This window comes from Streptomyces sp. NPDC048275, from assembly GCF_040652275.1.
Lineage (GTDB): Bacteria > Actinomycetota > Actinomycetes > Streptomycetales > Streptomycetaceae > Streptomyces.
In genome coordinates, this window is sequence record NZ_JBEZLR010000081.1 from 1 (window position 1) to 43,907 (window position 43,907).

Below are 43,907 nucleotides of genomic sequence, written 5' to 3' on the forward strand. Positions count from 1 at the left end.
TGACCTCAGAAGTCACAGCTTCCGGCGTCGATAGTGCTCACCTGCTGGCGGCTACGGAACCGAGCATTCCCCGGCTCCGTAGCTCCCATTAGGCGGCGATCAGTCGCCCTCCGTGCGCTCACGCGTCGCCAGCAGCCGGCGCAGGGAGTAGAGCCGGGCCGGGTCCGCGTGGCCGTCCGCCACCCACTGGTCCAGCGCGCAGTCCGGCTCGTCGTGACTGCACGCGCGCGGGCAGCCCTCGGTACCGGGTTCCAGGTCGGGGAAGGCGTGGATGACCCGGGACGGGTCGACGTGGTGCAGGCCGAAGGAGCGTACGCCGGGGGTGTCGATGACCCAGCCCGCGCTGCCCGGGAGCGGGATCGCGCGCGCCGAGGTCGTGGTGTGCCGGCCCCGGCCCGTGACGGCGTTGACATGGCCGGTGCTGCGTCGCCGATCGAGCGAAACCAGCGCGTTGACCAGGGTCGTCTTGCCGACGCCGGAGTGCCCGACGAACGCCGTGATCTTGCCGTCCAGCTGCTCCCGTACCCGCTCCACCGCCGCGCCGCTCTCCAGTTCCTCGCGGCTGGTGACGACGTACGGCACGCCCAACGCCCCGTACAGCTCCAGGAGTTCATCGGGTGCGGCGAGGTCGGACTTGGTCAGCACCAGCAACGGCTCCAGGCCGCCGTCGTACGCCGCGACCAGGCAGCGGTCGATCAGGCGCGGGCGCGGCTCGGGGTCGGCGAGGGCGGTGACGATGGCGAGTTGGTCGGCGTTGGCGACGACCACGCGCTCGTACGGATCGTCGTCGTCGGCCGTGCGGCGCAGCACCGAGGTGCGCGGTTCGATGCGAACGATGCGGGCCAGGGTGTCCTTCTGGCCGGACAGATCGCCGACGAGGGCGACCCGGTCGCCGACGATCGCGGCCTTGCGACCCAGTTCGCGGGCCTTCATCGCCATGACGAGGCGGTCCTCGACCAGGCAGGTCAGGCGGCCCCGGTCGACGGTGAGGACCATGCCCTCGGCCGCGTCGTCGTGCTTCGGGCGGATGTTCGTACGCGGACGGTTGCCCTTGCGGTTGGGGCGGGTGCGGATGTCGTCCTCGTCGGTGTGCTTGCCGTAGCGGCGCATGATCCTGGTCCGCCCGTCAGTTCCCGAGCATTCCGGTCCACAGATCGGGGAAGTCCGGGAGGGTCTTCGCCGTCGTCGCCACGTTCTCGATCTGTACCCCCTCGACCGCCAGGCCGATGATGGCGCCGGCGGTGGCCATGCGGTGGTCGTCGTAGGTGTGGAAGATGCCGCCGTGCAGTCGGCGCGGGCGGATGTGCAGGCCGTCGGCGGTCTCGGTGACGTCGCCGCCGAGCTCGTTGATCTCCTTGGTGAGGGCGGCCAGGCGGTCCGTCTCGTGCAGCCGCAGGTGGGCCACACCGCGGAGCGTGGAGGGGGAGTCGGCGAGGGCCGCGACCGCGGCGATGCCGGGGGTCAGTTCGCCGACCTCGCTCAGATCCACCTCGATGCCGTGGATCGCGCCGGAGCCGGTGAACTCCAGGCCGCTCTCGGTCAGCTCGCAGGAACCACCCATCTCGGTGAAGATCTCCCGCAGCTTGTCACCGGGCTGGGTGGTGTGCGTGGGCCAGTCGGGGATGACGACCGTGCCGCCGGTCACCAGGGCCGCCGCCAGGAACGGCTGGGCGTTGGAGAGGTCCGGCTCGATGGTGAGATCGCGGCCGAGCAGCGCGCCCGGGGTGACCCGCCAGACATTCGGCTCGCCACCCGACTCCGGGGTGTCCACCTGCGCGCCGACCGCGCGCAGCATGTCGACCGTCATCCGGATGTGCGGCATGGAGGGGAGCGTGGAACCGGTGTGCCGCACCTCCACGCCCTGGTTGAAGCGCGGGCCGGAGAGCAGAAGGGCCGATACGAACTGGGAGGACGACGACGCGTCGATCGACACCGGGCCACCGTCCAGCGCGCCCGAACCGTGCACCGTCAGCGGCAGCGCGCCGCGGGCGTCGTCGTCGATACGGGCGCCGAGCAGGCGCAGCGCGTCGATCACACCGTGCAGCGGACGCTCGTACGAACGCGGGTCGCCGTCGAAGCGGATGGGGCCGTCGGCGAGCGTGGCGACCGGGGGCAGGAAGCGCATCACGGTGCCGGCGTTGCCGACGTCGACGGTCGCCGGGCCCTGCAGGCCCGAGGGGATGACCCGCCAGGCCTCGCCGGAGGCGTCGGGGCCGCCCGCGACCGTGGAGCTGGACGAGACCGTCTCCTCGATGCCGACGCCCATCGCGCGCAGCGCGCCCGCCATCAGCAGTGTGTCGCGGGAGCGCAGCGGGCGGCGCAGCCAGCCCGGCTCCGAGGCGAGCGCGGCGAGGACCAGGGCGCGGTTGGTGACCGACTTGGACCCCGGCACGTGGACCGTCGCGTCGACGGCTCCGCTCGCGTGCGGGGCGGGCCAGAGGGCGGTGTGGGCGGGGTTAGCGGTCATGCGCCCCACTTTAGTGCGGGTGCGCTCCGCTGGGTTTGGGCGGGAATGCAGGTCGGATGTTGGGTGCGGGCGCGTTGGGGCTGGTCGCGCCCGCGCGGCGGAGCCGCATATGTCACAGTCCCGCGCCCCTAAAGGGGCGCGGTAGTCCCCTGCGTCTTTGCGGGGCTCAGAGCTCCAGCAGCCAGCGGGCGCCGCCCATCAAGGAGCACAGGGAGACCGCGTGGAACAGGAACAGCCACAGGCCGGCCGGGACGTGGGTGAGGCGGGACAGCTGGTCCGCGTCGGAGTCCCCGGCGCCTCCACGGCTGCGCTTGGCCTGGAGTTCGAAGGCCGGGCGGACCCCGCCGAGCAGCAGGAACCACACCACGGCGTACGCGAACGCCGCCTGCACCTGGGGTCCGGTGAGCCAGGACACCACCAGGAATGTGCCGCCGGTGAGGATCACGGTGAGCGCGCCGTACGCGTTGCGGATCATCACCAGCATGGCGACGAGCAGGGCCGTGGCCAGCCACAGCAGCAGCGTGATGCGGCCCGCGCCCAGCAGCGCGGCGCCGCCGAGGCCGAGCAGCGGGGGAGAGGTGTAGCCCGCGGACGCGGTGAGGATCATGCCGAGGCCGGTGGGCTTGCCCCGACTGACGGTGAGGCCGCTGGTGTCGGAGTGCAGCCGGATACCGCTGAGACTGCGCCCGGTGAGCAGCGCCACCAGGCCGTGGCCGCCCTCGTGGGCGATGGTGATGGCGTTGCGGGCGACGCGCCACACGCCGTGCGGGACGATCACGGCGAGGGCCGCGACCAGGGTGGCTATCACCACCCACAGGTCGGGGTCCGGCTGACTGCCGAAGACCTCGTCCCAGAGGCTGGCCAGCGAGGTGGATGCGGTGCTGTCCATTGTCGGTGGGGGCTCCTCCGGATAGCTGGGAATCTGGCAGTGTGGCACGTATGTGCGGACGGTATGCAGCGAGTCGTGGGCCCGAGGATCTCGCAGGAATCTTTGAGGTCGAGAAGTGGGAGCCCGAGGAAACCCTCGCCCCCGACTTCAACGTGGCCCCGACCAAGGAGGTCTACGCCGTCCTCGACCGTCCCCTTAAGGACGCGGACAGCCCGAAACCGGTTCGCCAGCTGCGCAAGCTCAAATGGGGCCTCGTCCCGTCCTGGTCCAAGACGCCCGAGGGCGGCGCCCGGATGATCAACGCGCGCGCGGAGACGGTGCACGAGAAGCCCTCGTACCGCCGTGCCTTCGCGGCGCGACGCTGCGTCCTGCCCGCCGACGGCTACTACGAGTGGGTCACCGGGTCCGCCGAGCGCGACCTGGAGGTCGAGGGCAAGAAGAAGCGGCCGCGCAAGCAGCCGTACTTCGTGACACCCGCGGACGGTTCGGTCTTCGCGATGGCCGGGCTGTACGAGTTCTGGCGGGACCGAACGCTGCCCGACGACCACCCGGGCGCCTGGTGGGTGACGTGCTCGGTGATCACCACCGAGGCGGAGACCTCGCCGCTCGCGATCGCGCCCGCAGAGGGCCCGCACGCCCTCGCCGACATCCACCCCCGCATGCCCCTGATGCTCACTCCGGACCGCTGGGACGCCTGGCTCGACCCGGCTCGCACGGACCTCGACGACCTGCGTCAACTGCTCGCACCGCCGCCCCCCGGGCTGATGCGTGCGTACCCGGTGTCGACGGCCGTCAGCAACGTCCGCAACAACGGGCCGGAGCTGCTGAAGGAGCTGGAGGGGCCCGAAGAGGGCACACTTTTCTGATGTGACTGAAGCTGATGTGACTTCTGATGTGACTGATGCGACTCCTGACGTGTCTGACGTGTCTGACGTGACAGAGATCATGGAGACGGATGCGGGTACGGCCCGCGTCACCTGGCACCGGGCCGGCAAGGCCCGGCTCGTTCTCGCCGTGAGCCATGGTGCCGGTGGCGGGATCGAAGCGCGCGACCTCCAGGCGCTGGCGTCCGCACTGCCCGCGCACGGCGTGAGCGTCGCCCTCGTGGAGCAGCCCTGGCGGGTGGCCGGGAAGAAGGTGGCGCCCGCGCCCAAGACGCTGGACGTGGGATGGCGGGGGCTGTGGCCGGGCCTGGCGAAGCACGGGCTGCCCGTTGTCGCGGGCGGACGGAGCGCGGGGGCACGCGTCGCCTGCCGTACGGCCACGGAACTCGGCGCCGCCGCCGTGCTCGCGCTCAGCTTCCCCCTCCACCCGCCGGGCAGGCCCGAGAAGTCCCGTGCCGACGAACTGCTCGGCTCCGGGGTGCCCACGCTCGTCGTCCAGGGCGGCAACGACCCGTTCGGGAAGCCGGAGGAGTTCCCGGAGGGCTCGTACGAGCTGGTCGAGGTGCCGTACGGCGATCACGGCTTCGTGGTCCCGAAACGCGCTCCCCTCGACCAGGACGAGGCCTTGAAGATCATCACGGACAGTGTCGTGAAGTGGACCGCGTCACTCGGGTGACGCCCGGGAATGTTGCGTGGTGGACCACTGTTGTGCCGAGCAGACAGCACGGACCGTGCTGGACCGTTCGTGGAGAGGAAGTCCGCCGCATGGGTTCGACCATCTGCCCGAGCCGCAGCAGCAGCGCTGACCTGGACTGGACGGTGCTGCACGCGGCCAAGAGCGCCCCCATTCGGGCGGCGGCGGGTACGGATCGTCGTCTATCCTCCGATTCCAGTGGGACCGGTCTCGGTCTCACGACAACGCTGGAGGAGGTGGGTCCGGTCACTGGGACCGACGCAGGGACCGACAACGGCCAGGCGGAGCAGCCCGAGGGCCAGGGCACGAGCACGGAGTCGTCCGCAGAGCGCACCGCGCGCTTCGAGCGGGACGCGCTCGAATTCCTCGACCAGATGTACTCGGCCGCCCTGCGCATGACGCGCAACCCCGCCGACGCCGAGGACCTGGTGCAGGAGACGTACGCGAAGGCGTACGCGTCCTTCCACCAGTTCCGCGAGGGCACCAACCTCAAGGCATGGCTGTATCGCATTCTCACCAACACCTTCATCAACTCGTACCGCAAGAAGCAGCGCGAACCCCAGCGCTCCGCGGCGGAGGAGATCGAGGACTGGCAGCTCGCGCGCGCCGAGTCGCACATGTCGACGGGTCTGCGCTCCGCAGAGTCGCAGGCGCTCGATCACCTGCCCGATTCGGACGTCAAGTCGGCGCTGCAGGCGATCCCCGAGGAATTCCGCATCGCCGTCTATCTCGCCGACGTCGAGGGCTTTGCGTACAAGGAGATCGCGGACATCATGGGGACACCCATCGGAACGGTGATGTCCCGGCTGCACCGAGGCCGTCGCCAGCTGCGCGGCATGCTCGAGGACTACGCGCGTGACCGCGGGCTGGTCCCGGCGGGCGCCGGAGAGTCGAACGAAGCGAAAGGCTCGGGCTCATGAGCTGCGGAGAGCCGCACGAGACGGATTGCAGTGAGGTCCTCGACCATCTCTACGAGTTCCTCGACCATGAGATGCCGGACGCGGACTGCACCAAGTTCGAGGTGCACTTCGAGGAGTGCTCCCCGTGCCTGGAGAAGTACGGCCTCGAGCAGGCCGTGAAGAAGCTGGTCAAGCGGTGCTGCGGGCAGGACGACGTGCCGACCGACCTGCGGGCGAAGGTCATGGGCCGTATCGACCTGATCCGCTCCGGACAGACCGTGCCCGAGCATGACGTCACCGCGACGCCTCAGGAGTCCTGAACTCCCCAACCGTTCCGAACTCCTCGTGAAGATCGGCTAGTTGGCGTCGCCATCACCCGAACGTGCTAATCCGCGGGCTCCGAGCCCGCGGATTCGGCCATTCCGCCCCCGTGCCGTTTCCGCTTCCCTAGGCTCCGGAGCCTGAACAGGGGGAGGGGACGAGGAGATGGCGTCGATTCCGGCGTGGGCGCGTGTCTACGTGGCCTGTGTCGTCCTCGCCGCCCTGGCCTGTCTGGCTCCCCTGCCACATGTGCGTGTTCCCTGGTGGGTGGTCGCCCTGCTCGCCGCGCTGTACGCCGGCTGCGAGCGGATCACGGTTCCTCGCGGCCCCAGGGGAGCGTCCGCCCGTGTCGCCGGGCGACGGGCCACGGGCGTGGGCATGGGCATGGGGGTGGGCGCTTTTCTCCCCGTGCTGCTGGCCGGGGCCTTTCTGCTGCCGCCGTCCGCCGCCGCGCTTGTCGCGTTGCCGGGGGCGCTGCTCACGCGGGTGGAGCAGCGGCCGCGGTGGCTGCGCCGGGTCTGGCGCGCGGCCCAGCTCGCCGTCGCGATCTGGGCGGCATCCCGGGTGCACGGGGCGCTGGGCGGCCGGGACGCGGTCGTCACGCCCGACTTTCCGTACGCGCTCGTGCCCGCCGGGGCCGCGGTGCTCAGCTTCTGCCTGGTCCTGACCGTCCTCGACGGCGGGATTCTGGCGCTGGCCGAGCGGGTTCCGGTACGGAGCGCCTGGCGCGGGGTCTTTGCGCGCTCCCTCGCGTCCGTCGCCGTGCACGGGCTCGCCGGGCTGATGATGGCGGTGCTGTGGCGCAGTCCGTACGGGCCTGTCGCCGCGTTGCTCGTGCTGTTGCCGATGTACGTCTCCTGCTGGGTGTTCGCCCAGTACCACCGGGAGCGGGCCGCCCACCAGGCCACCATCCGGGCCCTCGTGCAGGCCGTCGACATCAAGGACGGATACACACGCGGGCACAGTGAGCGGGTCGGGCAGGCGTCCATGATGATCGCGCGTGAACTGGGCATGGACGATGAGCGGGCCGAGGTGCTGCGGTTCGCCGGGATCCTGCATGACGTCGGCAAACTCGGGGTTCCCACGCGGTTGTTGCGGAAGGACGGGCCGCTCACGCCGGAGGAGCGGCGGGTCATCGAGCTGCATCCCGAGTACGGGCACGAGATGGTGCGGGGGATCGGGTTTCTGGGGGAGGCTCGGTCGGCGATTCTGCATCACCATGAGCGGCTCGACGGGAGTGGGTATCCGTACGGGCTGGTGGGGGCGCAGATTCCGGAGTTTGCGCGGGTGGTGGCTGTCGCGGACGCGTTCGATGCGATGACGTCCACTCGGTCCTATCGGAGGGCTCGGCCTGTTTCGGCTGCCGTTGAGGAGCTTGAGCGGTGCGCGGGGGCGCAGTTTGACCCTGTCATGGTGCGGGCGCTTGTTGCTGCGCTGGGGAGGGAGGGGTGGCGGCCCGTTGTCACGGCGGACCCTTCGCCGCTTCGCGGCGATGTTTACCCGCCCTCCCCGCCTGTTTCCAGCCGGACAGAGAAGCACCCGACAAACAAGAACGGGCACCCGACGACTGTCGAAGGGCGGGTGGCCGATGTCGAAGGGCGCCCGGAGGACCGTGTGCCTCGGGGGGGTTCGTGAGTCTTGTTTCCTGGGCTCCGGTTGCCCTTCGTCTCGTTCAGCGGCGTAGCAGATGCTCGTTCACGGCCGGCGCCCACGCGGCCGCGGCCCTCATCGGTGGCTTGGCCCTCGCCTTCACCCTCTGGAGCGGTCTCGACCAGCGCGGCACCGCCCTCGCCTTCGGTGTTCTCGTCGTGGTGGGCGAGCTCACCCGCTGGAGCGGGCCCGAGGAGCGCGAGTCCGCTCCCCTCGGGGCCGCCGGAGCGCTGTCGTACGCGTTGCTCGGGGAGAGTGCCGGGGAATCCACCCACCACGGCGTGCTGCAAGTCGTCGCCGTGGTCGCGGCGGCGGCGCTGCTGGGGTGCGTGCCGCATGTCGCCCGGGGCCGCGGACCCACCGTCGATCACCTCACCCGGCGCGTCCTCACCGTCGCGTTCGCGGCCTTCTGCTTCCAACCCCTGTACAGCCAGGGGAAGGTGATGGGCTGGGGCGGCCCCTCGTACGCTCTGCTGCTCGTCGCGCTGCTCGTGCTCACCGCGCTGTGCGACGCCGTGCTCGCGGCGGCGATGGCGCACGCCCGGACCCGTTGGCCCTTCGGTCCGCTGCTGCGGGACGAGCTGCGGGCCATGCCGGGCATCGGGTTCGCGGTCTGCGCGACCGGGGCCGTGATGTCGCTCGGGGTCGCGGTCGTGGGGCTGTGGGCGTTGCCCGTGTTCTCGCTGCCCCTGCTGCTCACCCAGCTGTCCTTCCGGCGGTACGCCGCCGTGCGGGTCACTTACCGGCAGACCATCACCTCGCTCGCGCGGGCGACCGAGATCGCCGGGTACACCCCCGCCGGGCACGCCCGGCGGGTGGCCACGCTCAGCCGGGCCGTCGGGCGCGAGCTGGGGCTCGCCGAGCCCGATCTGACCGTCCTGGAGTACGCCGCCCTGATGCACGACATCGGACAGCTCAGCCTCGTCGACCCGGTCCCGGCCGGGGCCACCTCCGTGCTCCCCGCCGACGAGCAGCGGCGCATAGCCCTCCTCGGCGGCGCCGTCGTACGGCAGACCGGGGTCGACGCGGAGGTCGCGGTGGTCGTCGAGCGGCAGGCCGACCCGTACCGGGAGCAACCGGTCACCGCACGGATCGTACGGGCCGTGAACGCATACGAGGAGATGGCCCGGGAAGCAGGGCCGCAAGGACCGCTGGCCGCACTGGAGAAGCTGCGCCTGGCCACCGCCCGCGACTATCAGCCGGAAGTCGTGGAGTCGCTGGCCAGGGTCCTGTTGCGGGGCGGCCTTACCCTGCCCCAGGCTGGGTAACCCATGGGTAATGAGCGGGCGTCCGACGGTACGTGGTTGGATGCGAGGAAGAGGGTGTTCGGGGGCGCGGGCCGACCCGGGGTTGCGCTGTCCTCAAGGGACTCTTCGAAGAACCACCGGCAGGCGGGAATCGCACGGAACTGGCAGGCGGGAATCGTGAGGATCTTCGGCAAGGGACGGCACCGGCCCTCCGCCTCATGGCGGCAGGCCACCGACCGCGCGTTCACGCTGATCGGCGACGGCCGGTACGAGGACGCGGGAGCGCTGCTGACACGCGCCGCGGATCTGGAGCCGTGGCTGTCCGAGTCCTGGTTCAACCTGGCCCTGCTGCACAAGTTCCGGCACGACTGGGAGCAGGCGCGGGCGGCCGGGCTGAGGGCTGTCGCGCTTCTCGACCGGGAGACCGGCGCGCCTGACTGGTGGAACGTCGGCATCGCGGCCACCGCCCTCCAGGACTGGCCGCTGGCCCGGCGCGCCTGGCAGGCGTACGGGCTGCGGGTGCCCGGCGGCGCCGCCGTCTCGGGCGAGCCCGTGGGCATGGACCTCGGCAGTGCGGCCGTACGGCTGTCTCCGGAGGGAGAGGCCGAGGTGGTGTGGGGGCGGCGGCTCGATCCCGCCCGCATCGAGGTGCTGTCCATTCCGCTGCCGTCCTCCGGGCGGCGCTGGGGCGAGGTCGTGCTGCACGACGGGGTGCCCCACGGGGAGCGGACCACCGCCGTCGGGCACGCCTATCCCGTCTTCGACGAGATCGAGCTGTGGGCGCCCTCGCCCGTCCCCACCTGGGTGGTCCTGCTGGAAGCGGCCACCGAGGACGACCGGGACGCGCTGGAGCAGCTCGCCGCCGACGCCGGCTTCGCCGCCGAGGACTGGTCGTCGTCCGTACGGCTGCTGTGCCGGATGTGCTCCGAGTCCCGGATGCCGTCCGACGAGGGCGACGGCGAGCACCTCGACCCGCACGACCACAGCGAGCCAGGCCACCCCGGGCCGCTCGGCCACCGCACCGACGGGCAGCTGTGGGTGCCCGAGCGGGAATGCGGGGTGGCCGCTCCGGCTTCGCTGGTACGGGGTCTGCTGGACGGCTGGGTCGCGGACAGCCCCGACTCCCGGGACTGGCGGGATCTGGAAGAGGTCTGCTGAGCGCTGCCCGTAGGCTGTACCCGCAGATTTCAAGGATTCAGGAAGGCGTACGTCGGTCATGGCGCAGCAGGACACCGATCAGCAGCACGCGGGCGTGCTCCCCGTGGACGACGAGGGCTTCGTCATCGATACCGAGGACTGTGAGGAGCGCGAGGCGGCTTACCGCGAGCGTGGTACCTCGCGGCCGATCACGGTCGTCGGCAACCCGGTGCTGCACAAGGAGTGCAAGGACGTCACCGAGTTCGGCGACGAGCTCGACCAGCTGGTCGCCGACATGTTCGCCAGCCAGCGCACCGCCGAGGGCGTGGGCCTGGCCGCCAACCAGATCGGCGTCGACCTGAAGGTCTTCGTGTACGACTGCCAGGACGACGAGGGCAAGCGGCACGTCGGTGTCGTCTGCAACCCCGTGCTCGTCGAGCTGCCCGCCGATCAGCGCCGCCTGGACGACAGCAACGAGGGCTGCCTCTCGGTGCCGACCGCGTACGCGCCGCTGGCCCGCCCCGACTACGCCGAGGTCACCGGGCAGGACGAGAAGGGCAACCCGATCAAGGTGCGCGGCACCGGCTACTTCTCGCGCTGCCTCCAGCACGAGACGGACCACCTGTACGGCTACCTCTACATCGACCGGCTCTCCAAGCGCGAGCGCAAGGACGCGCTGCGGCAGATGGCCGAGAACGAGCCCCGCTACCCGGTGGTCGCCAACGACTGACCGACGGCTGACCGACGACCGACCGACGACTGTGTCGGGAAACGACAGCTGGGACTCATGATCGCTCGTGGGCCCGCGTGTACGGCGTCTGTTCAGGGAGCCCCCTGAGCAGGCGCCGTTCGCATGTGTGTCTCACGTTCGATCCTATGTGCTCCCTAGCGAACCATATTCAGTCACACAAGGGGGCAATCTCAGCATCGTGGGGGAGTGAGTGGAGCAAATCCGTTCCCAGAACGGTCAGTTGTAGTGCTGAATGGAAGTGCGGGGATACGCAACGGCGCACGCCCGGCACGGCGGGAGGGGTGTGACGTCAACCGGCGGCTGAGAGGGGTTTGTTCGTGCACGCTTTCTCACACGGCACTTCATCGACACCGACCGTGGTCGCGGTTCCACCGGCACTCTCTCTCCCGGTGATCGAGACCATGTTTCCCCGTCAACTCCATCCGTATTGGCCCAGGCTTCAGGAGAACACGCGTTCGTGGCTGCGGGAAATGCGGCTCATGTCGGCGGACAAGGTCGAGGAATATGCCGACGGACTTTGCTATACCGACCTGATGGCGGGCTACTACATTGGTGCCTCCGACGAGGTCATGCAGGCCATAGCGGACTACAGTGCGTGGTTCTTCGTCTGGGACGACCGCCACGACCGCGACGTCATCCACGGCAGGCCGGCCGCCTGGCGGAGGCTCAGGGTCCAGCTACACGCGGCCCTCGACTCCCCCAGGGAGCACCTGCACCACCAGGATCCCCTGGTGGCCGGGTTCGCGGACAGCATGGTGCGGCTGTACTCATTCCTCAACAAGAAGTGGAACGCACGCTTCGCGTTCCACTTCCACGCGGTGATCGAGGCGTACGACCGGGAATTCCGCAACCGTACGTCGGGCACCGTCCCCACGGTCGAGGAATACCTCGAACTCCGGCGGCTCACCTTTGCGCACTGGATCTGGACCGACCTGCTGGAGCCGACCGCGGGCTGTGAAATTCCCGCCGCTGTGCGGCAACATTCCGCATATCGGCGTGCGGCACTTCTGAGCCAGGAATTCGCCGCCTGGTACAACGATCTCTGTTCGCTCCCCAAGGAAATAGCGGGCGACGAGGTCCACAATCTGGGAATCAGTCTGATTCACCATCAGAGGCTGAATCTCGAAGAGGCCGTCACGGAAGTCCGGCGGCGGGTCGAAGAATGCATCACCGAATTCCTCGATGCGGAAAGGGGCCTCGCCCGGTTCGCCGACGAACTTGACGACGGCACCGTGTACGGCAAGGAACTGAGCATCGCGGTGAAGGCCTGCCTGGGAAATATGCGGAACTGGTTCAGCTCCGTGTACTGGTTCCACCACGAGTCCGGCCGGTACTCCGTCGACAGCTGGGACGACCGCTCCACACCCCCGTACGTCAACAACGAAGCGGCAGGTGAGTCATGACCGTCGAGTCAGTGAAGCCCGCGCAACCCGGGGCTCAGGAGCTGCCCGTCCCACCCTTCGCCGGGGGCGGCGTACCCGGCCTCGGCCACGGCTGGAAACTGGTCCGCGACCCGCTGGGTTTCTTCGCGGGGCTTCGCGAGCACGGCGACATCGTCCGGCTCAAGCTGGGCCCCAAGACGCTGTACGCCGTCACCACGCCGGAGCTCACCGGAGCCCTCGCGCTGAGCACCGACTTCAAGATCGGCGGCCCACTGTGGGAATCGCTGGAAGGCCTGCTCGGCAAGGAAGGGGTCGCGACCGCCAACGGGCCCACCCACCGACGCCAGCGCCGCACGATCCAGCCCGCGTTCCGGCTCGACATCATCCCCGAGTACGGGCCGATCATGGAGGAGGAGGCGCGGGCCTTCGCCGAGCGCGTCCGGCCCGGCGAGACGATCGACTGCACCTCGGAGTCCTTCCGCGTCGCGGTGCGCATCGCGGCCCGCTGTCTGCTGCGCGGCGAGTACATGGACGAGCGGGCCGAGCGGCTCAGCATCGCGCTCGCCACCGTGTTCCGCGGCATGTACCGGCGCATGGTGATCCCGGCGGGCCCGCTCTATCGGCTGCCGTTTCCGGCCAACCGCAAATTCGACCGCGCACTGGCCGATTTGCATGTCCTGGTCGATGAGATCGTCGCCGAACGCCGGGCATCCGGTCAAAAGCCGGACGATTTGCTGACGGCATTGCTCGAAGCCAAGGACGACAACGGCGACCCGATCGGTGAACAGGAGATCCACGACCAAGTCGTGGCGATACTCACCCCCGGCAGCGAAACCGTCGCCTCCACCGTCATGTGGCTCCTGCAAGTCCTCACTGAACACCCGGAACACGCCGCCAGGGTCGCCGAAGAGGTCAAATCGGTCGCGGGCGACCGGCCCGTTGCATTCGACGATGTGCAGAAGCTGTCGCACACCAACAATGTTGTCGTCGAGGCGATGCGACTGCGCCCCGCCGTATGGATTCTGACGCGGCGGGCGGTGACCGAAACTGAGCTCGGGGGCTATCGGATTCCGGCCGGTGCCGACATCGTCTACAGCCCCTACGCGATCCAGCGTGATCCGCGGTCGTACGGGGGGCATCTGGATTTCGACCCCGACCGCTGGCTTCCGGATCGCGTCAAGGACGTGCCGAAGTTCGCCATGAGCCCCTTCAGCGTGGGCAACCGGAAGTGCCCGAGCGACCACTTCTCGATGGCCCAGCTCAGCCTGATCACGGCGACGGTGGCGTCCGCCTGGCGCTTCGAGCAGGTGTCCGAGTCGAAGGACGCGACCCGCGTCGGCATCACCCTGCGGCCCCACCGGCTGCTGCTGCGGGCGGCGCCGCGTTGACCGCGCGTCGCCGGCCCGGCGTCGCTCAGGACCTGTCCGGTCGATCACGGTGGAGGAAAGCAGCGGCGCCTGTCCGATGCCGGTGAGCGGAGTGTGGTGCGTGCAGCTGCAAGGCGGAGGAGGGCGTCGACGCGATGGGGGTCCCCCCGCTCGAGCGAAGCCGAGAGTGGGGGAGTCGGCAACCGACGACAACGCCGCAGATGCGCGCCCGCCGCGGAGCGGCTGGTGTCACTGCCACCCCGCGTTCGTACTGGTGCGCGCTCAGGCAGCCCGCGGGCCCCTGAACGTGCGCCGGTACGCCTGTGGGGTCGTCCCCGGACTCCGTACGAACTGATGGCGCAGCGCGGCAGCGTTGCCGAACCCGGTGCGACTCGCGACGGCGTCCATCGTCTCGTCCGTCGCCTCCAGCAACTCCCGTGCCAACAGCACCCGTTGGCGCAGGAGCCGGCGGTACGGAGTGGTGCCCGTCTCCTGCTGGAAGCGGCGCGCGAAGGTGCGCGGGGACATATGGGCGCGGGCCGCGAGCTGGCCACCGTCCCGGTGCGGAGGCACGACCATGCGGCGGGCGATGGCGTCGGCGACCTCGGGGCCGTGCTCCTTGCGCACCAGATGCAGACAGGCGTCGATACCGGCGGCGGTGCCGGCCGAGGTGATCACCGGGTCCACGTCGACGTACAGCACGTCCGGCTCGCCTCGCGATCTTTGTGATCCTGGCCCTGCCCGGGCTGATCGGGCCGGCCCATGTGCGGCGTACCGACCGTCAGCTCAGGGCTTCGTCACCACCACCGTCACCGTCCACTCCTGAAGGCCCTTGCACGACACCCGGCCCGGCTCGGTGGCGCACAATGGCCGGGACGAACTGAGCTGTGCCGTACCGGCCGAGACCGCCTCGAAGGCGGCGACGGCGTCGCCCGGCTGGATGACGATGCCGCTGTTGGTGGCCTCCAGGCCGCCGCCGCTGACCCTGACGGGCTCCCACGGCCGATCGGCGGTCCCGTCCAGGGCGAGACGGACCACGCCGCCGGTCGTCAGACAGAACGTACGGCCGGTGTCAGTGGCGCCGAGCTCCGCCGGTGGTGCCGTGCAGCTCGCGTCGGTTTTCGTGGGGGACGGCGACACGGTGCCGCTGCCGGCCTCGTCGCCGCAGCCCGCCACGAGAAGCGTCAGCGCCACGAGGGCGAGGATCCGGTGCTGGGTCGTACGGCGCATGGGGTGACCTCCTTACCGCTTGGACGTGCCACCCGCGCCGCGGGATCCACCGGATCCTCGCCTGGTCGGAATGTCGCGACAGGACCTAGAAGTCCTCGTCGAACCCGACCGAGCCCTCCACCGCCACCTGGTACGCCGACGGGCGCCGCTCGAAGAAGTTGGTCAGTTCCTGGACGCCCTGGAGCTCCATGAAGGAGAAGGGGTTCTCGGAGCCGTACACGGGCGCGAAGCCCAGCCGCTGGAGGCGCTGGTCGGCGACGCACTCGAGGTACTGGCGCATCGATTCGGTGTTCATACCCGGGAGACCCTCACCGCACAGGTCGCGCCCGAACTGCAGCTCGGCCTCGACGGCCTCCCGGAGCATGTCGGTCACCTGCTGCTGAAGCTGGTCGTCGAAGAGTTCCGGCTCCTCCTTGCGGACGGTGTCGACCACCTCGAACGCGAAGGACATGTGCATGGTCTCGTCGCGGAACACCCAGTTGGTGCCCGTGGCCAGGCCGTGCAGCAGACCCCGCGACCTGAACCAGTAGACGTACGCGAACGCCCCGTAGAAGAAGAGCCCCTCGATGCACGCGGCGAAGCAGATGAGGTTGAGGAGGAAGCGGCGGCGGTCGGCCTTGGTCTCCAGGCGGTCCAGCTTCTCCACCGAGTCCATCCACTTGAAGCAGAACTCGGCCTTCTCGCGGATGGACGGGATGTTCTCGACGGCCGCGAAGGCCGCCGTCCTGTCCTCCGGGTCGGGCAGGTAGGTGTCGAGCAGCGTCAAGTAGAACTGGACGTGCACGGCCTCCTCGAAGAGCTGCCGCGACAGGTACAGGCGCGCCTCGGGGGAGTTGATGTGCTTGTAGAGGGTCAGGACCAGGTTGTTCGCCACGATCGAGTCACCCGTCGCGAAGAACGCGACCAGGCGGCCGATCATGTGCTGCTCGCCCGGGGACAGCTTCGCGAGGTCGGCGACGTCCGAGTGGAGGTCGACCTCCTCGACGGTCCAGGTGTTCTTGATCGCGTCCCGGTAGCGCTCGTAGAAGTCCGGGTAGCGCATGGGGCGGAGAGTCAGCTCGAAGCCGGGGTCGAGAAGATTCTGGGTGCTGGGCATTACTGGCAGGCCTCGCAGGACTCGGGGTTTTCGAGGGAGCAGGCGACGGCGTCTTCGTCGGGCGTCTGCTGTACGGGGATCGTGGGCTGCGCCTGGGCGGCGCGGGCGATGCGTGTCGCCGGGCGTGAGCGCAGGTAGTACGTCGTCTTCAGGCCCTGCTTCCAGGCGTACGCGTACATCGAGGAGAGCTTGCCGATGGTCGGCGTCTCCAGGAAGAGGTTCAGCGACTGGGCCTGGTCCAGGAACGGCGTGCGGGCGGCGGCCATGTCGATGAGGCCGCGCTGGGGGATCTCCCACGCCGTGCGGTACAGGTCGCGGACGTCCTGGGGGACCCAGGTGAAGCCCTGCACCGAGCCGCTCGACTCGCGCAGCGCCTCCCGGGTCTGCGCGTCCCACACGCCGAGTTGCTTCAGCTCGTCCACCAGGTAGGAGTTGACCTGGAGGAACTCGCCGGAGAGCGTCTCGCGCTTGAAGAGGTTCGACACCTGCGGCTCGATGCACTCGTACACGCCCGCGATGGAGGCGATGGTGGCCGTCGGCGCGATGGCGAGGAGGAGCGAGTTGCGCATGCCCACGGCAGCGATGCGTTCCCGCAGGGCGGCCCAGCGCTCCGGCCAGGTCAGTTCGACGTCGTAGTGGTCGGGGTGGAGCACGCCGCGGGCGGTCCTGGTGCGGGACCAGGCGGGCAGGGGGCCGTTGCGCTCCGCGAGGTCCGTGGAGGCCTCGTACGCGGCGAGCATGATGCGCTCGGCGATCCGGGTGGAGAGGGCCTTGGCCTCGGGGGAGTCGAAAGGCAGGCGGAGCTTGAAGAAGACGTCCTGGAGGCCCATCGCGCCCAGGCCCACCGGACGCCACTTGGCGTTGGAGCGGCCCGCCTGCTCGGTCGGGTAGAAGTTGATGTCGACGACGCGGTCGAGGAAGGTGACGGCGGTGCGGACGGTGGCGTCCAGACGCTCCCAGTCGATGCCGTCGCCGACGACGAAGGCGCCGAGGTTGACCGAGCCCAGGTTGCAGACCGCCGTCTCGCCGTCGTCCGTGACCTCGAGGATCTCGGTGCAGAGGTTCGAGGAGTGGACGGTGTGGCCGGGCTCCGCCGTCTGGTTGGCGGTGCGGTTGGCCGCGTCCTTGAAGGTCAGCCAGCCGTTGCCGGTCTGCGCGAGGGTGCGCATCATGCGGCCGTAGAGGTCGCGGGCCGGGATGGTCTTCTTGGCCAGGCCGTCGGCTTCGGCCTTGCGGTAGGCCGCGTCGAACTCCTCGCCCCACAGGTCGACCAGCTCGGGCACGTCGGCGGGGGAGAAGAGGGACCACTGCCCGTCGGCGTCGACCCGGCGCATGAACTCGTCCGGGATCCAGTGCGCGAGGTTCAGATTGTGCGTACGGCGGGCGTCCTCGCCGGTGTTGTCGCGCAGCTCCAGGAACTCCTCGACGTCGGAGTGCCAGGTCTCCAGGTAGACCGCGGCGGCGCCCTTGCGCCGGCCGCCCTGGTTCACCGCGGCGACCGAGGCGTCGAGGGTCTTCAGGAACGGGACGATGCCGTTGGAGTGCCCGTTCGTGCCGCGGATCAGTGAACCGCGGGAGCGGATGCGGGAGTACGACAGGCCGATGCCGCCCGCGTGCTTCGAGAGCCGGGCCACCTGGTGGTAGCGGTCGTAGATGGAGTCCAGCTCGTCCAGAGGGGAGTCGAGGAGGTAGCAGGACGACATCTGCGGGTGACGCGTGCCGGAGTTGAAGAGTGTGGGGGAGGAGGGGAGGTAGTCGAGGCGGCTCATCAGGCCGTAGAGGGCGGCGACTTCGTCCACGGCGCGGGTTGTTTCGTTCTCAGCGAGACCGCTCGCGACCCGGAGCATGAAGTGCTGCGGGGTCTCGATGACGCGCCGGGTGATCGGGTGCCGGAGCAGGTAGCGGCTGTGCAGGGTGCGCAGGCCGAAGTAGCCGAAGCGGTCGTCCCCGTCGGTGTCGATCAGCGCGTCCAGGCGGGCCGCGTGCAGGCCTACGAACTCTGCCGTGCGGTCGGCGATCAGGCCCTCGCGGTGGCCGACGGCGACCGACTCGGAGAAGGAGCGCACGCCCTGCGAGGCGGCCTCGGCGGCGATGCTGACCGTCAGCAGCCTGGCGGCCAGCCGAGAGTACGCGGGGTCCTCGGAGATGAGGCCCGCGGCCGCCTCGGTGGCCAGCTCGCGCAGCTCCGTGTCGTCCGCGTGCGCGGACCGGCCGCGCAGCGCGGCGGCGGCGACTCGGCCGGGGTCGGCATCGGGGAGGTCGGCGGTGAGGTCGGTCAGCATACGCAGCAGCGTGGTACCGGGACCGTCCTTCTCCACCAGGGCCTGCTCCGTGGAAGCTGAAACCGGATCGGCTGGCGCGATGGTCACTGGGGGCTCTCCCTCGCTCGGCACGGGGCCAGGGGAAAGCGGCGGGGCACACGAGCGCGCACGGCGTCGCGTCCACCGGCCCATTCCGCGAGGCCCGGACGTCGTCGGCGCCCGGGCCGGGTGGCCGGGGCGCGCTGTCGACAGGTCCTCGGACTGAAACTCGTACGCGAATACACACGTATGCGCACAAGTACACCGTTGCGGGACAGTTCCGGATTCGCACCGGATTCCCCTGCGACGACAGCGAGCACGAGCATACATCTAGTGCCGGGTCGCGGGAGCACCCCCACATGTTGTGTCACGGCGGCCTTTGAGGGAGCTACGGAGTGTGCTGGAGCGTCAACTCGTAGGTGATCAGGAGGAGGTCGTCGAGGTGCGGGATGGGGTTCCAGTCGCGCTCGGGGGTACGGGTGAAGCCGAGGCGCGCGTAGATGCGGTGGGCCGTGTGCATGGTGCGCTGGGTGGAGAGCACGAGGCGTATGCAGCCTTCGGTGGCGCGTGCGCGGTCGACACAGGCGCGTACGAGGGCCTCGCCGACGCCTCGGCGGCGGGCTTCCGGGGCGACGGCGAGCATACGGATCTCGGCCTCGCCGGGCCGGGCGATGTCGGCCATGGGTCCGTCGGCCGGAACGAAGGTCACACCGCCCCACACCTGGTCCCGCTCCGTGGCGACCAGCACCTCGGCCGCCGCGGCCCGCTTCGCGACGTCGCGCAGCTCCCCGAGGTACTCGTCGCTCTCGCCGAAGTCGAGCAGTCCGTCGCCGAGATAGGCCTGTGCGGTGATCTCGCCGACGCGCTCGTACTCCTCGGGCCGGGCCCGCCTGATGACGATGTCCATGCCGTGCAGTGTGCCGCAACCCCGAGGGGCGGAGCCCCCAGGAACGGGGCGAACGAGTAGGGGCGGCGGGGGCGAAAATCCGCCCCGCCGCCCCTACTACCCGCATCCGTACCCGGTGGTGCCTAGTGGGCCGCCCCCGCCGCGGCCGGTGGCAGCTCCACCGTGACGCCCGGCTCCCCCGCGTCCGCCGTGTAGTCCTCCGGAGACGTCTCGTCGACACCGTCAGGGGCCTTGAAGGCGCGCAGGGCGAAGGTGAGGACGACGGTCACGACCACATTCAGCACGAACGCCGTCAGGCCGATGTAACCGATCTCCCCGATGCCGGGGATCTCCTTCGAGCTGCCGCCGAAGTGCTTCTGGGTCGGGGACGCGACGCCGTACGCGGCGAGCGTGCCGTAGAGCATGCCGACCGCCCAGCCCCCGAGCAGCGCCCAGCGGTGGAACCAGCGCGTGAACAGGCCGCCGACCAGGGCCGGGAAGGTCTGCAGGATCCAGATGCCGCCCAGGAGCTGGAAGTTGATGGCGACCGTCTTGTCCATGGTGAGGACGAAGGCCAGCGCGCCCACCTTCACCAGCAGGGAGACCAGCTTGGAGACCTTGGTCTCCTGCTGCGGGGTCGCGTCCGGCTTGATGAAGTCCTTGTAGATGTTGCGGGTGAAAAGGTTCGCGGCCGCGATGGACATGATGGCGGCCGGGACCAGCGCGCCGATGCCGATGGCCGCGAAGGCCACGCCCGCGAACCAGTCCGGGAACATGTTCTCGAAGAGCTGCGGGATGGCGAGCTGGCCGTTGGTGACCTTCACCCCGGCCGCGATCGCCATGAACCCGAGCAGGGCCAGCAGGCCCAGCATCAGCGAGTACAGGGGGAGGATCGTGGTGTTGCGGCGGATCACCTCGCGGCTGCGGCTGGAGAGCGTCGCTGTGATCGAGTGCGGGTACATGAACAGCGCGAGCGCGGAGCCGAGCGCGAGGGTTGCGTAGGTCCATTGCCCGGCCTCGGCGGGGATGGCCCCGCCCGCGCCGGCCGCCGTGTATTTGTCGTTCGCCGCCTTGAAGATCTCGTCGAAGCCGCCCAGCTTGATCGGGATGTAGATGATCGCCACCGCGATGACGATGTAGATCAGTGTGTCCTTCACGAAGGCGATGAGGGCGGGGGCCCGCAGACCCGACGAATACGTGTACGCGGCGAGCACTCCGAAGGCGATGAGCAGCGGCAGGTCCTTGATGAACCAGTTCGTGCCCTCGCCGCCGCCGACGCCCATCACGTCCAGGACGGCCTGGATGCCGACGAGCTGGAGCGCGATGTACGGCATCGTGGCGAGGATGCCGGTCACGGCGACCGCCAGCGACAGGCTCTTCGAGCCGAAGCGCCCGCGCACGAAGTCCGAGGTCGTCACGTATCCGTGCTTGTGCGAGACCGACCACAGGCGGGGCAGGAAGGTGAAGATCAGGGGATAGACCAGGATCGTGTACGGCACGGCGAAGAAGCCGGCCGCGCCCGCCGCGTAGATGGCGGCCGGTACGGCGACGAAGGTGTACGCCGTGTAGAGGTCGCCGCCGAGCAGGAACCAGGTGACCCAGGTGCCGAACGACCGTCCGCCCAGGCCCCATTCGTCGAGGCTGTGCTCGTCGTCGGCCTTGCGCCAGCGCGCGGCCAGGAAGCCCATGACTGTGACGGCCAGGAAGAAGAAGATGAAGACGGCGAGTGCGACGCCGTTCACGCCGTCGTTCATGCTTCGGGACCGCCCTTCGGGGTGGTGCGAGCTCGCTGGTCACGCTGCCACAGCTGGTACGCGATCACCGTGAGCGCCGTGGATATGAGCACCCACAGCATCTGGTACCAGTAGAAGAACGGGATGCCGATGAAGGTGGGGTCCGTCTTGGAGTACGAGCCGACCCACAGCATGGCCACGAAGGGGGCGAACAGGCACAGGGCGATCACGACGCGGACCGGTGTCACCACCGGTGGTTTCACTTCGGGCACATCTGACATATGGCGGCTCCGTCCCCTCACTGGTCACCTGTGATCGCTGGTAATCACCTGTGTAACGCGCAGGCAATCTAGGCGACGTCACACACAAGCGGAACCCCTGGTCCGTATATCGGTCCTCAGCGCAGCGCTTTCGTGCGGTCAGGGGAGGATTCGTGTGGTCGGCAGCAGTGGAACCCCTCTCGCGGATGCGCACGGGCCGTCCTCCCATCCATGAGTGACGGGAGGACGGGACCAGGACTCGTCCCGGCACAGCGCGAAGAAACAGGAAGCCACGGACTCCCGCCCGAACCCTGTGCCGCGTAGCGGCACAGGGTTCGGGCGGGAAGGCCGGAATCCTCGGGCTTCAGCCCGAGGAGCAAGTCAAACCACGTGCACTACCTCAAGTGGCTTATTTCTGGGGCTGTTTGGCCGCGGTTGATCCTGCGGCTGCTTCACCGTGGTTGATCCTGCGGCCCTTCGACCGTGGTCACTCCTGCGGCCGCTTCAGCCGTGCCACGAACTTGTACCGGTCGCCCCGGTACACCGACCGCACCCACTCCACCGGCTCGCCCTGCCGGTCCAGCGAGTGGCGGGAGAGCATCAGCATGGGCAGCCCGACGTCGGTGCCGAGCAGGCCGGCCTCGCGCGGGGTGGCCAGCGACGTCTCGATGGTCTCCTCGGCCTCGGCGAGATGGACGTCGTACACCTCGGCGAGTGCGGTGTAGAGCGAGGTGTACTTGACGAGCGACCTGCGCAGGGCGGGGAAGCGCTTCGCGGACAGGTGGGTCGTCTCGATGGCCATCGGCTCGCCGCTCGCGAGACGCAGTCGTTCGATACGCAGTACCCGGCCGCCGGACGAGATGTCGAGCAGCCCGGCGAGGGTGTCGTCGGCGGTGATGTAGCCGATGTCCAGGAGCTGCGAGGTGGGTTCGAGACCCTGGGCGCGCATGTCCTCGGTGTACGAGGTGAGTTGGAGCGCCTGGGAGACCTTCGGTTTGGCGACGAAGGTGCCCTTGCCCTGGATGCGTTCGAGGCGGCCCTCGACGACCAGCTCCTGGAGGGCCTGGCGCACGGTGGTGCGCGAGGTGTCGAACTCGGCGGCGAGGGTGCGCTCGGGCGGGACCGGTGTTCCCGGCGGCAGCGTCTCCGTCATGTCGAGCAGGTGCTTCTTGAGGCGGTAGTACTTGGGCACGCGCGCGGTACGGATGGGTGCCCCACCCTCGCTCTCCGCACTGCCGACGTCGGTGCTCATACTCTGCCTTCCCGGCTCCGGATGCCGAAGCGACCGACATCCCCATCGGTCACGGCTCACATCGTGGCACGGCTTCTTGTGCGAGTGTCCCCCGCACGCTCCGTGATCCCCTCTATATACCGTCGGCGTTCCTGTTGGTCTAGTCCACGACTCGGGGAAGGGCGCGTGACCGGACCGTGCGAGACCGGTGAAAAGCCCTGCCGGTTATGCCACTTACCTACTTAAAGGTCCTTGCATATTTAGGTCCCGTAACGGACGTCCTGCCTGGCTTGAACACCCTTGACACCCCTCTAGGTCTAGGCCAAGCTCCCCCCTACTGGTCTACACCATTGGTCCAGTCCCGGCCCCATGGGCGGTACGTGCGTTGACGCTCACCGCGGGGAGGCAGGGGGGTTTGTGGCATCCCTGAGGAGGGTGGCGTGAAGCGCAAGCTGATAGCCGCGATCGGTATCGCGGGCATGATGGTCTCCATCGCGGCGTGCGGGGACAGTGACAACAACTCCGGGGGGTCGGACAAGGGCGCGGACGCCAAGGCGCTGACCGTCTGGCTCACCGTGGACGCGCAGAACAACTGGCCCGAGCTGGTCAAGGCCGCCGACGCCGCCGTGAAGGCGAAGCACCCGGGCGTCAAGATCAACCACGAGTACTACGGCTGGCCGGACAAGAACACCAAGCTCGACGCCGTCCTCGCCACCGACAAGGCTCCCGACGTGGTCGAGATGGGCAACAGCGAGATGCTCGGCTACATGGTCAAGGGCGCCTTCGCTCCGGTCGAAGCGTCGAAGTACGAGAATTCGGACGCGTGGCTGGACGGCCTCAAGACCTCCGTCACCTACGAGGGCAAGACCTACGGCGTGCCGTACTACGCCGGTGGCCGCGTCGGCAACTGGCGCAAGGACCTGGCCGCTTCGGTCGGCGTCAAGTCGGCCCCGAAGACGTACGAGGAACTGACCTCCGCCCTGGACAAGATCCAGAAGAAGGAGGGCGACAAGTTCAGCGCCTGGTACCAGCCCACCCGCGACTGGTACGCGGCCATGTCCTTCGTCTACGACGCCGGCGGCTCGATCGCGGTCGAGTCGGGCGGCCAGTGGAAGGCCAACCTCTCCTCACCCGAGTCCATCAAGGGGCTCGAGGCGTTCAAGAACGTCGTCGACACCTACATGCACGGCGACAAGACCAAGGACGAGTCCGACCGCTACATCGTCTACGGCCAGGGCAAGGCCGCCATGATCTTCGGGGCCGCCTGGGAGGGCGCCACCTCCGAGGCCCCGGAGAACGACAAGACCGGCAAGCTCAAGGGCAACCTCGAGAACTTCGTGATGCCCGGCCCGTCCGGCAAGAACCTCCCCGTCTTCCTCGGCGGCTCCGACCTCGCGATCCCCGTGAAGTCCAAGGCGCAGGCCCTCGCCGGTGAGTGGATCAACGCCTTCACGGGCGCCACGGGCCAGAAGGGTCTGATGGCCAAGGGCAACCTGCCCAACAACAAGACCGACCTCGCCACGCTGAAGAACGACCCGGCGACCGTGGTCCAGGCCACCGCGGCCGAGAGCAACTGGTTCGTGCCGATGGCGCCGGGCTGGGGCCAGGTCGAGAAGGCCCAGGTCCTGCAGACGATGCTGCAGAGCATCGGCACCGGCAAGAAGTCGGTCGAGGCCGCCGCGAAGGAAGCGGACGCCGCGATCGACAAGGTGATCAACACCAAGTGACCTGAGGCAGGGCCCCGTTGCCGGCGGGGTCCTGCCTTCCGTACGGCCTGGTCGGGGGGGCGCGGGGGACTCCCGTACGACCTGGCCGCGCGGGGCTTCGTCTTCGTACGACCTGAGGGACCGCTGAGGAGCGCGCGGATGAGTGCCGCTGATACGACCACTGCCAAAGTGCCGCCGACGCGGCCGTCGCCACCACCACCAACGGCCGCTCCGGACAGGCCACGCAGAGGGCGGACCTCCGGCGGGACGGCCGTGCCCTGGGCCCTGCTCGCCCCCTGTCTGCTGATCCTCGCGCTGGTCTTGGGCTATCCCCTCGTCCGGCTGGTCACCCTCTCCTTCCAGAAGTTCGGGCAGTCCCAGCTGTGGGGCTTCCAGCCGGCCGAGTCGGTCGGCCTCGACAACTTCGACAAGGTGCTGGGCGACAGCGAGTTCTGGGCCGTCGTGGTCCGCACGATCGTCTTCGCCGCCGGGGCCGTCGTCTTCACGATGGTCATCGGCATGCTGATCGCGCTGCTCCTCCAGCGGGTCTCGGGCTGGGTGAAGATGCTCATCAACATCGTGCTGGTGGCCAGCTGGGGTATGCCGATCATCGTGGCCACCACGGTCTTCAAGTGGCTCTTCGACTCGGACTACGGCGTCTTCAACGCGCTGCTCAGCAAGCTGCCGGGCGTCGACATGGTCGGCCACAACTGGTTCGCCAGCGGGCCGCAGGGGCTGGCCGTGATCATGCTCCTGGTGGTGTGGGGGGCCGTGCCCTTCGTCGTGATCACTTTGAGTGCCGGTCTCACGCAGGTCCCGAAGGAGTTGGAGGAGGCGGCCCGCCTCGACGGCGCGGGCGCCTGGGGCGTCTTCCGTTACGTCACGCTGCCGATCCTGAAGCCGATCATCGTGATGCTCACGACGCTCTCCGTCATCTGGGACATGGGCGTGTTCCCGCAGGTCTTCGTGATGCGGGGCGGCCATCCCGAGGCCGAGTTCCAGCTGCTCACCACGTACTCGTACGACCGCGCGTTCGTGGTCAACGACTACGGGCAGGGATCGGCGATCGCCCTGCTCACCGTGCTGTTGCTGCTGGGTGTGGTCGCCGTGTACATGCGGCAGATGCTGAAGATCGGAGAGGTCGAATGAGCACGCTCGCCCCTCAGGCGCGCAGGAAGTCCAAGTTCGGCTGGAACCTTCTCGGCCTGCTCGTCTTCGTCACCGCGGGCTTCCCCGTCTACTGGATGCTGAACACGGCGTTCAAACCGGCGAAGGACGCCATCGACCCGGATCCGAGCCTGTTCCCCACCGGACTGACGCTCGGCAACTTCCGCCGTGCGCTGGACATCGCGGACTTCTGGGGCCCGGTGGGCCGCAGTCTGATCGTTTCCGCGGCGGTGGTCGTGATCGGCGTCGTCGTCGGCATGCTGGCCGCCCTGGCCATCTCCCGCTTCGCCTTCCGCGGCCGCAAGATCGTGATCGTCGGGATTCTGGCGGTCCAGATGGTCCCGCTGGTCGCCATGATCATTCCGGTGTTCCTGCTGCTCAACGACCTGAACCAGTACGACAAGCTGTCCGGCCTGATCATCACGTACTTGACCTTCATCCTCCCCTTCACGGTGTGGACGCTGCGCGGCTTCATCGTCAACATCCCGAAGGAACTGGAGGAGGCGGCCATGGTCGACGGCTGCTCGCGCACGGGCGCCTTCATGCGGGTGGTCTTCCCGCTCCTCGCCCCCGGCCTGGTCGCCACCTCGGTCTACGGATTCATCCAGGCCTGGAACGAGTACCTCTACGCCCTGATGCTGCTGAGCCAGAAGAACCAGACCGCCACCGTCTGGCTGGGTAACTTCACCACCCAGCACGGCACCGAATACGCACCGATGATGGCCGGTTCCACGATGATGGCCGTGCCGATCGTCGTCCTGTTCCTCATCGTCCAGCGCAAGATGGCCGCGGGACTGACCGCGGGCGCTGTGAAGGGATAACGCCACCCGATGACGACACTCGCCAGCGGTACCACCGCGTCCAATTCGGCGGAAGACGGGCTGACACGCGACGCGCTCACCGTCCTCCAGCCCGGCTTCACGGGAACCACCGCCCCCGACTGGCTGCTCCGCCGCCTCGGCGAAGGCCTGGCCTCGGTCGGCCTGTTCGGCCGCAACATCGCCTCGCCGGACCAACTGACGGCCCTGACCGCCCAGCTGCGCGCGGAACGGGACGACGTCCTGGTCGCCATCGACGAGGAGAGCGGCGATGTCACCCGCCTGGAGGTCCGCACCGGCTCCTCCTACCCGGGCAACCACGCGCTGGGCGCGGTGGACGACGTCGAACTGACCAGGGAGGTGGCCTCGGCACTCGGCCACCGTCTCGCGGCCTGCGGGGTGAACCTCAACTGGGCCCCGTCCGCGGACGTGAACTCGAACCCGGACAACCCGGTCATCGGCGTACGGTCCTTCGGCGCCGACCCCGACCTGGTGGCCCGGCACACCGCCGCCTATGTCACCGGCCTGCAGTCCGCGGGCGTCGCCGCCTGCACCAAGCACTTCCCCGGGCACGGCGACACGGCGGTCGACTCCCACCACGCGATGCCGCGCATCGACGCCGCGCCCTCAGTGCTCCAAGCCCGTGAACTCGCTCCGTTCCGGGCCGCGATCGCCGCGGGTACGCGCGCCGTGATGAGCGCCCACATCCTGGTCCCGGCCCTCGACCCCGACCGCCCGGCCACCCTCTCCCGCCGCGTCCTCACCGGCCTGCTGCGCGAGGAACTCGGCTATGACGGCCTCATCGTCACCGACGGCATGGAGATGCAGGCCATCGCCGCGACGTACGGCATCGAGCGGGGAAGCGTCCTGGCCATCGCGGCCGGCGCGGACGCGATCTGTGTGGGCGGAGGCCTGGCGGACGACGAGACGGTACGGCGGCTGCGCGACGCCCTCGTCTCCGCGGTCCGCGCGGGGGAACTCGCCGAGGAACGCCTCGCGGACGCGGCGGCGCGCGTGCGGGCGCTGGCCGCGTGGACGGCCGCCACGGCCGCACGGGCCACGCGCTCCGCAACCGGCCCGAACGGTGCCGCCGAGATCGGACTGGTCGCCGCCCGCCGGGCACTCAGGCTCACCCCCACCACGCCGTACGCCCCGCTCACCGAGGCTCCCTACGTCGCAGTCCTCGCCCCCGTCGCGAACATCGCCGTCGGCGACGAGACCCCCTGGGGCGTCGCGGCCGAACTGGCCCACCTCCTGCCCGACACGCAGACGGGCACCTTCACCGGCGACGACGCGGGCGGCGACTCCGGCGAGGACGTCGGTGCCGCGGCCCTCGCTGCGGCGGGCTCCCGTCGCATCGTCGCCGTCGTCCGCGACGAACACCGTCATCCCTGGATGGCGACGGCCCTGGACACCCTCCTGACCTCCCGCCCCGACACGATCGTGGTCGAGATGGGCGTACCGCAGGCTTCGCCGAGGGGCGCCCTGCACATCGCGACGCACGGCGCGGCGAGGGTGTGCGGCCGCGCGGCGGCGGAGGTCATCGCGGGGGAGTAATCACGCGAAGACGAAGAGGAACAGGAAGACGAAGGCGAAGACGCCGGTGCCGGGCCCCAGCGGGAGCCCGGCACCGGCACGCTTCCGGTCTCTGCCGGCGTTCGTGATCCAAACGACAGGCCCTAGATTCCCTGCCAGTCCGGCTTGTTCGCGAACGTGTGGCGGAAGTAGTCCGCGAGCTTCAGCTTGGCCGCCGCCGCCTCGTCCACGACGACCGTGGCGTGCGGGTGGAGCTGGAGGGCGGACGCCGGGCAGACCGCCGCCACCGGTCCCTCGACGGTGGCGGCCACCGCGTCCGCCTTGCCCTCACCCGTGGCGAGCAGCACGAGATGCCGCGCCTCCAGGATCGTGCCGATGCCCTGCGTGATGACGTGGTGCGGCACCTGCTCGATGTCGCCCTCGAAGAACCGCGCGTTGTCGACCCGGGTCTGCTGGGTCAGCGTCTTGATCCGGGTCCGTGAGGCGAGTGAGGAGCACGGCTCGTTGAACCCGATGTGCCCGTCCGTCCCGATCCCGAGCAACTGGAGGTCGGCCCCACCGGCCGAGGCCAGCGCCTTGTCGTACGCCTCGCACGCGGCCCGCACGTCCTCGGCGGTGCCGTCGGGTCCCATGAACGCGTCCATGCCCAGCCCCAGCGGCTCGAGCACCTCGCGCAGCAGCACCGAACGGTACGACTCGGGATGCTCGGCCGGCAGCCCCACGTACTCGTCGAGCTGCGCGATCCGGGCCCGCGAGGCGTCCACGGCGCCGGAGCTCACCTTCGCGGCCAGCGCCTCGTAAATGGGCAGCGGGGTCGAGCCCGTGGCCACGCCGAGCAGCGCCTCGGGCTTGTGCCGCAGCAGCTCCGCCATGGCCTCGGCTATCAGCTCGCCGCCAGCCTTGGCGTCCGGGACGATGACAACTTCCACGCTGGGCCTGCCGATCTGGAGAGGGACTCAAGTGGAACCCGAAAGGGGACGTGTGGTATAGACCAATCTAGCAGAGCCCCTACCATCCGGTCGCGCCGGTGCCCCATGCTGCCCACGGGGGCGGCGGGCCCCGCCGTAAAGGTCCCACAGGGCCATACGGCCAAGAACGTCCACCCCCTCCCTCCTTTCCCGCGCCCGACGCCCGCCGGCGGACGCCCTGGTCGCTCAACTGCCCGACCGCTTTCTTTTAGGGGTCTTCTGGATGCCGCGTGTCTCACGGCCCGCCGACATTTCTCTAGCACCCGCTATAAAATCCACCCATGGTGAACAGGCAGCAGACCGAGCCGGAGAGCAGAGCCAAGCAACGCGGCCGCCCCCGCTCCTTCGATCGCCGGACCGCGCTGGAGAAGGCGACCCTCGCCTTCTGGGAGCACGGCTACGAGGCGACCTCCGTCTCCGACCTCACCCGTGTCATGGGCATCGGTGCCCCGAGCCTGTACGCGGCGTTCGGCGACAAGCAGACGCTCTTCGAGGAGGCCGTCCGCGCGTACGACACGACGTACGGCTCCTTCGGCGACCGTGCCCTGGCCGAGGAACCCACGGTCCGCGGCGCGGTCGAACGGATGCTCCGCGAGGCGGCGGCCGAATACACCGACCCGCGCCACCCGCACGGCTGTCTGGTCATCCACGCGGCCATCAACTGCACGACGCCCGAGGTGGAGGAGTCCCTGCGGGCGCGACGCAATGCCACGATCGCCGCCTTCGAGAGCCGGATGAGCGCGGGCATCGCCGCGGGCGAACTGCCCGCGGACACGGACGCCGCGGCCCTCGCCCGGCATACCGGTGCGATGATCCAGGGAATGTCCCAACAGGCCCGCGACGGAGCCACCAAGGAGGAACTGGAGGCCGTCGCCGAACTCGCGATGGCGATCTGGCCCCGGTCGTGACTCAGGCCGTGACCCCGGCTGCGGCATCGGCGGCCGCACATGACCCCGTTCGCCCCCGCTCATGGGCCGATCCGGCCCCCGTCGGGGATCGAAGCGGGCTAGTCTGCATGGTGGATGCTGTGGGAAGTTCGATAAAGAGACAACAACACACATCTTCCGACGCATGGACGTGCCCGCGTGGTCTAGTCCACAATGCGTAGGTACAGCGGCATCAACTGAACAAGCCTCCGTCTTCCCCGCACAGGAAGGCGGACCGAGGAACCGGCGCTCTCTGCCCTGACTGCTCCGGGTCCTCTCCTTCGGCCGACCGGGACCGCACACCCCGCGGCCGTTGCTGCTCCGGGCTGCGGTGCCGGGAGGGTTGAGGGTCCCTCCCAGGCGCCGCGGCCCGCGGGTGCTTCCGGGCCCGCGCAGGTGGCTGATTTCGGGGGCTGTCATATACGCCGGGTACGCTCGCACATGTGCCCTCCATGAACGACCTCGTACGCCAGCACACCGCCCTCGGTGACTCCGATCTCGAGTGGCTGCATCTGCTGGTCTCGGAGTGGCAGTTGCTCTCCGACCTCTCCTTCGCGGACCTCGTGCTGTGGGTCCCCACGCGCGATGGCACCCGCTATGTGTCCGTGGCTCAGATGCGGCCCAACACCGGCCCGACCTCGTATCAGGACGACATGGTCGGCCACCTCGTCCCGCGCGGCCGCAGGCCCCTGCTGGACGCCGCGCTCGACGAGGGCCGGATCGTGCGCGAGGGCGATCCGGAGTGGCGGGAGGAGGTCCCGGTACGGGTCGAGTCCATCCCCGTGCGCAGGGAGGGGCGCGTCCTGGGAGTGATCGCCCGCAACACCAACCTCCTCACCGTGCGTACGCCGAGCCGGCTGGAGCTCACGTACCTCCAGAGCGCGTCCGACCTCGCCCAGATGATCGCGGCGGGCACCTTCCCGTTCCCCGACCAGCAGGTCGACATGGATGCCTCGCCGCGTGTGGGTGACGGACTCATCCGCCTCGACGCGGACGGCACGGTCCAGTACGCCTCTCCGAACGCGCTGTCGGCGTACCACCGCCTGGGGCTGGCCGCCGACCTGGTGGGCCACAACCTCGGTGTGACCACCGCCGAACTCGCGCCGTCCCGAGGTCCGGTCGACGAGGCGCTGGCGAAGGTGGCCAGCGGCTGGGCGCCCCGCGAGTTCGAGATCGAGAGCGGTGACGGGGTGATCCAGCTGCGCGCGATTCCGCTCAAGCCCAAGGGCACTCGCGTCGGTTCCCTCGTACTCCTGCGCGACGTCACCGAACTGCGGCGCCGCGAGCGCGAGTTGATCACCAAGGACGCGACCATCCGGGAGATCCATCACCGGGTGAAGAACAATCTCCAGACGGTGGCGGCCCTGCTGCGGCTCCAGGCCCGGCGCATCGAGTCGGAGCGCGGCCGTGAGGCGCTGGAGGAGGCCGTACGCCGGGTCGGTTCGATCGCGATCGTGCATGAGACGCTGTCTCAGAATCTGGACGAGCGAGTGGAGTTCGACGAGATCGCCGACCGCGTGCTCGCGATGGTCGCCGAGATCTCGCCCGGCAAGGTCACCGGGCGCCGCACCGGACGCTTCGGGATTCTGGACGCCGAGGTCGCCACCCCGCTCTCCATGGTCCTCACCGAGATTCTGCAGAACGCGCTGGAGCACGGCTTCCGCGAGGGCGACCGGGGCACCGTCGAGGTCTCGGCGGTCCGCGGCGGCACCACCAAGGACACCCGCCTGCTGGTCACCGTCCAGGACGACGGGGTCGGTCTCCCGGAGGGCTTCGACCCGCACCGCTCGGGCAACCTCGGTCTGCAGATCGTACGGACCCTGGTGGAGGGGGAGTTGGGGGGGACGTTCGACATGGTCGCGGCGCCGGAGCGCGGCACGCGGGTCATCCTGGACATCCCGGTGCCGGCCCATAAGTAGCCCGGGTCAAGGAGTCCGCGTCAAGGAATCCGGGTCAAGGAGTCCGTGGCGCATGACAGTGGCCCCGGACCAATTTCGGTCCGGGGCCACTGCTTACGCTGCTATGCGCATCGGGGGTACTGCGCGCTGCGGCTCGGGGGCGGGAGATGCGTACTCGCTGTACGCGCCGCCAAGCTCAGGCTCGTGCGGGGTGGGGTGTCAGGCGGATGCCTGACGGGCCCGGTTGCGGGCGGCGCGGCGCTTCATGGCACGGCGCTCGTCCTCGCTGAGGCCACCCCAGACGCCGGAGTCCTGGCCGGACTCAAGCGCCCACTGCAGGCACTGCTCCATAACGGGGCAGCGGCGGCAGACGGCCTTGGCTTCCTCGATCTGCAGCAGCGCAGGACCGGTGTTGCCGATGGGGAAGAAGAGCTCGGGGTCTTCCTCGCGGCAAACGGCGTTGTGACGCCAGTCCATGGCTGCTACCTCTCCTTGGTATTACATGCACGTTGCTTGTGAATGTGAACGCTTTCACGAATCCCTCAACAAGTGAAGGGCCGACTGCCAGGTTTCCCTGACGTGGTCCTGTGATTTGAGGAGGGGTTCTGGCTCTCTGTGGGGCCGATGTTGCGGGCCGTCCCGATCGCCACGTAGAGACTCGCAAACCTCAGCGGCGGATACAACCCCTTCTGGAAAGTTTTTTTTGATTCCTCGGTGTCGACTAGGTCACAGCCGTACTTCCATGGGGTGGACCCTGGTCTAAACGTTCGAGTGAAAGGACTTTGGCCGCTTCCGCTCACACAATCACACGCAGTGCACGGCGAACGCCTGTGAACGTCACGCTTGTGCGCAGTCCGAGGTGGTCACCGTCCATCTGGAGGGGCAGTGGCACCTTCGAATGCAAGGTGAAGTCGGTCAAGTCGTGCAGGGAGGTGGCGTGCTTGCCGTGGGGGCCGCGCTCGGGGGACGAAGTGAGCAACTGGGTGGCATACCGGGCAACCGCGGCCGTCGACATGCGGCTGAGGCCGAGTACGTCGAGTCCGGTATCGAACGAAGCCTTAGGGGACGCGTACACCGGACGATTGCCGAGAAACGTCCACGGGGAAGTGTTACAGACTATGGACAGAACGAGATCGGTGATCGGGTCCTGGCCGGGCTGCTCCAGCGTGATCATTCCCTGCCTGCGGTGAGGTTCGTCCAAAAACTGACGTGCCGCTTGGCGCAAATACAGCGCATGAGTGGAGCGCTTGCCGCGCTCGCGCTGCTGCTCGACCCGGCCGATCACCCCGGCGTCGAAGCCGAGCCCCGCGCAGAACGTGAACCAGCGGGACGGCACCGCCTCGTCCTCGGTGCCGGGGGTACCCGCGGCGAGACCCAGGCCGACCGTGCGCTCTCGTTCCTCGCGCAGCGCGTCCAGGAGGGCGCCGGTGGCCTCCACCGCGTCGTTGGGCAGGCCCAGAGCGCGGGCGAAGACGTTGGTGGAGCCGCCGGGGACCACGGCGAGGCGAGGCAGGCGGTCCAGGTCGGGGCCGTGGTGCAGCAGGCCGTTCACGACTTCGTTGACGGTGCCGTCGCCGCCGAGGGCGACCACCAGCTCGATGTCCTTGCTCTCGGCGGCCTGCCGGCCGAGGTCCCGGGCGTGCCCGCGGTACTCGGTGGTGACCGCGTCGAGCTTCATCTCGCTCGCCAGTGCATGGATCAACACGTCACGCGTGCGCGCACTCGTGGTGGTTGCTGCCGGATTGACCACGAGAAGTGCGCGCATGCGAAGCAGCGTACCTACCGAGTGGTACTCGTCCCAGGCCGAGGTGAGGATCAGGTAAGAGTTCCGGGCGTGACCCTCGACACGGGGAGACCCGGGGAAGGTCTCGGGAGGCGCGAAGGGAGCGGTCGGGCCCCGGCGGTGCGCCGGTGGCCGAGGGCTACTCTTCAGAGGTGAGTGCTGAGCAGACCCCCACCCCTGACACCCCCACCGCAGAGCCCCGCCCGGGGCGGCTGACCGCCGCGGCGGCGCTGGCCGCGCTGGAGGGGCTCGCCCTGGTCGCGGGGGGCGCCTACATACTCGTACAGGGACTGGCGGGCGACCCCGACGACCGGCAGCAGGCTGTCACCGGGGGAGTGACGCTGATCGTGCTCGCGCTGCTGCCGCTGCTGGCCGCCCGCGGACTGCTGCTGCGCCGCAGCTGGAGCCGGGGTCCCGCCGTCATCACCCAGATCATGGCCCTGCCGGTCGCCTACAACCTGCTCCAGGCCGACAGCATCGCCATCCCCGGAGGCATCGCCCTGGCAGTCGTCGCGGTCGTGGCGCTCGCGCTGCTCATGAACCCCGCGACGACGCGGGCGCTGGGCATCCGGGGCCCGGGCAGCGTAGAGGAACCGAAGTAGCACCGGCGGGTGCAGTCCGTGCGGGTGCGTTCGAGGTCGTGGCCGTTCACACCGAGATCCGTCGGCACGTCGGCGCACCCTGTGTCGTGAACGGCTCCGCGGTCGCAGCCCACGTCGGCGCGGTCGAAATCCGCGGCCACGCGCGCCGCGAACCGGACTGAACCCGGACTGAACCCGGACTGAAAACCGGACTGGCATACGCTCTGGCGCCTTACGCGCGCCGACGGCCGTGGCGCCGGCTCCCCCTCGTGTCGCACCGACCTGTCCGTGGCTGCGGATCCCGCGTCGCGAGGCCACGAACGAGGTCGCGAGGTCGTGCTACTCCTCCACCAGCAGCTTCTCGCGGAGCTGGGCGAGTGTGCGCGCCAGCAGGCGTGAGACGTGCATCTGGGAGATGCCGACCTCCTGCGCGATCTGCGACTGCGTCATGTTGCCGAAGAAGCGCAGCAGCAGGATGCGCTTCTCACGCGGGGGAAGGTCTTCCAGCAGCGGCTTCAGCGATTCCCGGTACTCGACGCCCTCCAGCGCCTCGTCCTCGGCGCCCAGCGTGTCCGCGACGGCCGGAGACTCGTCGTCCGTGTCGGGGACGTCCAGGGACAGCGTGGAGTACGCGTTGGCGGACTCCAGACCCTCCAGAACCTCCTCCTCCGAGATGGCCAGCTTCTCGGCCAGCTCGTGGACCGTCGGGGAGCGGCCGTGCTGCTGGGACAGCTCGGCCGTCGCCGTGGTGAGCGACAGCCGCAGCTCCTGCAGTCGGCGCGGCACCCGGACCGCCCAGCCCTTGTCGCGGAAGTGCCGCTTGATCTCGCCGACGACCGTCGGCGTCGCGTACGTCGAGAACTCGACGCCGCGCTCCGGGTCGAACCGGTCGACCGACTTGATCAGGCCGATGGTGGCGACCTGGGTGAGGTCGTCCAGCGGCTCACCGCGGTTGCGGAAGCGGCGCGCGAGGTGCTCGACGAGCGGGAGGTGCATGCGGACCAGCTGATTGCGCAGCTCCGCGTACTCCGCGCTGCCCTCCTGCAGCTTGCGCAGCTCGATGAACATCGCCCGCGCTCCGCTGCGGTCCTGCGGGTCGTGCCGGATGTGCTGGGCACTCGGCCCGTGCTGCGTGCCCTGCACGCTCTGCGTGCCCTCCACGCTCTGCGCCTCTGGCTTGTCGTGTCGCTCGTGCTCGCTCATAGTCCCGCCCGTCACCAGCCGCCGCCCTTCCGAGGACGTGCTTCGCGCGGCACCCTCCGGATCCCGTTGCCCGTCGTCCTGGCCGGGGAGCTGCTTCTGCTCGTCCTCGTCGACCGACACCGTCTCTGCGGACGCCGCACCGTCCTGCGGGTGCGGCCGGGCCTGCTCGGGGATGCCGTCGACGCCCTCCACCACGCGCCGCGGCCCGCCGAGGCCGTCGAGGCCGTCGACGCGCCCGGCGGGCAGCTCCCGTGTGCCGCGCTCTTCGTCCCGCACCGGCCCGTCCCCGTTCCTCACGCCGGCCCGGGTCCCGCGCCGCGCTGTTTGTGGAGGCTGATCGAAACGGTCTTGTCCTCGGCGACGGTGGAGTCGACCTTGCCCGCGAGGGCCGAGAGGACGGTCCAGGCGAAGGTGTCCCGTGACGGAGCGTGACCGTCCGTGGTCGGGGCTGAGACCGTCACCTCGAGCGAGTCGTCGATGAGCCGGAAGACACAGCTGAGCACCGAGCCGGGGACGGCCTGCTGCAACAGGATCGCGCAGGCCTCGTCCACCGCGATGCGCAGGTCCTCGATCTCGTCGAGGGTGAAGTCCAAACGGGCTGCGAGGCCGGCCGTGGCCGTGCGCAGTACCGACAGGTAGGCACCCGCGGCCGGCAGCCGGACTTCGACGAAGTCCTTCGTCGCGGGCTCGCCTGCGATCTGGGACACCCTCACCTCCAAGGTGGTACAAGCTCTTCGAGCTCTTTCGGGGGCCGAGGGTCGCCCCCCGGGGTAACGCGCTATGTGGTTCAGCGGTGACGCTACCGCGCTTCCAAGTTTCCTGTCCTGGGGACCCCGCCCCCTGCTGTCACTCATAGTAAGCCCATGAGTACGGACAGTGGCTAGGGGCTTGCGGTCCCAATTAGGAAGAGCGCGCGCCGGGTTGACGTACCCAGACGTCAGACGGTCGAACCGTCCAGATCGAGGGTCCCACGTGTACATGATCCACGAGCCGTATCAATATGACGTCGACACGTCATACGAGCACGTGGTCCACGAAGCACCAGCGCCAGTTCTCGCCGGGCTCGAAGGTGCGCATCACGGCGTGGCCGCTCTCCTTGAAATGCTCCGTCGCGTGCCGCATCGGCGAGGAATCGCAGCAGCCGAGGTGCCCGCATTCCAGGCACAGCCGCAGCTGCACCGGGTGCGTGCCGGCGGCCAGGCACTCCAGGCAGGTTTCGCTCAGCGGCTCGGGTTCGGGGTGCGGCAGCGCGTCGGCGTGCGTGCACTGTTTCATGATTGCCAGGTTACGTCGGGTGTGCGGGATGCCGCGCGAAAACGAGGGCGGGCGGAAGACGATGCACATTTTGCCACTGCTGTTGCTGGTCGCGGGCAGCGCCGCGGTCGCCGGAGCCGCACGCCGCACGCCGGTACCGGCGCCGCTGCTGCTCGTCGCCGTGGGCCTGGTGATCTCCTACGTCCCAGGGGTGCCGGGGTACGAGCTCGACCCCGAGGTCGTCCTCCCGCTGCTGCTGCCCCCGCTGCTGTATACGGCGGCCACCGACAGCTCGTACCTCGATCTGCGGGCGCAACTGCGGCCGGTCGCGCTGCTCTCGGTCGGCTACGTGCTCTTCGCGACGTTGGTTGTCGGCTGGGCCGCCTACCTGCTCGTGCCGGGCCTGCCGTTGACCGCGGCGCTGGTGCTCGGGGCGGTGGTGGCGCCGCCGGACGCGGTCGCGGCCACGGCGGTGGCCCGCCGGGTGGGGCTGCCCTCGCGGATCACCACGATCCTGCAGGGCGAGTCCCTGGTGAACGACGCGACCGCGATCACCGCCTACAAGGTGGCCCTCGCGGCCGCGGTCGGCGAGGGCGCGACCTGGGCGGGTGGCATCGGCGAGTTCCTGCTCGCGGCGGTCGGCGGTGTGGTCGTCGGACTCGTCCTGATGGTGCCCCTCCACTGGCTGCGCACCCACCTGAAGGAACCCCTGCTGCAAAACACCCTTTCCTTGCTGATCCCCTTCGTGGCGTACGGGGTCGCCGAGCAGGTGCACGCCTCCGGAGTGCTCGCGGTGGTCGTCGTCGCGCTCTACCTCGGACACGAGGCCTGGCAGGTGGACTTCGCGACCCGGCTCCAGGAGGAGGCGGTGTGGAAGATGGTCGCGTTCATCCTGGAGTCCGCGGTGTTCGCCCTGATCGGACTGCAACTGCCGGTCGTCCTCAAGGACCTCGGCGAGTACGACGGTGCCAGCGCCGCCTGGTATGCAGTGGCCGTCTTCCTCGTCGTGGTCGCCACCCGGTTCGTGTGGGTGTATCCCGCCATCTTCCTGCCGCGGATCCTGTCGTCGCGTATCCGGGAGCGCGAGGAGAACCCCACCTGGAAGGGGCCGTTCATCATCAGCTGGGCCGGGATGCGGGGCGTGGTCTCGCTGGCCATCGCCTTCTCGGTCCCGCTGACCATGCACGGCGGCGAAGCCTTCCCCGGTCGCAATCTGATCCTCTTTCTGACCTTCACTACGGTCATCGGGACCCTGGTCGTACAGGGGCTGACACTGCCCCCGCTGATCCACCTCCTGAAGCTGCCCGGGCGCGACACGCAGGCCGAGACGCTCGCCGAGGCGAACGCCCAGGCGCAGGCATCCCGTACCGCCGAACGGCGCCTCGACGAGCTCCTCGCCGACGAACGCAACGCCCTGCCCCCGCCGCTCGCCGACCGGCTGCGCGCGGTCCTGGAGCGCCGCCGCAACGCGGTCTGGGAGCGGCTCGGTGCCGTCAACCCCGTGACCGGCGAGACCGCCGACGACACCTACCGGCGGCTGGCCCGCGAGATGATCAGCGCCGAGCGCGAGGTCTTCGTGAAGCTACGCAACCTCCGGTACATCGACGACGAGATGCTGCGCACGCTGCTGCGCCGACTGGACCTGGAGGAGGCGGCGGCCTACCGGGAGGCGGCATGACCGTCGGGCCATGCTGCTCCGCTCACATGACCGGCGCGTCGAGGCCGAGCCGCTCGGCGTAGAGGCGCCGCGCCCGGTCCAGGTCCTGGGCGGGGAGCCCGGTCACCGGGCGGGCCCCGCCCAGAAGGCTCCTGTTATCCGCGTTCATGCCTCCACTGTGCCGTGTGCGACCTACCGGAGGGGCGCTCCTGTGATCACCGCCGCCACCGTCGTGTCGCGTGCGAACGCGCCCTCCTCCGTCAGGGCGACAAGTCCGTACAACATTTTGGCGACATAGAGACGTTCGACGGGCAGGCCATGGTGCTGTTCGAAGTCCTGTGCGAAGGCGTTGAGTTCGGCGGTGGTGCGGGCGTAGCCACCGAAGTGGAAGCGGTCGTCGAGGGACCAGGTGCCGCGGCGGCCGCCGAACGCGGATTCCTGGAGGGCGCCTATGTCGGCGCTCAGGAAGCCGCCCTTGAGGACGGGTATGCCCAGGGCGCGCTGGTCGGGGGCGAGACCGGCGGCCAGGCCGGCGAGGGTGCCGCCGGTGCCGCAGGCAAGGGCGACGACATCGGCGTGCCCGCGCAGCTCCGCGCCGAGCTCCTGGCAGCCGCGTACGGCAAGGGAGTTACTGCCGCCCTCGGGGACCACATACGCGTCCTCGGCGTGCGCGGCGCGCAGGATGGCGGCCAGGGTCGCTGGCTCGGTCTTGCGGCGGTAGGTCGATCTGTCGATGAAGTGCAGGCGCATGCCGTCGGCCGCGCATCGGGTCAGTGAAGGGTTGAGGGGGAGGCCGGCCAGCTCCTGGCCACGGACCACGCCGACGGTGGGCAGGCCCAGCAGCCGGCCCGCGGCGGCCGTGGCGCGCAGATGGTTCGAGTACGCGCCGCCGAAGGTGAGGACCGTACGGCCTGCCGCCGCGCGGAGATTCGGGGCCAGCTTGCGCCACTTGTTGCCGATCAGCTCCGGGTGGATCAGATCGTCCCTCTTGAGCACCAGCCGGACACCGTGACGCGCGAAGCGCTCGTCCGTGACCTGACGCAACGGCGACGGCAGTCGCGGCCGCAGACCGGTCAGGTCGAGCGCTTCGGGGACCTCGGGGGTGTCCGGGATGTCGGGGACATCGAGGAAGTCGGGGCTGGTCACCCCCTTATTGTCGGACACCTGTCCGCGACGCGGGGCCCAAAGACCGGCCGTACGTCACTTGAGGCGGTCGCGGATGCGTTCCCTCATCGAGGCCATCGTGAAGCCGCGCGGATCGACCTTGCCCGGCTGCCATTCGAGGTGGCCGATGACCGAGCGCTCGGTCCAGCCGTGGTGGCGGCAGATCGCGGCCGCGACCTTTTCGATGGTCTCCAGCTGGGCCTCGGGCCAGGGGTCCTTGCCGTTGCCGAGGTTCTCGCACTCGAAGCCGTAGAAGTGGCGGTTGCCGTCGGTGTTCGCCTCGTTGTCCCGCGGGAGCGCCTTCTCCGCGATCACGGCGCGCAGGACTTCGTCGTCGCCCAGGCCCGCGTGGTTGGCCCGGCCGTAGCCGATGAGATGCAGCACGCCGTCCTTGGTGATGACGCCGTGGCACAGCGGTCCGGGCAGCTTGGTGTGCCCCTCGCGGCAGAGCTCGACGGTGTGCTCGCTGCCCGAGGTCACCGTGTGGTGGATCATCACGCCGTGCACCGGGCCCCATGGGCCCTTGTGATTGCGGTTGTGATGCTCCCAGTCGCCGACCTCGACGACGGTGACGCCTTCCTCCCTGAGCCGGTCCAGGAATCTGCCCGCGGACATGGGTGGGGCCACGGCCGCCTCCTTCGCGCTGCACGCCGACCGCCGGTCGCGGCCGTCTCGTACCGCGGCTTCTACCCGGAACCTGAGGCTCCGGCTCAGTCGTTCGCACAGCGTGCGAGCCGATCCGGTCAGGCCGGGCGGGGGGCGCGGGGGGCGTGTCCCCACCAGCGCGTTTCAGGAGTGCGGTTCAGGAACGCAGGAACGCGTCCCCGTTCGTCGCGATGTGACTCTCCAAGGCGTGAAGAGCCTGCTGGGTGGCCTCGGGGGAGCCGCTGCCGCGCCGCTCCGCGTAGTACGCCGCGCCCAGTCTTTTGAGGAGGTCGCTGCCCGCACGCTGGGCCTGCACCTCGTCGAGCTTCTGCTTGCCCTGCGTGAGCCCTCGCTGCGCCTGTTCCTTGGCGCGGTCCAGGAAGCCTGCCATTGCTGTCTCCCGTCGTTGTCCGTCGAAGAGTCAAACGGTTGGCCGGATCTTGGAGTTCCCGACCGCAACGGCGGCCCGCTGTTCGACCGCAACGGCTCCGCGCTGTTCGAGGAATGGCATCGGGGGGGCATCGAGGGGTGGCCTTGAGGAGTGGCCTCGACGGCTCGGGTCGGCGGCTCGGTGGATCGACAAAATCGGATCCTTTGCCCAATCCCCCCTGATCCATTCCCGCTCATTCGTGTAATAGCACCGGCACGCTCCGTGATGGAAGGCTGGTCCCCGCAGATCAGTGCATGACCGGGAGGGCTATTTCATGTCGGTAGGCGAAGAGGTTCGCGAGGGTCAGGGCAAGCCGCAGCAGAGCCTCGGCACATCCGCCGCGCGGAACCTGGCCACCACCACCAAGTCCGCACCCCAGATGCAGGAGATCAGTTCACGGTGGCTGTTGCGCATGCTTCCGTGGGTGAACGTGCAGGGTGGCACGTACCGCGTGAACCGGCGGCTCAGTTACTCCGTCGGCGACGGCCGTGTGACATTCGTGAAGACCGGTGACCGGGTGCAGGTCATCCCCGCGGAGCTCGGCGAGCTGTCCGTGCTGCGGTCGTACGAGGACCAGGAGGTGCTGGGCGAGCTCGCCCAACGCTGCCAGCAGAGGGAGTTCGCACCGGGCGAAGTGCTCGCCTCGTTCGGCAGCCCGTCCGACGAGGTGTTCCTGCTCGCGCACGGCAAGGTCGAGAAGATCGGCACGGGCCCGTACGGCGACGACGCGATCCTCGGCGTCCTCGCCGACGGCGCGTACTTCGGCGAGCAGGCACTCATCGACCCCGACGCCATCTGGGAGTACACGGCCCGCGCGGTCACCGCGGTCACCGTGCTCACGCTGCCCCGCCAGGACCTCGAGCAGGTCGCGGAGCGCGCCGAGTCCCTGCGCACCCATCTCCAGGCGCTGCGCGCGGTTCCCGAGCAGCGCACCAACAAATACGGCGAGAAGGAGATCGACCTCGCGGCCGGCCACACCGGCGAGCCGGACATCCCCGGCACCTTCGTGGACTACGAGGCCGCGCCGCGGGAGTACGAACTGAGCATCGCCCAGACCGTGCTGCGCCTGCACACGCGTGTGGCCGATCTCTACAACCAGCCGATGAACCAGACGGAGCAGCAGCTCCGTCTCACCGTCGAGGCCTTGAAGGAGCGCCAGGAGCATGAGCTCGTCAACAACCGCGAGTTCGGGCTGCTCAACAACTGCGAGTACGACCAGCGGCTCCAGCCCCACGACGGTGTGCCCAGCCCCGACGACCTCGACGAACTGCTCAGCCGCAGGCGCGGCACCAAGCTGTTCCTCGCCCACCCGCGCGCGATCTCCGCATTCGGCCGCGAGTGCAACAGGCGCGGCCTGGTCCCCGAGAGCATCGAGATCGGGGGCAACCGCATCCCGACCTGGCGCGGCGTCCCGCTCTTCCCGTGCAACAAGATTCCGGTCAGCGATGCCCGGACCACCTCGATCATCGCCATGCGTACCGGCGAGGCCGAGCAGGGCGTCATCGGGCTTCAGCAGGCGGGCATCCCGGACGAGATCGAGCCGAGCCTGTCGGTGCGCTTCATGGGTATCAACGAGCAGGCGATCATCTCCTACCTGGTGACGGCGTACTACTCGGCCGCCGTGCTGGTGCCGGACGCCCTCGGCATCCTGGAGAACGTCGAGATCGGCCGCTGGCGGTGACCATCGGGACGCCGCCCTCGGTGTTCCCGCCCGGCCGGGCGGGAACACCGGGAGCCGAGCGGAGCCCCGCCGGGAGGCCCATGGAAAGGCAGGTCCGGCTCGACGGGCAGGAAGCGGCGGGCATCCTGGAGCGCGCGCGGGCGTCCGTCGACCCCGAACTGCGCAGGGCCGTCGACTCGCTGCCGGGTTCGATGCGCCGGATCGCGCTCTACCACTTCGGCTGGGAGCACGCGGACGGCACCCCGGCGGCCGGGAACGCGGGCAAGGCGATCCGCCCCGCCCTCGTGCTCACCGCCGCCCGGGCGCTCGGCGGCGAGCACACGACGGCCGTACGGGCGGCCGTCGCCGTGGAGTTGATCCACAACTTCACGCTGCTGCACGACGATGTCATGGACCGGGACACCACCCGAAGACACCGCCCCACCGCGTGGACCGTGTTCGGCGACGCAGACGCCATCCTCGCCGGGGACTCTCTGCAGGCGCTGGCCCACCGGCTGCTCGCCGAGGACCCGCACCCGGCGTCCGCGGCCGCTGCCGCCAGGCTGGCGTCCTGCGTCGTCGAGCTGTGCGCGGGACAACACGCGGACACGTCCATGGAGAAGCGCGGCCCCGGCGAGGTCACCCTCGACGAGTGCCTCGCGATGGCCGAGGCGAAGACGGGCGCATTGCTCGGCTGCGCCTGCGCGTTGGGGGCGTTGTATGCGGGGGCCGACGACGACGACGTCGAGGCGCTCGACGCGTTCGGCCGGGAGGCCGGGCTCGCCTTCCAGCTGATCGACGACGTGATCGGGATCTGGGGGGACCCGAGCCGCACCGGCAAGCCGTCCGGGGCGGACCTCATCGCCCGCAAGAAGTCCCTGCCGGTGGTGGCCGCGCTCGCCTCCGGCACTCCGGCGGCCACGGAACTCGCCGAGCTGTACGGAATTCCGTACCAGGAGGGGGAGCTGGAGCGCACGGCGCTGGCCGTCGAGCGGGCGGGCGGCCGCGACTGGGCACAGCTCCAGGCGGCCGACCGGATGTCCCGGGCGATGCGCGAGTTGTCCCGGGCGGTCCCCGAACCGGAGGCGGCGGGCGGCCTCCTTGCACTCGCGGAGTTCGTGACGCGGCGCAGCAACTGAAGCCGTCGGCAGGGAGCGACGGTTGAAGACCCCGGGGCTGCCAGGGCCGTACGGCACCTGACCTCCGTACGGCACGGGGCTCCGGCCCGGGCGGGTCCCGCGCATCCCCACGGTGCGCGGGGCCGGCCCCTTTTTCCGTGGAGCCCCGGCGTGGCCGCAACAGCCATATGATTTACGGCAGTTGAGGCGGAGGGGCGGGAGCGGAACATGGGTGTGGGGATCCGGACGGCGGGCGAGGGTGATCGCGAGCTGGTCACCAGGCTGCTCGACGAGGCGTTCCAGGGCGACCCGGTGAGCCGCTGGATCTTCCCCGACGCGGCGCACCGCGGCAGCACGCATCCCCGGTTGATGGGGATGTTTCTCGACATCGTGCTCGCCGAGGGCCGGGTCGACGTGACCGAGGACGGCGCGGCGTGCGCGCTGTGGCTGTCCGTGCCCGCCGCGGCCGACGGCGATCACGCCGATGAGGGTGACGGGCCCGCGCAGCTGCGTGCGGCCGTCGATCCGGACAATGAGCGCGTCGAGCTGGTGGGCCGGCTGACGGACCGGGCGCACCCGGTCGGACGTGCCCATGAGTACCTGTGGTTGATCGCGGTGACGCCCGACCGCCAGGGCGAGGGGCTCGGCACCGCGCTCATGCAGCCGGTCCTGGACCGTTGCGACCGGACGGGCCTGCCCGCCTATCTGGAGGCGAGCAGCGCCCGCAGCCGCGAGCTGTACGAGCGCCTCGGCTTCGTCTTCACGGGCCGTACGGTGGATCTGCCGGACGGCCCTCCGATGTGGCCGATGTGGCGCGAGCCGCAGGGGGAGCCCGAGGGTGAATCCCAGGACGCACCCCGGGGTCGGCCCCAGAGCTAGGGCCTGTCCGGCGGATCATGCCGGAGACGCGGGGTCTGGCACGCCGATCTGCGGCGTTGTCGTCGGTTGCCGACTCCCCCACTCTCGGCT

42 protein-coding genes, 1 pseudogene and 1 riboswitch are annotated in these 43,907 nt (G+C 69.6%); of the genes and pseudogenes, 22 read left to right on the forward strand and 21 right to left on the reverse strand.

Annotated features, from left to right (window positions below):
- Positions 1 to 99: 99 nt before the first annotated feature.
- From rsgA to AB0D57_RS34790, 3 genes are all read right to left on the reverse strand, one after another.
- Positions 100 to 1,110 carry a ribosome small subunit-dependent GTPase A gene (gene rsgA / locus AB0D57_RS34780; protein WP_362082467.1) on the reverse strand — a complete coding sequence of 337 codons (1,011 nt, stop codon included), beginning with the start codon at positions 1,108 to 1,110 and terminating at the stop codon, positions 100 to 102.
- A 16-nt stretch (positions 1,111 to 1,126) separates the two neighbouring features.
- Entirely contained in the window at positions 1,127 to 2,467 is a 1,341-nt protein-coding gene (gene aroA, locus AB0D57_RS34785) for a 3-phosphoshikimate 1-carboxyvinyltransferase (protein WP_362082470.1), read from the reverse strand.
- Positions 2,468 to 2,633: 166 nt separating this feature from the next.
- Positions 2,634 to 3,356, reverse strand: coding sequence for a M50 family metallopeptidase (locus AB0D57_RS34790; RefSeq protein WP_362082473.1), 723 nt, complete (start codon positions 3,354 to 3,356; stop codon positions 2,634 to 2,636).
- Positions 3,357 to 3,406: 50 nt separating this feature from the next.
- Between AB0D57_RS34790 and AB0D57_RS34795 the strand changes: the two genes are divergently transcribed.
- The 10 genes from AB0D57_RS34795 to AB0D57_RS34840 all read left to right on the forward strand — a co-directional run bounded on the left by AB0D57_RS34795 (position 3,407) and on the right by AB0D57_RS34840 (position 13,709).
- Positions 3,407 to 4,222, forward strand: coding sequence for an SOS response-associated peptidase (locus AB0D57_RS34795; RefSeq protein WP_362082476.1), 816 nt, complete (start codon positions 3,407 to 3,409; stop codon positions 4,220 to 4,222).
- Between the two features lie 79 nt (positions 4,223 to 4,301).
- Complete coding sequence (locus tag AB0D57_RS34800; protein ID WP_362082571.1) at positions 4,302 to 4,916, forward strand: alpha/beta family hydrolase; 615 nt, start codon at positions 4,302 to 4,304, stop codon at positions 4,914 to 4,916.
- A 254-nt stretch (positions 4,917 to 5,170) separates the two neighbouring features.
- A complete protein-coding gene (gene sigR / locus AB0D57_RS34805) occupies positions 5,171 to 5,854 on the forward strand; it encodes an RNA polymerase sigma factor SigR (protein ID WP_362082574.1) in 684 nt (227 codons plus the stop codon).
- Positions 5,851 to 6,153, forward strand: coding sequence for a mycothiol system anti-sigma-R factor (gene rsrA, locus AB0D57_RS34810; protein ID WP_362082479.1), 303 nt, complete (start codon positions 5,851 to 5,853; stop codon positions 6,151 to 6,153). Before sigR ends, rsrA begins: the two co-directional genes overlap by 4 nt.
- Before the next feature lie 166 nt (positions 6,154 to 6,319).
- On the forward strand, positions 6,320 to 7,789 hold the full coding sequence (locus tag AB0D57_RS34815) for an HD domain-containing phosphohydrolase (RefSeq protein ID WP_362082482.1): 1,470 nt from the start codon (positions 6,320 to 6,322) through the stop codon (positions 7,787 to 7,789).
- A gap of 92 nt (positions 7,790 to 7,881) precedes the next feature.
- Positions 7,882 to 9,072, forward strand: coding sequence for an HD domain-containing protein (locus tag AB0D57_RS34820; protein WP_362082577.1), 1,191 nt, complete (start codon positions 7,882 to 7,884; stop codon positions 9,070 to 9,072).
- A 156-nt stretch (positions 9,073 to 9,228) separates the two neighbouring features.
- Complete coding sequence (locus AB0D57_RS34825) at positions 9,229 to 10,209, forward strand: hypothetical protein (RefSeq protein ID WP_362082485.1); 981 nt, start codon at positions 9,229 to 9,231, stop codon at positions 10,207 to 10,209.
- Between the two features lie 58 nt (positions 10,210 to 10,267).
- Entirely contained in the window at positions 10,268 to 10,918 is a 651-nt protein-coding gene (gene def / locus AB0D57_RS34830) for a peptide deformylase (RefSeq protein WP_362082488.1), read from the forward strand.
- A gap of 338 nt (positions 10,919 to 11,256) precedes the next feature.
- The gene (gene cyc1, locus AB0D57_RS34835; RefSeq protein ID WP_362082491.1) at positions 11,257 to 12,342 is read left to right on the forward strand and encodes an epi-isozizaene synthase; all 1,086 of its coding nucleotides are present in this window, start codon (positions 11,257 to 11,259) and stop codon (positions 12,340 to 12,342) included.
- The gene (locus tag AB0D57_RS34840; RefSeq protein WP_362082494.1) at positions 12,339 to 13,709 is read left to right on the forward strand and encodes a cytochrome P450; all 1,371 of its coding nucleotides are present in this window, start codon (positions 12,339 to 12,341) and stop codon (positions 13,707 to 13,709) included. Before cyc1 ends, AB0D57_RS34840 begins: the two co-directional genes overlap by 4 nt.
- A 261-nt stretch (positions 13,710 to 13,970) precedes the next feature.
- Here the strand turns inward: AB0D57_RS34840 and AB0D57_RS34845 are convergent.
- The 8 genes and pseudogenes from AB0D57_RS34845 to AB0D57_RS34880 all read right to left on the reverse strand — a co-directional run.
- Positions 13,971 to 14,399, reverse strand: a pseudogene (locus tag AB0D57_RS34845) (helix-turn-helix domain-containing protein); the annotation flags it as partial.
- A gap of 75 nt (positions 14,400 to 14,474) precedes the next feature.
- On the reverse strand, positions 14,475 to 14,918 hold the full coding sequence (locus AB0D57_RS34850) for a hypothetical protein (RefSeq protein ID WP_362082497.1): 444 nt from the start codon (positions 14,916 to 14,918) through the stop codon (positions 14,475 to 14,477).
- Between the two features lie 85 nt (positions 14,919 to 15,003).
- Positions 15,004 to 16,014 carry a ribonucleotide-diphosphate reductase subunit beta gene (locus AB0D57_RS34855; protein ID WP_362082499.1) on the reverse strand — a complete coding sequence of 337 codons (1,011 nt, stop codon included), beginning with the start codon at positions 16,012 to 16,014 and terminating at the stop codon, positions 15,004 to 15,006.
- Positions 16,014 to 18,383 (reverse strand): ribonucleoside-diphosphate reductase subunit alpha, encoded by a 2,370-nt coding sequence (locus AB0D57_RS34860; protein WP_362082502.1) that lies wholly within the window; start codon positions 18,381 to 18,383, stop codon positions 16,014 to 16,016. Before AB0D57_RS34860 ends, AB0D57_RS34855 begins: the two co-directional genes overlap by 1 nt.
- Before the next feature lie 143 nt (positions 18,384 to 18,526).
- A riboswitch (cobalamin riboswitch) is annotated at positions 18,527 to 18,615 on the reverse strand.
- An 87-nt stretch (positions 18,616 to 18,702) separates the two neighbouring features.
- On the reverse strand, positions 18,703 to 19,221 hold the full coding sequence (locus tag AB0D57_RS34865; protein WP_362082505.1) for a GNAT family N-acetyltransferase: 519 nt from the start codon (positions 19,219 to 19,221) through the stop codon (positions 18,703 to 18,705).
- Positions 19,222 to 19,343: 122 nt separating this feature from the next.
- Positions 19,344 to 20,954: a monocarboxylate uptake permease MctP gene (mctP, locus tag AB0D57_RS34870; protein WP_362082508.1), complete on the reverse strand. Its 1,611-nt coding sequence runs from the start codon at positions 20,952 to 20,954 to the stop codon at positions 19,344 to 19,346.
- Positions 20,951 to 21,214 (reverse strand): DUF3311 domain-containing protein, encoded by a 264-nt coding sequence (locus AB0D57_RS34875; RefSeq protein WP_362082511.1) that lies wholly within the window; start codon positions 21,212 to 21,214, stop codon positions 20,951 to 20,953. The genes mctP and AB0D57_RS34875 overlap by 4 nt, the downstream gene beginning before the upstream one ends.
- 466 nt (positions 21,215 to 21,680) lie before the next feature.
- Positions 21,681 to 22,445 (reverse strand): GntR family transcriptional regulator, encoded by a 765-nt coding sequence (locus AB0D57_RS34880; protein ID WP_362082514.1) that lies wholly within the window; start codon positions 22,443 to 22,445, stop codon positions 21,681 to 21,683.
- Positions 22,446 to 22,864: 419 nt separating this feature from the next.
- Between AB0D57_RS34880 and AB0D57_RS34885 the strand changes: the two genes are divergently transcribed.
- The 4 genes from AB0D57_RS34885 to AB0D57_RS34900 all read left to right on the forward strand — a co-directional run bounded on the left by AB0D57_RS34885 (position 22,865) and on the right by AB0D57_RS34900 (position 27,672).
- On the forward strand, positions 22,865 to 24,151 hold the full coding sequence (locus tag AB0D57_RS34885) for an extracellular solute-binding protein (RefSeq protein ID WP_362082517.1): 1,287 nt from the start codon (positions 22,865 to 22,867) through the stop codon (positions 24,149 to 24,151).
- Between the two features lie 138 nt (positions 24,152 to 24,289).
- Positions 24,290 to 25,279 (forward strand): sugar ABC transporter permease, encoded by a 990-nt coding sequence (locus AB0D57_RS34890; protein ID WP_362082520.1) that lies wholly within the window; start codon positions 24,290 to 24,292, stop codon positions 25,277 to 25,279.
- Complete coding sequence (locus AB0D57_RS34895) at positions 25,276 to 26,118, forward strand: carbohydrate ABC transporter permease (protein ID WP_362082523.1); 843 nt, start codon at positions 25,276 to 25,278, stop codon at positions 26,116 to 26,118. Before AB0D57_RS34890 ends, AB0D57_RS34895 begins: the two co-directional genes overlap by 4 nt.
- A gap of 9 nt (positions 26,119 to 26,127) precedes the next feature.
- The gene (locus tag AB0D57_RS34900) at positions 26,128 to 27,672 is read left to right on the forward strand and encodes a glycoside hydrolase family 3 protein (protein ID WP_362082526.1); all 1,545 of its coding nucleotides are present in this window, start codon (positions 26,128 to 26,130) and stop codon (positions 27,670 to 27,672) included.
- 122 nt (positions 27,673 to 27,794) lie between these two features.
- Here AB0D57_RS34900 and nagB read toward each other — a convergent pair whose 3' ends face one another.
- The gene (nagB, locus tag AB0D57_RS34905; RefSeq protein WP_362082529.1) at positions 27,795 to 28,580 is read right to left on the reverse strand and encodes a glucosamine-6-phosphate deaminase; all 786 of its coding nucleotides are present in this window, start codon (positions 28,578 to 28,580) and stop codon (positions 27,795 to 27,797) included.
- A 320-nt stretch (positions 28,581 to 28,900) separates the two neighbouring features.
- Here nagB and AB0D57_RS34910 point away from each other — a divergent pair, with 320 nt between their 5' ends.
- Positions 28,901 to 29,527 carry a TetR/AcrR family transcriptional regulator gene (locus tag AB0D57_RS34910; RefSeq protein ID WP_362082532.1) on the forward strand — a complete coding sequence of 209 codons (627 nt, stop codon included), beginning with the start codon at positions 28,901 to 28,903 and terminating at the stop codon, positions 29,525 to 29,527.
- Positions 29,528 to 29,997: 470 nt separating this feature from the next.
- Entirely contained in the window at positions 29,998 to 31,464 is a 1,467-nt protein-coding gene (locus AB0D57_RS34915; protein WP_362082580.1) for a PAS domain-containing sensor histidine kinase, read from the forward strand.
- 198 nt (positions 31,465 to 31,662) lie between these two features.
- On the opposite strand, the gene AB0D57_RS34920 is transcribed toward AB0D57_RS34915, so the two are convergent.
- Entirely contained in the window at positions 31,663 to 31,920 is a 258-nt protein-coding gene (locus AB0D57_RS34920) for a WhiB family transcriptional regulator (RefSeq protein WP_016639615.1), read from the reverse strand.
- A gap of 319 nt (positions 31,921 to 32,239) precedes the next feature.
- Positions 32,240 to 33,208 carry a diacylglycerol kinase family protein gene (locus AB0D57_RS34925; RefSeq protein WP_362082535.1) on the reverse strand — a complete coding sequence of 323 codons (969 nt, stop codon included), beginning with the start codon at positions 33,206 to 33,208 and terminating at the stop codon, positions 32,240 to 32,242.
- Positions 33,209 to 33,378: 170 nt separating this feature from the next.
- On the opposite strand from AB0D57_RS34925, the gene AB0D57_RS34930 reads away from it, so the two are divergent.
- Positions 33,379 to 33,828 (forward strand): hypothetical protein, encoded by a 450-nt coding sequence (locus AB0D57_RS34930; RefSeq protein ID WP_362082538.1) that lies wholly within the window; start codon positions 33,379 to 33,381, stop codon positions 33,826 to 33,828.
- Positions 33,829 to 33,866: 38 nt separating this feature from the next.
- A complete protein-coding gene (locus AB0D57_RS34935; protein WP_362082541.1) occupies positions 33,867 to 33,989 on the forward strand; it encodes a hypothetical protein in 123 nt (40 codons plus the stop codon).
- A 157-nt stretch (positions 33,990 to 34,146) separates the two neighbouring features.
- On the opposite strand, the gene AB0D57_RS34940 is transcribed toward AB0D57_RS34935, so the two are convergent.
- From AB0D57_RS34940 to AB0D57_RS34950, 3 genes are all read right to left on the reverse strand, one after another.
- Positions 34,147 to 35,307, reverse strand: a complete 1,161-nt coding sequence (locus AB0D57_RS34940) for an RNA polymerase sigma factor SigF (protein ID WP_362082544.1) — start codon at positions 35,305 to 35,307, stop codon at positions 34,147 to 34,149.
- Complete coding sequence (locus AB0D57_RS34945) at positions 35,304 to 35,717, reverse strand: anti-sigma regulatory factor (protein ID WP_362027411.1); 414 nt, start codon at positions 35,715 to 35,717, stop codon at positions 35,304 to 35,306. The genes AB0D57_RS34940 and AB0D57_RS34945 overlap by 4 nt, the downstream gene beginning before the upstream one ends.
- Positions 35,718 to 36,024: 307 nt before the next feature.
- Entirely contained in the window at positions 36,025 to 36,285 is a 261-nt protein-coding gene (locus AB0D57_RS34950) for a UBP-type zinc finger domain-containing protein (protein WP_362082547.1), read from the reverse strand.
- A gap of 61 nt (positions 36,286 to 36,346) precedes the next feature.
- Between AB0D57_RS34950 and AB0D57_RS34955 the strand changes: the two genes are divergently transcribed.
- A complete protein-coding gene (locus AB0D57_RS34955) occupies positions 36,347 to 37,942 on the forward strand; it encodes a Na+/H+ antiporter (RefSeq protein WP_362082550.1) in 1,596 nt (531 codons plus the stop codon).
- Positions 37,943 to 37,964: 22 nt separating this feature from the next.
- Here the strand turns inward: AB0D57_RS34955 and AB0D57_RS34960 are convergent, their stop codons facing one another.
- The 4 genes from AB0D57_RS34960 to AB0D57_RS34975 all read right to left on the reverse strand — a co-directional run bounded on the left by AB0D57_RS34960 (position 37,965) and on the right by AB0D57_RS34975 (position 40,121).
- Positions 37,965 to 38,090, reverse strand: a complete 126-nt coding sequence (locus AB0D57_RS34960; RefSeq protein WP_362082553.1) for a hypothetical protein — start codon at positions 38,088 to 38,090, stop codon at positions 37,965 to 37,967.
- Positions 38,091 to 38,113: 23 nt separating this feature from the next.
- On the reverse strand, positions 38,114 to 38,998 hold the full coding sequence (locus AB0D57_RS34965) for a pyridoxal-phosphate dependent enzyme (RefSeq protein WP_362082583.1): 885 nt from the start codon (positions 38,996 to 38,998) through the stop codon (positions 38,114 to 38,116).
- A gap of 123 nt (positions 38,999 to 39,121) precedes the next feature.
- The gene (locus AB0D57_RS34970) at positions 39,122 to 39,712 is read right to left on the reverse strand and encodes an N-acetylmuramoyl-L-alanine amidase (protein WP_362082556.1); all 591 of its coding nucleotides are present in this window, start codon (positions 39,710 to 39,712) and stop codon (positions 39,122 to 39,124) included.
- 175 nt (positions 39,713 to 39,887) lie between these two features.
- Positions 39,888 to 40,121, reverse strand: coding sequence for a hypothetical protein (locus tag AB0D57_RS34975; protein WP_362082559.1), 234 nt, complete (start codon positions 40,119 to 40,121; stop codon positions 39,888 to 39,890).
- A gap of 313 nt (positions 40,122 to 40,434) precedes the next feature.
- Here AB0D57_RS34975 and AB0D57_RS34980 point away from each other — a divergent pair, with 313 nt between their 5' ends.
- The 3 genes from AB0D57_RS34980 to AB0D57_RS34990 all read left to right on the forward strand — a co-directional run bounded on the left by AB0D57_RS34980 (position 40,435) and on the right by AB0D57_RS34990 (position 43,817).
- Positions 40,435 to 41,841, forward strand: coding sequence for a family 2B encapsulin nanocompartment shell protein (locus AB0D57_RS34980; RefSeq protein WP_362082562.1), 1,407 nt, complete (start codon positions 40,435 to 40,437; stop codon positions 41,839 to 41,841).
- A gap of 80 nt (positions 41,842 to 41,921) precedes the next feature.
- On the forward strand, positions 41,922 to 42,959 hold the full coding sequence (locus tag AB0D57_RS34985; RefSeq protein ID WP_362082565.1) for a family 2 encapsulin nanocompartment cargo protein polyprenyl transferase: 1,038 nt from the start codon (positions 41,922 to 41,924) through the stop codon (positions 42,957 to 42,959).
- A 207-nt stretch (positions 42,960 to 43,166) separates the two neighbouring features.
- Positions 43,167 to 43,817 carry a GNAT family N-acetyltransferase gene (locus AB0D57_RS34990; RefSeq protein WP_362082568.1) on the forward strand — a complete coding sequence of 217 codons (651 nt, stop codon included), beginning with the start codon at positions 43,167 to 43,169 and terminating at the stop codon, positions 43,815 to 43,817.
- Positions 43,818 to 43,907 lie beyond the last annotated feature (90 nt).

Bases quoted from the DNA above. Each gene is read 5' to 3' on its own strand.
- rsgA (WP_362082467.1), bottom strand. From the start codon at position 1,110: ATGCGCCGCTACGGCAAGCACACCGACGAGGACGACATCCGCACCCGC.
- aroA (WP_362082470.1), bottom strand. From the start codon at position 2,467: ATGACCGCTAACCCCGCCCACACCGCCCTCTGGCCCGCCCCGCACGCG.
- AB0D57_RS34790 (WP_362082473.1), bottom strand. From the start codon at position 3,356: ATGGACAGCACCGCATCCACCTCGCTGGCCAGCCTCTGGGACGAGGTC.
- AB0D57_RS34795 (WP_362082476.1), top strand. From the start codon at position 3,407: ATGTGCGGACGGTATGCAGCGAGTCGTGGGCCCGAGGATCTCGCAGGA.
- AB0D57_RS34800 (WP_362082571.1), top strand. From the start codon at position 4,302: ATGGAGACGGATGCGGGTACGGCCCGCGTCACCTGGCACCGGGCCGGC.
- rsrA (WP_362082479.1), top strand. From the start codon at position 5,851: ATGAGCTGCGGAGAGCCGCACGAGACGGATTGCAGTGAGGTCCTCGAC.
- AB0D57_RS34815 (WP_362082482.1), top strand. From the start codon at position 6,320: ATGGCGTCGATTCCGGCGTGGGCGCGTGTCTACGTGGCCTGTGTCGTC.
- def (WP_362082488.1), top strand. From the start codon at position 10,268: ATGGCGCAGCAGGACACCGATCAGCAGCACGCGGGCGTGCTCCCCGTG.
- AB0D57_RS34840 (WP_362082494.1), top strand. From the start codon at position 12,339: ATGACCGTCGAGTCAGTGAAGCCCGCGCAACCCGGGGCTCAGGAGCTG.
- AB0D57_RS34850 (WP_362082497.1), bottom strand. From the start codon at position 14,918: ATGCGCCGTACGACCCAGCACCGGATCCTCGCCCTCGTGGCGCTGACG.
- AB0D57_RS34855 (WP_362082499.1), bottom strand. From the start codon at position 16,014: ATGCCCAGCACCCAGAATCTTCTCGACCCCGGCTTCGAGCTGACTCTC.
- AB0D57_RS34865 (WP_362082505.1), bottom strand. From the start codon at position 19,221: ATGGACATCGTCATCAGGCGGGCCCGGCCCGAGGAGTACGAGCGCGTC.
- mctP (WP_362082508.1), bottom strand. From the start codon at position 20,954: ATGAACGACGGCGTGAACGGCGTCGCACTCGCCGTCTTCATCTTCTTC.
- AB0D57_RS34875 (WP_362082511.1), bottom strand. From the start codon at position 21,214: ATGTCAGATGTGCCCGAAGTGAAACCACCGGTGGTGACACCGGTCCGC.
- AB0D57_RS34880 (WP_362082514.1), bottom strand. From the start codon at position 22,445: ATGAGCACCGACGTCGGCAGTGCGGAGAGCGAGGGTGGGGCACCCATC.
- AB0D57_RS34890 (WP_362082520.1), top strand. From the start codon at position 24,290: ATGAGTGCCGCTGATACGACCACTGCCAAAGTGCCGCCGACGCGGCCG.
- AB0D57_RS34895 (WP_362082523.1), top strand. From the start codon at position 25,276: ATGAGCACGCTCGCCCCTCAGGCGCGCAGGAAGTCCAAGTTCGGCTGG.
- AB0D57_RS34900 (WP_362082526.1), top strand. From the start codon at position 26,128: ATGACGACACTCGCCAGCGGTACCACCGCGTCCAATTCGGCGGAAGAC.
- AB0D57_RS34910 (WP_362082532.1), top strand. From the start codon at position 28,901: ATGGTGAACAGGCAGCAGACCGAGCCGGAGAGCAGAGCCAAGCAACGC.
- AB0D57_RS34915 (WP_362082580.1), top strand. From the start codon at position 29,998: ATGAACGACCTCGTACGCCAGCACACCGCCCTCGGTGACTCCGATCTC.
- AB0D57_RS34920 (WP_016639615.1), bottom strand. From the start codon at position 31,920: ATGGACTGGCGTCACAACGCCGTTTGCCGCGAGGAAGACCCCGAGCTC.
- AB0D57_RS34925 (WP_362082535.1), bottom strand. From the start codon at position 33,208: ATGCGCGCACTTCTCGTGGTCAATCCGGCAGCAACCACCACGAGTGCG.
- AB0D57_RS34950 (WP_362082547.1), bottom strand. From the start codon at position 36,285: ATGAAACAGTGCACGCACGCCGACGCGCTGCCGCACCCCGAACCCGAG.
- AB0D57_RS34955 (WP_362082550.1), top strand. From the start codon at position 36,347: ATGCACATTTTGCCACTGCTGTTGCTGGTCGCGGGCAGCGCCGCGGTC.
- AB0D57_RS34960 (WP_362082553.1), bottom strand. From the start codon at position 38,090: ATGAACGCGGATAACAGGAGCCTTCTGGGCGGGGCCCGCCCGGTGACC.
- AB0D57_RS34975 (WP_362082559.1), bottom strand. From the start codon at position 40,121: ATGGCAGGCTTCCTGGACCGCGCCAAGGAACAGGCGCAGCGAGGGCTC.
- AB0D57_RS34980 (WP_362082562.1), top strand. From the start codon at position 40,435: ATGTCGGTAGGCGAAGAGGTTCGCGAGGGTCAGGGCAAGCCGCAGCAG.
- AB0D57_RS34985 (WP_362082565.1), top strand. From the start codon at position 41,922: ATGGAAAGGCAGGTCCGGCTCGACGGGCAGGAAGCGGCGGGCATCCTG.
- AB0D57_RS34990 (WP_362082568.1), top strand. From the start codon at position 43,167: ATGGGTGTGGGGATCCGGACGGCGGGCGAGGGTGATCGCGAGCTGGTC.